52 protein-coding genes (2 of these 52 only partly in view) are annotated in these 57671 nt (G+C 57.0%); 30 read left to right on the top strand and 22 right to left on the bottom strand.

All coding sequences use genetic code 11. The features are described 5' to 3' along the window. The 4 genes in view from VMV64_RS16850 to VMV64_RS16835 are tightly spaced (at most 35 nt apart) and all read left to right on the top strand, a layout consistent with a single transcriptional unit that may run on beyond the window. Positions 1–232 carry the final stretch of a DUF3375 domain-containing protein gene (locus tag VMV64_RS16850; RefSeq protein ID WP_325332458.1) on the top strand. 1223 nt of this gene lie to the left of the window's left edge, so 232 of the gene's 1455 nt are visible here — the last part of the coding sequence; its start codon lies beyond the left edge, outside the window; the stop codon is at positions 230–232. 35 nt (positions 233–267) lie between these two features. Next, positions 268–876, top strand: a complete 609-nt coding sequence (locus VMV64_RS16845; protein ID WP_325332456.1) for a DUF4194 domain-containing protein — start codon at positions 268–270, stop codon at positions 874–876. Next, entirely contained in the window at positions 869–4243 is a 3375-nt protein-coding gene (locus VMV64_RS16840; RefSeq protein WP_325332454.1) for an ATP-binding protein, read from the top strand. Before VMV64_RS16845 ends, VMV64_RS16840 begins: the two co-directional genes overlap by 8 nt. After that, on the top strand, positions 4240–5418 hold the full coding sequence (locus VMV64_RS16835; RefSeq protein WP_325332452.1) for a Wadjet anti-phage system protein JetD domain-containing protein: 1179 nt from the start codon (positions 4240–4242) through the stop codon (positions 5416–5418). The genes VMV64_RS16840 and VMV64_RS16835 overlap by 4 nt, the downstream gene beginning before the upstream one ends. Here VMV64_RS16835 and VMV64_RS16830 read toward each other — a convergent pair. Continuing rightward, positions 5415–6374: a hypothetical protein gene (locus VMV64_RS16830; RefSeq protein WP_325332450.1), complete on the bottom strand. Its 960-nt coding sequence runs from the start codon at positions 6372–6374 to the stop codon at positions 5415–5417. The two genes, VMV64_RS16835 and VMV64_RS16830, sit on opposite strands and share 4 nt — an antisense overlap. A gap of 150 nt (positions 6375–6524) precedes the next feature. Here VMV64_RS16830 and VMV64_RS16825 point away from each other — a divergent pair, with 150 nt between their 5' ends. Continuing rightward, positions 6525–7367: an NYN domain-containing protein gene (locus tag VMV64_RS16825; RefSeq protein ID WP_325332448.1), complete on the top strand. Its 843-nt coding sequence runs from the start codon at positions 6525–6527 to the stop codon at positions 7365–7367. A gap of 12 nt (positions 7368–7379) precedes the next feature. Here the strand turns inward: VMV64_RS16825 and VMV64_RS16820 are convergent, their stop codons facing one another. From VMV64_RS16820 to def, 10 genes are all read right to left on the bottom strand, one after another. Next, positions 7380–9020: a FapA family protein gene (locus VMV64_RS16820; protein WP_325332446.1), complete on the bottom strand. Its 1641-nt coding sequence runs from the start codon at positions 9018–9020 to the stop codon at positions 7380–7382. 322 nt (positions 9021–9342) lie between these two features. Next, complete coding sequence (locus tag VMV64_RS16815) at positions 9343–9534, bottom strand: hypothetical protein (RefSeq protein ID WP_325332444.1); 192 nt, start codon at positions 9532–9534, stop codon at positions 9343–9345. 79 nt (positions 9535–9613) lie between these two features. Continuing rightward, entirely contained in the window at positions 9614–11524 is a 1911-nt protein-coding gene (locus VMV64_RS16810) for a potassium transporter Kup (RefSeq protein WP_325332442.1), read from the bottom strand. A gap of 131 nt (positions 11525–11655) precedes the next feature. Then, the gene (locus VMV64_RS16805; RefSeq protein ID WP_325332440.1) at positions 11656–12930 is read right to left on the bottom strand and encodes a sigma-54 dependent transcriptional regulator; all 1275 of its coding nucleotides are present in this window, start codon (positions 12928–12930) and stop codon (positions 11656–11658) included. After that, on the bottom strand, positions 12931–15054 hold the full coding sequence (locus tag VMV64_RS16800) for a sensor histidine kinase (protein WP_325332438.1): 2124 nt from the start codon (positions 15052–15054) through the stop codon (positions 12931–12933). It abuts the gene before it with no gap. A gap of 25 nt (positions 15055–15079) precedes the next feature. Next, a complete protein-coding gene (locus VMV64_RS16795) occupies positions 15080–15763 on the bottom strand; it encodes a DUF4390 domain-containing protein (RefSeq protein ID WP_325332436.1) in 684 nt (227 codons plus the stop codon). After that, positions 15741–17012, bottom strand: a complete 1272-nt coding sequence (gene rsmB, locus VMV64_RS16790; protein WP_325332434.1) for a 16S rRNA (cytosine(967)-C(5))-methyltransferase RsmB — start codon at positions 17010–17012, stop codon at positions 15741–15743. The genes VMV64_RS16795 and rsmB overlap by 23 nt, the downstream gene beginning before the upstream one ends. Positions 17013–17193: 181 nt before the next feature. Next, positions 17194–18045, bottom strand: coding sequence for a zinc metalloprotease HtpX (gene htpX / locus VMV64_RS16785; RefSeq protein ID WP_325332432.1), 852 nt, complete (start codon positions 18043–18045; stop codon positions 17194–17196). Between the two features lie 69 nt (positions 18046–18114). Beyond that, positions 18115–19044, bottom strand: coding sequence for a methionyl-tRNA formyltransferase (gene fmt / locus VMV64_RS16780; RefSeq protein ID WP_325332430.1), 930 nt, complete (start codon positions 19042–19044; stop codon positions 18115–18117). A 1-nt stretch (position 19045) separates the two neighbouring features. Next, entirely contained in the window at positions 19046–19549 is a 504-nt protein-coding gene (gene def / locus VMV64_RS16775; RefSeq protein WP_325332428.1) for a peptide deformylase, read from the bottom strand. A 117-nt stretch (positions 19550–19666) separates the two neighbouring features. Between def and VMV64_RS16770 the strand changes: the two genes are divergently transcribed. From VMV64_RS16770 to topA, 4 genes are all read left to right on the top strand, one after another. Beyond that, complete coding sequence (locus VMV64_RS16770) at positions 19667–20701, top strand: LysM domain-containing protein (protein ID WP_325332426.1); 1035 nt, start codon at positions 19667–19669, stop codon at positions 20699–20701. Between the two features lie 27 nt (positions 20702–20728). Further along, positions 20729–21820, top strand: coding sequence for a DNA-processing protein DprA (dprA, locus tag VMV64_RS16765; RefSeq protein WP_325332424.1), 1092 nt, complete (start codon positions 20729–20731; stop codon positions 21818–21820). 40 nt (positions 21821–21860) lie between these two features. Next, positions 21861–22319 carry a DUF494 domain-containing protein gene (locus VMV64_RS16760; protein ID WP_325332422.1) on the top strand — a complete coding sequence of 153 codons (459 nt, stop codon included), beginning with the start codon at positions 21861–21863 and terminating at the stop codon, positions 22317–22319. A gap of 79 nt (positions 22320–22398) precedes the next feature. Beyond that, positions 22399–24681, top strand: a complete 2283-nt coding sequence (gene topA, locus VMV64_RS16755) for a type I DNA topoisomerase (protein WP_325332420.1) — start codon at positions 22399–22401, stop codon at positions 24679–24681. Between the two features lie 71 nt (positions 24682–24752). On the opposite strand, the gene efp is transcribed toward topA, so the two are convergent. The 5 genes from efp to dnaA all read right to left on the bottom strand — a co-directional run bounded on the left by efp (position 24753) and on the right by dnaA (position 31563). After that, the gene (gene efp, locus VMV64_RS16750) at positions 24753–25313 is read right to left on the bottom strand and encodes an elongation factor P (RefSeq protein ID WP_325332418.1); all 561 of its coding nucleotides are present in this window, start codon (positions 25311–25313) and stop codon (positions 24753–24755) included. A 46-nt stretch (positions 25314–25359) separates the two neighbouring features. After that, positions 25360–26529 carry an elongation factor P maturation arginine rhamnosyltransferase EarP gene (gene earP, locus VMV64_RS16745; protein ID WP_325332416.1) on the bottom strand — a complete coding sequence of 390 codons (1170 nt, stop codon included), beginning with the start codon at positions 26527–26529 and terminating at the stop codon, positions 25360–25362. Beyond that, positions 26504–28894: a DNA topoisomerase (ATP-hydrolyzing) subunit B gene (gene gyrB / locus VMV64_RS16740; protein ID WP_325332414.1), complete on the bottom strand. Its 2391-nt coding sequence runs from the start codon at positions 28892–28894 to the stop codon at positions 26504–26506. Before gyrB ends, earP begins: the two co-directional genes overlap by 26 nt. A gap of 32 nt (positions 28895–28926) precedes the next feature. Further along, complete coding sequence (dnaN, locus tag VMV64_RS16735; RefSeq protein WP_325332412.1) at positions 28927–30048, bottom strand: DNA polymerase III subunit beta; 1122 nt, start codon at positions 30046–30048, stop codon at positions 28927–28929. A gap of 186 nt (positions 30049–30234) precedes the next feature. Then, a complete protein-coding gene (gene dnaA / locus VMV64_RS16730) occupies positions 30235–31563 on the bottom strand; it encodes a chromosomal replication initiator protein DnaA (protein ID WP_325332409.1) in 1329 nt (442 codons plus the stop codon). Positions 31564–31770: 207 nt separating this feature from the next. On the opposite strand from dnaA, the gene rpmH reads away from it, so the two are divergent. The 21 genes from rpmH to VMV64_RS16630 all read left to right on the top strand — a co-directional run bounded on the left by rpmH (position 31771) and on the right by VMV64_RS16630 (position 50810). Next, positions 31771–31905 carry a 50S ribosomal protein L34 gene (gene rpmH, locus VMV64_RS16725; protein WP_084607559.1) on the top strand — a complete coding sequence of 45 codons (135 nt, stop codon included), beginning with the start codon at positions 31771–31773 and terminating at the stop codon, positions 31903–31905. 14 nt (positions 31906–31919) lie between these two features. Further along, positions 31920–32282: a ribonuclease P protein component gene (rnpA, locus tag VMV64_RS17470; RefSeq protein ID WP_414718917.1), complete on the top strand. Its 363-nt coding sequence runs from the start codon at positions 31920–31922 to the stop codon at positions 32280–32282. Then, positions 32282–32491 (top strand): membrane protein insertion efficiency factor YidD, encoded by a 210-nt coding sequence (gene yidD / locus VMV64_RS16720; protein WP_325332407.1) that lies wholly within the window; start codon positions 32282–32284, stop codon positions 32489–32491. Before rnpA ends, yidD begins: the two co-directional genes overlap by 1 nt. A 16-nt stretch (positions 32492–32507) precedes the next feature. Next, positions 32508–34151, top strand: coding sequence for a membrane protein insertase YidC (gene yidC, locus VMV64_RS16715; RefSeq protein ID WP_325332405.1), 1644 nt, complete (start codon positions 32508–32510; stop codon positions 34149–34151). Further along, positions 34138–35478, top strand: coding sequence for a tRNA uridine-5-carboxymethylaminomethyl(34) synthesis GTPase MnmE (gene mnmE, locus VMV64_RS16710; protein ID WP_325332403.1), 1341 nt, complete (start codon positions 34138–34140; stop codon positions 35476–35478). Before yidC ends, mnmE begins: the two co-directional genes overlap by 14 nt. 66 nt (positions 35479–35544) lie before the next feature. After that, positions 35545–37443 carry a tRNA uridine-5-carboxymethylaminomethyl(34) synthesis enzyme MnmG gene (gene mnmG, locus VMV64_RS16705; protein WP_325332401.1) on the top strand — a complete coding sequence of 633 codons (1899 nt, stop codon included), beginning with the start codon at positions 35545–35547 and terminating at the stop codon, positions 37441–37443. After that, entirely contained in the window at positions 37440–38081 is a 642-nt protein-coding gene (rsmG, locus tag VMV64_RS16700; RefSeq protein WP_325332399.1) for a 16S rRNA (guanine(527)-N(7))-methyltransferase RsmG, read from the top strand. The genes mnmG and rsmG overlap by 4 nt, the downstream gene beginning before the upstream one ends. A gap of 9 nt (positions 38082–38090) precedes the next feature. Further along, on the top strand, positions 38091–38849 hold the full coding sequence (locus tag VMV64_RS16695; protein ID WP_325332397.1) for a ParA family protein: 759 nt from the start codon (positions 38091–38093) through the stop codon (positions 38847–38849). 7 nt (positions 38850–38856) lie between these two features. Next, a complete protein-coding gene (locus VMV64_RS16690) occupies positions 38857–39702 on the top strand; it encodes a ParB/RepB/Spo0J family partition protein (protein WP_325332395.1) in 846 nt (281 codons plus the stop codon). Positions 39703–39885: 183 nt separating this feature from the next. Continuing rightward, a complete protein-coding gene (locus tag VMV64_RS16685; protein ID WP_325332393.1) occupies positions 39886–40251 on the top strand; it encodes an ATP synthase subunit I in 366 nt (121 codons plus the stop codon). 3 nt (positions 40252–40254) lie between these two features. Beyond that, the gene (atpB, locus tag VMV64_RS16680; protein ID WP_325332391.1) at positions 40255–41118 is read left to right on the top strand and encodes a F0F1 ATP synthase subunit A; all 864 of its coding nucleotides are present in this window, start codon (positions 40255–40257) and stop codon (positions 41116–41118) included. Positions 41119–41161: 43 nt separating this feature from the next. Next, positions 41162–41395, top strand: coding sequence for a F0F1 ATP synthase subunit C (gene atpE, locus VMV64_RS16675; RefSeq protein ID WP_009207213.1), 234 nt, complete (start codon positions 41162–41164; stop codon positions 41393–41395). A gap of 37 nt (positions 41396–41432) precedes the next feature. After that, the gene (locus VMV64_RS16670) at positions 41433–41903 is read left to right on the top strand and encodes a F0F1 ATP synthase subunit B (RefSeq protein WP_325332389.1); all 471 of its coding nucleotides are present in this window, start codon (positions 41433–41435) and stop codon (positions 41901–41903) included. Between the two features lie 7 nt (positions 41904–41910). Next, positions 41911–42447 (top strand): F0F1 ATP synthase subunit delta, encoded by a 537-nt coding sequence (locus tag VMV64_RS16665; protein ID WP_325332387.1) that lies wholly within the window; start codon positions 41911–41913, stop codon positions 42445–42447. 8 nt (positions 42448–42455) lie between these two features. Further along, a complete protein-coding gene (gene atpA / locus VMV64_RS16660; RefSeq protein WP_325332385.1) occupies positions 42456–43991 on the top strand; it encodes a F0F1 ATP synthase subunit alpha in 1536 nt (511 codons plus the stop codon). A gap of 30 nt (positions 43992–44021) precedes the next feature. After that, on the top strand, positions 44022–44885 hold the full coding sequence (atpG, locus tag VMV64_RS16655; protein ID WP_325332383.1) for a F0F1 ATP synthase subunit gamma: 864 nt from the start codon (positions 44022–44024) through the stop codon (positions 44883–44885). Positions 44886–44917: 32 nt separating this feature from the next. Then, on the top strand, positions 44918–46294 hold the full coding sequence (gene atpD / locus VMV64_RS16650; protein WP_325332381.1) for a F0F1 ATP synthase subunit beta: 1377 nt from the start codon (positions 44918–44920) through the stop codon (positions 46292–46294). 12 nt (positions 46295–46306) lie between these two features. Continuing rightward, complete coding sequence (locus VMV64_RS16645; protein ID WP_325332379.1) at positions 46307–46729, top strand: F0F1 ATP synthase subunit epsilon; 423 nt, start codon at positions 46307–46309, stop codon at positions 46727–46729. Between the two features lie 77 nt (positions 46730–46806). Next, a complete protein-coding gene (gene glmU / locus VMV64_RS16640; RefSeq protein WP_325332377.1) occupies positions 46807–48174 on the top strand; it encodes a bifunctional UDP-N-acetylglucosamine diphosphorylase/glucosamine-1-phosphate N-acetyltransferase GlmU in 1368 nt (455 codons plus the stop codon). 25 nt (positions 48175–48199) lie between these two features. Further along, on the top strand, positions 48200–50032 hold the full coding sequence (gene glmS / locus VMV64_RS16635; protein WP_325332375.1) for a glutamine--fructose-6-phosphate transaminase (isomerizing): 1833 nt from the start codon (positions 48200–48202) through the stop codon (positions 50030–50032). Between the two features lie 13 nt (positions 50033–50045). After that, positions 50046–50810 carry a ParA family protein gene (locus tag VMV64_RS16630; RefSeq protein ID WP_325332373.1) on the top strand — a complete coding sequence of 255 codons (765 nt, stop codon included), beginning with the start codon at positions 50046–50048 and terminating at the stop codon, positions 50808–50810. 96 nt (positions 50811–50906) lie between these two features. Here the strand turns inward: VMV64_RS16630 and VMV64_RS16625 are convergent, their stop codons facing one another. The 6 genes from VMV64_RS16625 to hemE all read right to left on the bottom strand — a co-directional run. Next, positions 50907–51548 carry a response regulator transcription factor gene (locus VMV64_RS16625; protein WP_325332371.1) on the bottom strand — a complete coding sequence of 214 codons (642 nt, stop codon included), beginning with the start codon at positions 51546–51548 and terminating at the stop codon, positions 50907–50909. 170 nt (positions 51549–51718) lie between these two features. Then, positions 51719–52375, bottom strand: a complete 657-nt coding sequence (locus VMV64_RS16620; protein ID WP_325332369.1) for a thiol:disulfide interchange protein DsbA/DsbL — start codon at positions 52373–52375, stop codon at positions 51719–51721. A gap of 36 nt (positions 52376–52411) precedes the next feature. After that, a complete protein-coding gene (locus VMV64_RS16615) occupies positions 52412–53020 on the bottom strand; it encodes an SPOR domain-containing protein (RefSeq protein WP_325332367.1) in 609 nt (202 codons plus the stop codon). Positions 53021–53032: 12 nt separating this feature from the next. After that, the gene (gene argS, locus VMV64_RS16610) at positions 53033–54754 is read right to left on the bottom strand and encodes an arginine--tRNA ligase (RefSeq protein ID WP_325332365.1); all 1722 of its coding nucleotides are present in this window, start codon (positions 54752–54754) and stop codon (positions 53033–53035) included. A 54-nt stretch (positions 54755–54808) separates the two neighbouring features. Then, positions 54809–56992: a primosomal protein N' gene (locus VMV64_RS16605; RefSeq protein ID WP_325332363.1), complete on the bottom strand. Its 2184-nt coding sequence runs from the start codon at positions 56990–56992 to the stop codon at positions 54809–54811. Positions 56993–57017: 25 nt separating this feature from the next. Next, positions 57018–57671 carry the 3' portion of a uroporphyrinogen decarboxylase gene (gene hemE / locus VMV64_RS16600; protein ID WP_325332358.1) on the bottom strand. Its footprint extends 411 nt past the window's final position, so only the last 654 of its 1065 coding nucleotides appear in the window; its start codon lies off the right edge, out of view — the gene reads right to left on this strand; it ends in the stop codon at positions 57018–57020.

Below are 57671 nucleotides of genomic sequence, written 5' to 3'. Positions count from 1 at the left end.
CCGCCACGCCTTGCAGGACCGTTCGCAAATCACCCTGCGCGAGCTGTGCGAGATGCAGCCGCTGCAGCACGGCTTGGCCGAACTGGTGGCGTACCTGCAACTCGCGGGCGACACCTTCAAGACGGTGGTGGATGAAGAGGCGACGGAGACCATCGGCTGGAGCCGTGTAGAGCCGGATGGCCGGGGACAGGTGAAGCAGGCGCGTTTGCCGCGCGTGATCTTTGTGAGGTAATGATGGCAGAACAGAAACCAGAACCAGGCAACGCTGTGGCAACGAATGACTTATCGGCTCTGGTCATCCTTTTGCTCAAAGGCGTGATCTATCAGGAAGCGGACGCCGGCACTTGGAATTCCTTGCTCAACCTGCAGGCCCGGGTGCGCGACTACGTGACGGTGCTGGGTCTGGAACTGGTGCTTGACGAGGCCGAGGGCTATACTTTCCTGCGCTCGCGCCCGGAAAGCGAAGATGACGCAGCGCCCAAACTTCCGCGCTTGGTGGCGAGGCGTCCGCTGTCGTTTACTGTGAGCTTGCTACTGGCGCTGCTGCGCAAAAAGCTCGCCGAGTTCGACGCGAGCGGCGGCGACACGCGACTCGTGCTCAGCCGTGATGAGATCGTCGAGTTGGTCCGGGTGTTTCTGCCCGAAAGCAGCAATGAGGCCAAGCTGATCGACCAGATCGAGACCCATCTCAACAAGATCGTGGAACTGGGATTCCTGCGCAGGCTGAAGCCGGGCACGGGACAAGCTGCCGTGTTCGAGGTGCGGCGCATTCTCAAGGCCTTTGTGGACGCGCAGTGGCTGGCGGACTTTGATGCGCGGCTAGCGGCGTATCAGGCTCAGCTTGGCGCGACCTCGGGAGGGGCTGCCGATGAATGATGCGCAAACCTTGGGCCTGGATTTCATGGCCGACGATACACTCTCTGGCTTCCGTTTGCAGCGCCTGGAAGTATTCAACTGGGGCACCTTCGATGGCCGCGTGTGGGCGCTGAATCCTGGCGGCAAGAACGCCCTGCTTACCGGCGACATCGGTTCGGGCAAATCGACGTTGGTGGATGCGGTCACCACGCTGCTGGTACCGGCGCACCGCATCGCCTACAACAAGGCCGCCGGCGCCGACAGCAAGGAGCGCACGCTACGCTCCTACGTGCTCGGGCATTACAAGTCCGAGCGCAATGAGGTGAGCGGCACCGCCAAGCCCGTGGCGTTGCGCGACCACAACAGCTACTCGGTGATCCTGGGGGTTTTTCATAACGCGGGCTACGACCAGACGGTGACCCTGGCACAGGTCTTCTGGATGAAGGATACGCAAGGGCAACCCGCACGCTTCTTCGTCTGCGCGGAACGCGCCTTGTCGATTGCGACGGACTTCGCCCACTTCGGCTCGGATATTACCGCGCTGCGGAAAAAGCTGCGCGGATTGGGCGCGGAAGTGTTCGACAGCTTTCCGCCCTACGGCGCCTGGTTCCGTCGTCGCTTCGGCATTGAGAACGAACAGGCGCTGGAGCTGTTTCACCAAACGGTGTCGATGAAGTCGGTGGGCAACCTGACCGACTTCGTCCGCAGCCACATGCTCGAACCCTTTGAGGTTGCACCACGCATCGCGGCCTTGATCGGCCACTTCGACGACCTGAACCGGGCGCACGAGGCGGTGTGCAAGGCCAAGCGGCAAGTGGAACTGCTCTCGCCGCTGGTCACAGACTGTGAGCGCCACTCTTCCCTCGTTTCGCAAGCCGAGGAGCTCCGCGCCTGCCGCGAGGCGCTCAGACCCTACTTCGCGGGCCTGAAGCTCGGCTTGCTGGAAAAGCGCATCGCGGGCCTGGCCGATGAGTGGGAACGGCAAGACACCCAGGTCAAGCGCCGTGGGGAACTCCGTAACGCGCAGCGTACCGAGGAGGACGAACTCAAGCGCAGCATTGCCGACAACGGCGGCGACCGCCTAGAACGGCTGGCTGTCGAAATACGCAACAAGGATCAGGAGCGCCAAGCGCGCGAACGCAAGGCACAGCGGTACGCCGAACTGATGCACGCAGTCGGGGAAAGTCCCGCGGTGGATGAGCCGGCTTTCCTGGAGCAGCACCAGCGCTTTACGGCGTTGACCAATGCGGCAAAGGAGGCAGAGACCCAGCTTCAGAACCAAGAAAGAGAGCATGAGTTCGACTTCAGGCAGGGCAAGCAGGATTACGATCATTTGGTCACCGAGATTGCCAGTCTGAAGGCACGGCTCAGCAACATCCCCACCGAACAGGTGGCGATGCGCGCCGCGTTATGCAAAGCCCTCGGTTTGTCCGAAGCGGATATGCCCTTTGCCGGCGAACTGCTGCAAGTGCGTGACGATGAGCGCGACTGGGAAGGGGCCGCCGAACGGCTGTTGCGCAGCTTCGGCTTGTCGATTCTGGTGCCCGATGAGCATTACGCAGCGGTAGCGGATTGGGTCGATAGGACGCACCTGAAGGGACGTCTGGTCTATTTCCGGATACGCCCGAGCGCCCGGGGTGATCTGCCCAACCTGCATCGTGATTCCTTGGCGCGCAAGCTGGCCGTCAAGCCCGACTCTCCTTTCTACAACTGGCTGGAACGCGAACTGGCCCACCGCTTTGACGTGGCCTGCTGCGCGACACACGAGCAGTTCCGCCGCGAGACGCGCGCCATCACGCGCGCAGGCCAGATCAAGGCACCAGGCGAGCGCCACGAGAAAGACGACCGTCACCGGCTTGATGACCGCAGTCGCTACGTGCTGGGCTGGACCAACACGGCAAAAATCGCTGCGCTCGAAGCCCAGGCAAAACAGTTGGAGGCGCGGCTGGGCGAGCTGGGCAGCCGCATCGGCAAGATTCAAGCCGAACAGAACACGCTGAGGGATCGCCTCACGGCGCTGTCGAAACTCGACGAGTACGCCGATTTCCACGAGCTCGACTGGCAGTCCCTTGCCGTGGAAGTGGCTCAACTGACGGATGAGAAGCAGAGGCTGGAAACCGCCTCCGATGTACTAAAGCAACTGACTGAGCGGCTGGCGGAGGTCGTTGCAGCATTGAAAAGCACAGAAGCCCAGCTGGAGGAGCACAAGGACAACCGATCCAAAGCCGAACAGAAAAAGACCGATGCAGAAGCCTTGTGCGTTCAGACGCAAGCGGCACTAGATGAACCGGCCTTTGCTACCCACTCCGCGTACTTCGAGCAACTCGACACCGTACGCGGCGAGGCTTTGGGCGAGCATCAGCTAACAGTCGAATCCTGTGACAACCGCGAGCGCGAATTGCGCGACTGGCTGCAAAAGCAAATTGACAGCGAAAGCAGGAAACTCAGTAATTTGGGGGAGCGAATCGTCAAGGCGATGACCTCATACAAAGAGGAATTCAAACTTGAGACTTCAGAGGTCGATGCCGGCATCGAAGCGGGTTTCGAATACCGCAATATGCTCGACAAGCTGCAGGCCGACGATCTGCCGCGCTTCGAAGCGCGCTTCAAGGAACTGCTGAACGAGAACACCATCCGCGAGGTAGCGAACTTTCATTCGCAGCTGAACCGGGAGAGAGAAACGATCAAGGAGCGTATCGCGCGCATCAACGAGTCGCTCACCCAGATCGACTACAACACCGGCCGCTATATCGTGCTGGAAGCACGGCCAACGCCGGATGCAGACACCCGCGACTTCCAGACCGAGCTGCGCGCCTGTACCGAAGGAGCGCTGACCGGCTCTGACGATAGCCAATATTCCGAAGCCAAGTTCCTGCAGGTCAAGCGCATCATCGAGCGCTTTCGCGGACGCGAGGGGTTATCCGAGCAGGACCGTCGCTGGGCCGCCAAGGTCACCGATGTGCGCAACTGGTTCGTGTTTGCCGCCAGCGAGCGCTGGCGCGAGGATGACAGCGAACACGAGCACTATTCCGACTCGGGCGGCAAGTCGGGAGGCCAAAAGGAGAAGCTGGCCTACACCATCCTGGCGGCGAGCTTGGCCTATCAGTTCGGCCTCGAATGGGGTGCGGTGCGATCCCGAACCTTCCGTTTCGTGGTAATCGACGAAGCCTTCGGGCGCGGCTCGGACGAGTCCGCGCAATATGGCCTGCGGCTGTTTGCCCAGCTCAACCTGCAGCTCCTGATCGTCACGCCCTTGCAGAAAATCCACATCATTGAACCTTTCGTCTCCAGCGTGGGGTTTGTCCACAACGAGGAAGGCCGCGCGTCCATGCTGCGCAACCTCTCGATCGAGGAATACCGTGCGGAGAAGGCGAGGATGGCCGGATGAGCTGGACCAGACCGGCGGACCTGCGTGCCCAGGTGCAAAAACTGTGGGACCGTGGGGAACTACTGGCCAGTCTGGTAACTGGCGAGTCGCCATTCCCGAAACGCTTGGTGCTCAAAGGCCCCACGTCGACCGAGATGGCCGACCGCTTTGACGAAGCACGCGCCTGGATCGGCGAGCTTCGGGTGATGCCTCACTGCCGGGTGGAGATGCGGGACTTCAAGCACCGGGTGTTCGGCGCAAACGCCGTCCCCCAGGAGGCATGGATCGATACCGTCGAAGACGCCTTGGCGCTCATCGGCAAAGTGCGGGATGCCACTCGCCTCACCGCGTTGACCAACGTAACACGCAAGCGCCAGCCGCAATTGCTGGGTTGGCTGGCCAAACGGCCACTGCGGGCGTTGGAGCTGGCCGACGAGTGGGGTCGGCTGCTGGAAATCGTCGTTTGGCTGCAGGTCCATCCACGTTCTGACGTGTACCTGAGGCAGGTAGACATCCCGGGCGTACACAGCAAGTTCATCGAAGCCCATCGCGGCGTGCTCATCGAGTTGCTGGATATCGTCATGTCGCCTGAGGTAATCGATTCATCCGCAACCGGCGTGAGCCAGTTCGCAAAGCGGTACGGGTTTCGTGACAAACCGGCGCGCATCCGCTTCCGCGTTCTCGATCCAGAACACGCCCTATTGCCGGGTGACCTCATACAGGACATCACCCTCGATGCCGAGAGCTTTGCCCGGCTTGATTCCAAAATCTCACGGGTTTTCATCACCGAGAACGAGATCAACTTCTTGGCCTTTCCGCAGGTCAAGGACAGCTTGGTCATCTTCGGTGCGGGATATGGTTTCGAGATGTTGCGCAAGGCCGAATGGCTTTCGCGCTGCCGCATTCATTATTGGGGCGATATCGACACCCACGGCTTCGCTATCCTTGATCAGCTCCGCTGCCAGTTCGACCATGTGGAGTCGTTAATGATGGGCCGCAACACTTTGCTGGAATTTGAAACGCTATGGGGTGAGGAAGATAAACAGACGCTGCGCGACCTGCCCAGGCTGAATCCTGAGGAAATGGCGCTCTACAATGATTTGCGAGACAACCGAATACGCAAGAATCTGCGTCTTGAGCAAGAAAGAATCGGCTTCGGCTGGGTGGAGTCCGCTTTGGCGCTCACGGTGATTTAGGTTGATGTAATCCCCGTCCAGAAATCGTGATCCTTGCGGAGGAATTCATCGTAGGGGATGTAATGGGAGCCATCACAAGAGAAAGTCAGGCCGACGAGGCCGTTAAAAATGTTCAGCGTGCCGGAGCGCAGGTAGAACATCTCGTCCATGAGCCGTAACGTGCGAAAGGCATCCAGCACGCCGCGGACTTGCTCGGGCGGCACTTGCGCCCCCGTTGGGTAGGGGGTACGGGGGTAGGCAAGACAGATGTCCGGATCGATCAGGGCTTCGATATCCAGCAGACGGTAACGAAAGGGATCCTCCATCACCCAGACGACGGCGCGGCTGCTGGAGAAGTGCAGCATCACGTGAAACACTCCGTGATAGAGCATGAGTTCGGCCACCACGCCCAGCACCGTCTCGACATGCTGGTCCATCTCGCTGTCCGATCTGGTCTGGTGGAATACCGTGCCGCGGATGGAGGGGTCGCCCTTGATCTGGCGCCAATATCTCGGCTCTTCATAGAGTTCGCGCGTTAGCGGCAGGTCGCGCAGACCGAAATAGGCGCCGATAAATCCGAGTGCTTCGCCTGCTGCGTTGCGTACAATCTGGGTAGCGGTGAGGGATGGGCGCCGCTCGCGCAGGCTGATGTAGGCGTCCGAAAGGAAAAAGTCGGTGCTGGTCGTGATTTCGCGCAGGTAGGGCCGCTTGGCCCGATCCCGGCCAAAGCCCTCCAGCAGCCCTTCGTGACTCACGTTATCGCTGATCTGGATTGCGTTGGCGTCGAGCGCATAGAGATGCTTGCAGTAAGGCAATTCTTTTAGCGCTTCCCTCAGCAACGCATCAAGCTTTTCCCGATCGCCCCATACCGGAACGCATTCCGCCGCCAGCCGCCGCAAGGGCTCCTGCAGCATGCCCACCAGCGATTCTCGCTGGTGGGCGATGCTTTCTTGCAATGTTTCCTTCGGGGGCATCATGTCCGGGCTATCAACAGTTCGGTTTCTTCGAGTCATTCGGTTGCTGCAATCGCACTTAGCTGTATTCTATGCGATTCTGCTAGACTTGATCAGGTTAATATTCTTTAACGCTCACTGCTGCCGTAGGGCACATTACCGCTGGAGCCAGTCATGACTACCCCACAAAAAATTCGCAGCATGGCGCTGTTCTGCGATTTCGAGAATATCGCTTTGGGCGTGCGCGATGCCAAGTACGAAAAGTTCGACATCAGCAAGGTTCTGGAACGCCTGCTGCTCAAGGGCAGCATCGTGGTGAAAAAAGCTTATTGCGACTGGGACCGGTACAAGGAATTCAAGGCCCCCATGCACGAGGCCTCGTTCGAGCTGATCGAGATTCCCCATGTGCGCCAGTCGGGCAAGAACTCGGCCGACATCCGCATGGTGGTCGACGCTCTCGACCTGTGCTACACCAAGTCCCATGTGGATACCTTCGTCATCATCAGCGGCGATTCGGATTTTTCGCCCCTGGTGAGCAAACTGCGCGAGAACAACAAGACCGTGATCGGGGTCGGGGTCAAGAACTCCACCTCCGATCTGCTGATCGCCAACTGCGACGAATTCATCTACTACGACGATCTGGCACGCGAGAAAGCCGAAAAGGCGGAAAAAGCCAAGAAGCGCACCATCAAGAAAAAGCCTGCCGCCAAAGATGCCGCGGAGGCCGCACCTAAAACCGCACCTCTGGAAAACGGCAGCAAGGCACAGGAAGCCCTGGACTTGATGATGGAGACGGTAGAGGCCTTGTTTGCGGAGCGCGGCGAAGAGGAAAAAATCTGGGGTTCGATGGTCAAGCAGGCGCTGAAGCGGCGCAAACCGGGCTTCAATGAAAGCTACTACGGCTTTCGCTCGTTCAGCAAGCTGCTTGAGGAAGCGGCCGCACGCAAACTGCTGGACGTAGAGCACGACGAGAAGTCGGGCGGGGTCATTATCAAGAATTTCAACCCGGAGTACTAGGCCGCGCGGCCCCTAACGAGGCAGATCGTCGAACACCAGTTCGCCCTCGCGCAGACAAAACACGCCGGCGCCCCGTTCGGCAACCGCCTTGTAGCGCTGCCCTCCGGACATCACCTCGACGCCCTCGAAAAGGATTTTTTCCACGACCACGCGGCCCTTGTCCGCTAGCTGGAGCTGCCCGTTAAGGACTTCATGTTCGTCTTGCAACTCCGCAATGCGGGCCTGCGCCGCGACCAGGGTTTTTTCGGCTTTTTGCAGGGTTTCCTCGGAAAGCCTGCCGGGATTCAGCTTGGAGAATGCCAGCACCCTTTGCACATCCTCCAGCTTCTTGTCCCATTCTTCCCGTTCGCTCACCAGCAGGCGGAGCCGATCGTTCATTTTGGGGTGGAACCCCACTTCCACCACGGTTCGGGTCAGGGACGGGGAGCCGATCACCTGCGCCTTGACCAGCAACGTTGCCTGGATCAACCCGCCGATAATGCGCCCCTTGCCTGAGCCTTCTTTTCCCACCACGACCTGGTTGGCGGCGGAGAGCTCGCTTTGCATCGCCGTATCGTCGACGTAGATGCTGCCCTCGGCGAAAATATGGACATTCTGGACAAAGCGGGCAGTAAACGAACCCTTGCAATGGATGCGGGAAACATAGCTTTCGCCGTCGCCGGAATCGACCCGGCCGATCACCCCGCCCTGAACCACGATATCGCCGCCGGCCTCCAGGGTCGCCTCCCCTTGGGTCGACGCCTCCACCGTACCGGCGACGTGGATGTCGCCGGTCGCCCGGATGGTCATGCCGGCTTGCACGTCGCCCTGCACCTTGACCGTGCCGTCGAAAACGATGTTGCCGGTGGACAGGTCGACGCGGGACGCGGCGTAGGTGGGCTCGACAATCACGCCGTTCTTCACCTGCACGGGTTGGCCGGTAATGGCGGCAACCAGTACGTCGGGGTCGCTGGTATCGGGCACCACCCCGGTCAGGCCGGGAGCGAACATCACCTCCTTGCCGGGGATGGTGGGAATCTCCTGGCCGAGCAGGGTTTCCCCCGCTTCGCCGGGAGTGGCCGGAACGCGTCGCACCAGGGTTTCGCCCATGTGGACGACAAGGACTTCCCCAAGGTTGCGGTAATCCGCCAGATCGTGTTCGTCGATGCGCGGCCGGCGTTCCTTCATGGAGGGAATCAGGCTTTCCAGCCGGCCATCCTCACCGTGCACAGGCGGACGGCCTTTCGCGATCAGGACGTTGTCGGCGCGGCCGGCTTGAATAGACTGCTCGACGGCTTCGTGATCGAGCCCGAAAACCACACCGGCCCGCTCAATGGCGCTGCCCACCTGCTCGCGGGTGACGGGCGCGCCGCCGAAAGGCTGCGAAATGTGCAGATAGGCCGCCATTTTGCTGGCGTCCAGATGGACCTGCACTTCGCCGTCCCGCACCTCGCCGATAGTTATTTCGAATGCCTCACCGGCACGAATTTTATGGATTGCCTCCAGCAGGAACTGCTCGAAAATGAACAGGTCGGAGAATTGCTCCGCCAACTCGCCTCTCAGCAAACCCAGGTCGGCCTCGCCGAGGACTTTTACCGGGCGAAAAGATGCCAGTAGCCGGCGTCCGTCATCCGCCAGTTTGAGCGTCAACCCACTTTCCCGCAGCGCTCCCATGTTGCCCCTTCGATATTGCCGCACGTCACCATCGCCAAGCAGGCCAATCCGCTACCCGCCAATATTACGCCACGAAATGCATTAATCAAAGAATTTCAACCGATTACAACGATTGGCCCTCAAATAAAACGAGCTTCTTGCGATAATCCCGCTGCATGAAATCAAATTACCAATAAAGGCGCAAGCCGTTTAGCCGCATCCGAGGCCAGGCTGGCTTAATCTGTCGTTGTTCGTAAAGTTGGCGCGGGGATCGCGCACAAGGCGCACGAAGTAGGGCTGGAAGTCACAGGTAAGGGCGAAGCCGTTGCCGGCGATAAACACCTCATCGGCAGTGCGACCGCTTTTCTGGAACGTCGAGCGTGAGTCGCTGCGCAACCCGAAATTGATGGCGAACCACCAAGTGGGTCACGCGCTGCCCGGTATCGAGGCGGTCGTCGCGCGTGGCGAACAGGGTAAGTGCGGTTTTCGTCAGCGCCCTGGTCCCGATGCCGAAGGTGATGGCGGGGCATCCCATCCATCCACGCCGCGATCTGCTCCGTACGCCGATGCGCAGCAAACACCCAGGGCAGCGGCAACAAGAAGGCCGGGGAACATCACAGCTCGATCTGTGTTCCCAACTCCACTACCCGGTTGGTCGGAATCTTGAAGTAGTTGGAAACGCTGCCGGCGTTGCGCGCCATGCTGATGAACAACTTTTCCCGCCACAGCGCCATGCCCGGCGCTATTGTCGCGATCAGGGTTTCCCGGCTGATGAAAAAAGAGGTTTCCATCATGTTGAACTCCAATCCGCATTCCTTGCATTGCGTCAGTGTCTTAGGGATGTCTGGCTCATCCTTAAAGCCATAACGCACGATAACCCGATAAAAATTGTTACCTAGCGACTGCACCTCGGCATGATCAATTTCCGGCACATGGGGCACGTCTTCGGTGATGACCGTCAGCAGCGCCACACGTTCGTGCAGCACCTTGTTGTGTATTAGGTTGTGCAGCATGGCGTGGGGCACGCCGGCGAGATTGGCTGTAAGGAAAACCGCCGTGCCAGGCACGCGGAGTGGCGGGTGGGCGGCAATTCCGGTAAGAAAAGGCTCCAGCGCGATCGCGCCGGTCTGCAGCCGTTCGAACAGCAGCGCCCGTCCCCGCTTCCAGGTAGACAGCAGGGTGAATACCGCAATAGCGACAACCAGGGGAAACCAGCCCCCCTGCGGAATCTTCATGGCGTTGGCACTGAAGAATGACAGGTCGATGATCAGGAAAAAGGCGGCTACCGCCCCGCATGTCAACCAGCCCCATCCCCATAGCGCACGCGCCACCACCACCGCCAGAATAGTGTCGATAGCCATGGTGCCGGTGACCGCAATGCCATAAGCGGCAGCGAGGTTGCTGGAGGAGCGAAAACCCAGCACCAGCGCGATGATCGCCACGAGCAGAGCCCAATTGATCGCCGGCAGATAGACCTGGCCAATCTCCCGCTCCGAAGTATGCTGCACCTCCAGTCGTGGACAGTAACCCAGCTGCATCGCCTGACGGGTGACGGAGAAGGCACCCGAAATCACGGCCTGAGAAGCGATCACCGTGGCCATAGTGGCCAGGGCCACCATCGGGTAAAGCGCCCATGGCGGTGCGAGCAGATAAAACGGGTTCTCCACCGCGGCGGGATTGTGGATCATCAGTGCGCCCTGGCCAAAGTAGTTGAGCAGCAGCGCTGGCAGCACGAAGAAGAACCATGCCGTCTTGATCGGCATGCGGCCAAAATGGCCCATGTCGGCGTAAAGCGCCTCGCCCCCGGTTACCGCCAGCACCACCGCGCCCAAGGCCAGAAAGCCATACCACTTATGTTCCACAAAGAACTGGAAGCCGTAGAGCGGGCTCACCGCCTGCAGTACCGCCGGTTCGTCGAGGATGTTGCTGATCCCCAGCAGGGCCAGGGTGGCAAACCAGACTATCATCACCGGCCCGAACAGCGCGCCCACACTGGCGGTACCCTTGCGCTGGAAAAGGAACAACCCCGCCAGCACGACCAGGGTGATCGGGATGACATAGGGCTCAAGTGCGGGGGTGGCGATCTTCAGTCCCTCCACGGCGGACAGCACAGAGATCGCGGGGGTGATCACGCCATCGCCGTAGAACAGCGCGGCGCCGAAAATCCCCATCGTCATCAGCAGCCAGCGGCTGCGCGTGTCGCCGGGCGAGCTTTTGAGCGTCAGCGCCAGCAGCGCCATAATGCCGCCCTCGCCATTGTTGTTGGCACGCATGATGAAAATCACGTACTTGAGCGAAACCACGATCAGCAGCGCCCAGAGCACCAGAGACAGCGCACCGAGTACATTGTCGTGGCTGGGTGCAATGCCGTGAGCGCCGTGAAACACTTCTTTCAGGGTGTAAAGCGGGCTGGTACCGATGTCCCCGAATACCACGCCGATAGCGGCAAGCATCAGGCCGGAGGATTTGCTCTTACCGCTTGTGCCCGTTGAGGCATGGCCGGAATCTTTTTCGGTTGTACTCATCGCTGGGTTGTACTCATCGCTTGTTATTCTTTCGCCACCGGCTGCCGCGGCTTGTTTTGCCGCTTTCCAAGGAGCGGAATTCTATTCCTTTTTTGGTCGGCTTAAACCATTTTCCTGCAAAATAGGGCCCGTCAGCCCCCGACTTCTCCCTTGCCTACGGGTATGCCAAGTTGCTTCAGTTTGCGGTAGAGATGGGTACGCTCCAGCCCAACGCTTTCCGCCAGGCGGCTCATGTTGCCGCCGACCTTCTTGAGCTGATGCTCGAAATAAATCCGCTCGAACTCGTCGCGCGCCTCCCGTAACGGCTGATCGAGGGGCAGTGCGTACTGGGCCATGGCGGGCAGAACGGGGGGAGCGAATTGTCCCAGCACCCGGCTGACGTCCTCGGCCGTAATCTCTTTGGACAGGGCGGTCAGCGCCAACGTTTTCACTGCGTTGTCGAGCTGCGGCAAATTGCCGGGCCAGTTTTCCTCGCGCAGAAGGTTCAGCGCAGCGGCGCTGAAATGGCGCTGGGGCGATTGCCCGGTTTCGATCAGCCGCGCCAGCACCTGCCTGGCGAGATCGGGAATATCCTCGCTGTGTTCGCGCAGGCTGGGCACCGCCAGCGCCAGACCATTGATAGCCTGAAACAGCCGGGCGTCGAACGCACCCTCCTCGACAAGCTGGGGCAGGGGCATGGACGTGGCGCACACCAGGCGCACTCCATATTTTTCCAGCCTGTTCAGGATCAGCGCAAGGCCCTTCTGTTCCAGCTTGCCCAAATTTCCGATCTCATCCAGGTAGAGCAGACCATCGCGCGCCTGCTCCAGCAGGCTCAACGGGTCGTCTGCCAGAACGGCCAAGGTTTCCGGCGCAACCCAGGGGGTATTCGATCGATGCAGGTAGCGCGCGCACAATTCCATGCCGGCGCCTGCTTCGCCGGTCAACAGCAGGGGAGTGATCTGATTGGCCACCTGAGCCAGGCGCATCTTCAATTCGCTGACGGCGGCACCCGTGCCCAGGCCGGCCAGCGCCTCTCCATTGCACGGCAGCGGCTCGCCCTTCTTGAGCGCGCGCTCTACAGTGCTCAGCAGCTTTTGCAGGGCGATGGGCTTTTCCAGAAAGTCCGCGGCACCGATGCGTGTCGCCTCCACCGCAGTATCAATGGTGCCGTGGCCGGACATCATGATCACCGGCATGGTCAACAGTCCGCTGCTTTCCCACTCCTTGAGCAGTGTAATACCGTCGGTGTCCGGCATCCAGATGTCGAGCAGCACCAGGTCGGGGCGTTTCTGGCTGCGATAAATGCGTGCCGCGCCGGCATTATCCGCCAGCGCGACAATATACCCCTCGTCATGCAGAATTTCCCTCAGCAGCTCGCGGATGCCGACCTCATCGTCAACCACCAGGATTTCGTGGGCTGCCATTTAAGCCGCTTCCCCGCAGGGTAAATAAATGCAGACGCTTGCCCCGTGGGGCTGACTATTTTCGATTTTCATCCTGCCGTGATGCTCCTCGATGATTTTTTTGACGACTGCCAAGCCCAGCCCGGTGCCTTTCGGCTTGGTCGTGACATAAGGCTCGAATAATCGCGCCATGAGCGCTTCGGGAAAACCGCAGCCGTTATCCCGGACGGTCAGCCTGACCGAGTTTTCTTCTGCGGCGGTTTCCACCGTGATTTGGGGTTGTTCCGTTTCGGTCAGGGCATCCTGGGCGTTTTGCAGCAAATTATGCACCACTTGGCGCAGCAGGGTTGGATCCCCGGTCACCAGCGGCAACGCTGGTGCGAGACGGGTCGAAATTTGCGCGCCGGAGTGCTCGTACAGTGCCAGGATTTCGTACACTAGCTGATTGAGATCCACCGCCTCCAGATTCAGGCTGGGGGCGCGGGCATATTCGCCAAAAGCGTTCACCATCCTCTTCAACGCCGTTACCTGGTTGACGATGGTTTGCGTCGCCCGCTTCAGCACTTCTGCATCCGGCGCGCTTAATTTTCCCGCAAGCTTGTGCTCGAGCCGCTCGGCCGAGAGCTGGATCGGTGTGAGCGGATTTTTGATTTCGTGCGCCAGGCGCCGCGCCACCTCGCCCCATGCAGCATCACGCTGAGCCTGGAGCAAATGGGTGATATCGTCGAAGACCACGATGAAGTCGTTACCCACTGCCGCCGGCAAACGTGTGCCGCGCACCAGCAAGACCTGATTGCCGTTCTTGCCAGCATACTCCATCTGAATTTGCCATTCTTTTGCTTCGTTGTGGCGAAATTGCGTTTCAACCGCCACAACCAGCGCTTTCAGCGCTGCATCATTAAGCGCCCACTTGTAGAACCGGCGTTTGCTTAGGACGGACACATCCACACCCAGAATTTCCGCGGCGGCTGGGTTGATGGTCTTGAGGCTGAGATTTTCGTCAAACGCCAGCACCCCGCTCGACAAGTGCGCCAGGATGCTTTCCAGGTAAGCTTTCGCCGTCTCCAGTTGGCGCTGGTTGAGCTCGACTACCGCGCGCGCCTCCGCCAACTGCCGGGTCATGTCGTTGAACGACTGCATCAGGGAACCCAGCTCGTCCCGGCTATGCACCGCCGGCATGATGCTGAAATCCCCCGAAGCGACGGCCTGGGTCCCCTTCGCCAGCAAGCCGAGTGGGGCGGAAAGGCGCGAGCTCAACAGGAAAGCCAGCGCGATCGAGGAAAGCAGCGTCAGCAGTAGCGCCAGCGTCAGGGTCAGGCCATAAATCCGTTTCATCCCCAGGCGCGACACGGACAGCTCCTGGTAGTCACGGTAAACCGCCTGTACCGTCTCCGCGTCCTTGGCCAGCCGCTCCGGAACCGGCTGGAACAGCTGCAATACCCGGATGTTTTCATTCAGGCCCAGCACATTGACCGGAACAACCACTCGCAAATACAGGCCTTTTCCAGGAATCGACTCGATTGCCGCATAGGGTTGCTGCTGCCGCACCTGGCGCAACAACGAAGGAGCAGGGCGATCAGGTTGCAAGCCGGCGCGCTCGCTGCCGGAATAGGCAATCAGTGCGCCGCGCGAACTGAATAGCGCTGCCTCTTGCACGCCGGCCTGTTCACGCAGATTGTTGAGCAGCGTCAAAGGCTCGTCGACCGGCTGATCCACCAGAACCAGCGCCATGTATTCCCCTTTTTTATTGAGGTCACGCAACAGGTTGTCGAGCGCGCTGCGGCCCAGGCTCAACCCCCCTTCCAGGGCATTGTCCACGCGCACGTCGAACCAGGTCTCGATGCTCTTGCCCAAAAACTGTACCGAAACCCCGTACACCAATACGCCGGGAAGCACCGCCATCAAGGCAAACATCAGGAGCAGCCTTAACGTCAGCTTCGAACCGAATACCCGTGCCTTGAGCTTGCGCCGTAGATTCCACAGCTGGTAGAGAACCAGAACCAGCAGGCACGCCGCCAGCGCGCCGTTAAGGCCCAGCAGCAGAGTGTAATATTGGGAAAATGCCGCGGCGTCGCCGCTGGCGTTGGACAGCAAGTACAACGCAACCGCGCCGAGGCCGACGCACAGGTAGAGGACGTATTTCATTGCTTCCGCCCCGCGTCCGCCAACATCAGGGATTTAAGTTCCAGCGATGCCATTCCGAATCCAGATTCCAGTCTTTTGACGCCAGCGCATTCACCTGCAAGGGTTTGGGTAACTGCGCCAGATCCAGCCTCATGCGCAGGCCGGCTTGATATACATCCCGTTTTTTCACCAGCGGCGACTTATCCGGCAGCGGTGTTTTGCCGTCAGCCAAAGGCTTGCCGACCACAAGCGCCTTGTCCACCACCAGAGGCTGGCTGGCTGCCAGCGGTTTCTCTGCCAGCAGCGCATTTTCAGCGACATGCCATTTTTGCAGGCGTCCAAGTTCGTGCAGGGCCTCGTTCAGGGAGGAAAAGTTCTGGTATTTGGCGTTGTTGGTAAGTTGATATTGGCGCGTCAGCGCATGGTAGCTCAAGCGGATATGCTGCTGCGTCGTGACTATGACTTCATCCAGCCAATACCAGCGTGGCTTCTTGATCTCAAATTCGGCGACAAAATTGAGCGGAACCCCCTTGTTCAAAGTCTCTTCAATCGCCGGACGGAGGCCGATTTCCAGGTCGGCATTCAGCACCAGGATTTCGTCCACCACCTCCAGCTCGGCGGATTTGACCTCGATGCCGTCCGCCTTGGCGACAAAAGATGTCGCCAGGAGCAGGGCCAGAAGAAAAACCCTGGCTCCGGTAAAAAGCCTAGGCTTTGAGCAATAGCGCATAATAAAACCCATCATGCTGGGGGTTGGGCGTTAACTGCCCGTCCTTCGCGGCCGGCAGGGAAAGTGGCAAACATTGGGCATCCTTATGCCGCTCCAGAAATTGAGCGATTTGTTGTTGGTTTTCCTCGGCAAACACCGAGCAGGTGGCATACAGCAATTTACCATCACGACCCAGGACACGCCACAGGGCATCGAGGATTTCCGCCTGTTGAGCGGCAAAGGCCGCAATGTCCGCTTCGCGTCGCAGCCACTTGATGTCCGGGTGGCGCCGCACCACACCCGACGCGCTGCACGGCACATCCGCCAGAATACGCTGAAACGGTTTACCGTCCCACCACTCCTCCGGCCGGGCGGCATTCCCCACCAAACAATGCGCTTCGAGCTTGAGCCGCTGCAAGGTCTGTTCGATTTTTTTCAGCCGCTCCGGGTCCGAATCCAGGGCGGTCAATTCGATCCCGGCCAGCTCCAGCAGGTGCGCCGCCTTTCCTCCCGGTGCGGCACATGCGTCCAGCACCCGCATCCCGTCGGCGACGTCGAGCAGCCGGGCCGCGAACTGCGCCCCGGCATCCTGCACTGACGCCATCCCGTCGCCAAAACCCGGCAACTTGTCAACGGAAACCGGTTGCTCCAGCAAGATCGCATTTTCTCCGACTTGCTGCCCTTCGATACCCTGCTGGTGCAGCAAGTCGAGATAGGCTGCGGTCGATGTTGCCCGGCGATTCACCCGCAGCGTCATCGGCGGATGCTGGTTGTTGGTTTCCAGCAGGGTTGCCCAGTCATCCGGATACTGCCGGCGCAATTTGTCTATCCACCATTGAGGATGGGAGTAACGCCCTTCCTCGCTGGCCGCCGCCTGTTCAAGCAAGCTGATGCGCTGGCGCAGGAAATTGCGCAACACTGCGTTGACCAGCCCCTTGGCCCAGGGTTTTTTCAGGGCCTCGGCCGCCCTGACGGCATGATCCACCACGGCGTGCGCCGCCGACCTGCTGTATTGCAGCTGATAAAGCGCCACCAGCAGGAGGGCGCGCACCGCCGCATCCTGTACCGGCTTTTGCAACAGAAGGTCGAGAATGGCGCGCAGCTGGCCGTAGAAGCGCAGCGTGCCGTAGCTCATGTCCTGAGCGGCGGCTCGCTGCTGCGAGGTGAGTGAAGAATGGCGAGAGAGCAGGCCTTGCAAGGCCTGGTTGAGATTTCGCCCAGCCAGAACCTGGGAAACCGCCGTGCTGGCGAGGCATTGTGATTCGATCAAAATGGTTTGCTAAAAACGACGATCAACCACGAATGGCACGAATGTTCACGAATGAACACGAATAGTTTAGAGACAATCATCGTGCCCCTCCCCAAACGGGTGAATCAGGCTAATCAAATGATTATTCGTGAACATTCGTGTGTCATTCGTGTAAATTCGTGGTTAAAAGATTTTTCAAGATTTATCTGGCCTGGGCCATTGTCATCAGGCGGGCGATCCGCTCCTCGGTGGCGGGGTGGGTACGGAACAGGCCGGTCAGGCCGCCACCGGAAAGCGGGTTGATGATCATCATCTGCGCCGTTTCGGGATGTGCTTCAGCGGGAGAGAGCGGCAACCCTTGGGCAAAACGCTCGATCTTGGCCAAGGCATCGGCCAGCGCGCGCGGATCGCCGCTAATCTCCGCGCCACCCCGGTCGGCCTCAAATTCCCGCGAGCGGGAAATGGCCATCTGAATCAACGCTGCCGCCATTGGCGCGAGCAGGGCGACGAGGATGCCGGCCAGCGGATTGACAGGACGGCCATCCCCGTCGCGCCCGCCAAAAAACATGGCAAAGTTCGCCAGGGCGGAAATTGCACCCGCCATGGTCGCCGAGATCGTCGAAATCAGGATATCGCGATGCCGGACGTGGGCCAGTTCGTGGGCCATTACGCCGCGCAACTCGCGCTCGGACAGCATTTGCAGGATACCGGTTGTCGCCGCAACGGCGGCATGTTCCGGATCGCGCCCGGTGGCAAAAGCGTTAGGCTGGGCCTCATTGATGAGGTAGACACGCGGCATCGGCAAACCGGCGCGCTGCGCCAGATCGCGAATCATGCGATAGAAATGCGGGGCGCTGCTCTCGTCTACTTCCTGCGCGTTATACATCCGCAGCACCATGTCGGCGGAGTTCCAGTAGGCCCAGACATTCATGGCCCCACCGAACAACAGTGCCAGCAGCATCCCCGATGCGCCGCCCAGCATCGCGCCGATCGCACCGAACAGAGCAACGATGGCCGCCATCAAGATCGTGGTTTTAAGCCAGTTCCCGAACATATCTATCAACCTCGCTTCAAATTTTTTGCTAAACCGCATGCTGTTAAATGGGTGTTTATCCGCTTAAATTCAAGTTTCAAACCGGTCGCCCGGCTTCACCGGGTTTCCCACCCAAAAACTCGACGCCGGCAACCGCTTGCCGCCGGCTTTCTGAAGCTCCTTCAGCAGCAAAGCGCCTTCACCGCATCTGACCAGAATGCCATCCTTGTCCGCTTGTAGTATCTCTCCGGGAGAACCCTCGCTCCGCTGCGCCGCCTGCGCCTGCCAGATGCGCCAGGTTTCAGCCTTAAGCCGGGCCTGCGCCACCGGAAAAGGATTGTAGGCACGCACCGCGCGGGCAAGCTCGACGGCGCTTTTGTGCCAGTCGATCAAGCCCTCCGCTTTGGATAGTTTCGCGGCGTAGGTTGCTGCGCTGTCGTCCTGGGGTTGGGCTTGTAATGTCCCGAGCTCCAACTGCTTTAGCGCGGAGACGATGCTCGATGCGCCCAGGGCCGCCAATTTGTCATGCAGGGTTTGCGCCGTATCATTGTCCGCGATCGGCAGCGCGGCGCGCAGCAGCATGCCGCCGGTATCCAGCCCACTATCCATTTGCATAATGGTAATGCCGGTTTCCGGATCGCCCGCCAGGATCGCCCGCTGGATCGGCGCCGCGCCACGCCAACGCGGCAGCAGCGAGGCGTGGATGTTCAGGCAGCCGAGACGGGGGATGGTTAGCACCGCCGGCGGCAGCAACAAGCCATAGGCCGCAACGATCATCGCGTCGGCATTGACCGTTGCAAGCTGCGCCTGAACCTCGGCATCCTTCAGCGCCGTGGGTTGCAGCACGCTCAGCCCGTGCTGCAGCGCCAATTGCTTGACCGGGCCGGGCGTCAGTCTCATGCCGCGCCCGGCGGGGCGGTCCGGTTGAGTCAGCACCAGGGCAATGTCATGCCCTGCTTCTATCAGCGCAACCAGAGCCGCCGCCGCAAATTCCGGCGTGCCGGCAAAAATCAGCCGCATCTTATAAGGTCTCCCGCATCAGCTTCTTCATCTTCAGGCGTATGCGGTTCAACTTCAGCCGCGACAGGTATTCGACGAATACCTTGCCTTTCAAATGATCGACTTCATGCTGAATGCAGATCGCCAGCAACCCATCCGCTTTCAGCGTAACAGGATTTCCCTCGACATCCAGCGCTTTCACGGTGACCCTCTCTGCCCGAGTGACATTTTCGTAAATGCCCGGCACGGAAAGGCAGCCTTCTTCATGCTCTGTTTTTCCCTCGCTGGCAATGATTTCCGGGTTGATGAACACCTGCAAGCGGTTCCGCTCCTCGGAAATGTCCATCACAACGACCTGTTTGTGCACATTTACCTGGGTTGCGGCGAGGCCGATACCGGGCGCAGCATACATGGTTTCCGCCATGTCGGCAGCCAGACAGCGGATTTCCTCGTTCACATCGACCACGGGAGTAGCCACGGTATGCAGCCGCTCATCGGGATAATGAATGATATTTAATATGGCCATAAGTGCTTGCTTGTTTAATCAATTACATGCAAAATTTAACCCAACCCCTGAATTCGTCAAGGATTGTAGTGCTCCATTGATGCAGACCAGGAACAACTCACCCTTTGAGGCCCGCTCATGAAAAAGCCTATTTTAGCTCTGATTTTGCTTTTCGGCTTAAGTTCGCTCTCCACAGCCACCGAAATTGCGCTGCAAGACCGCCACCCCGATCGCTACGTCGTGGTCAAGGGCGATACGCTTTGGGGCATTGCGGGGAAATTTCTCAAGGAGCCCTGGCGCTGGCCGGAAATATGGAAAATGAACAAGCAGCAGATCAAGAACCCGCACTGGATATATCCAGGCGACATGATCGTGCTCGACATGTCCAGCGGTTCGCCGAGGTTACGCCTGGTCAAGGGTCTCGAAACGATCAAACTGAGTCCGCGCGTCCGGGTTGAACCCGCAGAAGCAAGCGCCATTCCCAGCATTCCGCTGGCGGAGATCGGGCCCTTCCTCAGCAAGCCGCTGGTCATTGCAGAAGGTGAGCTCGAAAAGGCGCCCTACATTATCGGCACGGAGGAGGACCGCGTCATCCTCGGTGCGGGCAATTCCGCCTATGTACAGTCCATCATGGAAGGCGGGGCGCTGAACTGGCATATTTACCGCCCAGGCAACGCGCTAGTCGATCCCGATTCCAATGAAACCCTGGGATATGAAGCAGTCTATCTGGGAGACGCCAGAATCACCCGGTTCGGCGCACCGGCGACGATAGATATCACCAAATCCGCTCAAGAAATCAATATCGGCGACCGTTTGGTGGAAATGAAGGAAGAGGCGACCCGTGCTTATGCCCCCCACGCTCCGGAGAAGACGATCCTCGGCAGAATAGTTTCTGCCTATGGCGGCGTCGCAGAAGTCGGGAAGGGCTCGATGGTCACCCTGAACAAAGGAAGCCGGGACGGCCTCGAGGTCGGACACGTGCTGGCGCTTTACCGTCATGGCCGAAGCATCGCACCTGGCGCGCACGACGACACCTCGCCGGAAACCGTTAAGCTGCCCGACGAGCGCTATGGTCTGGTGTTCGTATTTCGCGTTTTCGAAAAAATTTCCTATGCCCTGGTAATGCAAAGCGCGCGCCCGGTGCAAATGCTGGACGATGTACGCACACCGTAAACGGCAATTTACCGACAATCCCTGAGGATGCTCGCGCCCGATGACGATATCGCTTCCTGGGTTGGCTTGAGCCTGATCCCGGGACTGGGTGACGAGTCGTACCGCAAACTGCTGCGCGCCTTCGGCGAACCGAAAGAGATTTACGCCGCATCCTACGCATCCCTATCGGGCGTTGTCGGCCGAGCCGTGGTTGAGGGCATCCGTCTCGGCGTCGACCCGGATAAGCTTGCCCCTCTCTTCGCCTGGCTCGGCAATGAACACAACCATGTCGTTACCCTGGCCGACGCCGAATACCCTCAAGCCCTGCTGCAAATCCCCGATCCGCCGCCCCTGCTTTACGTCAAAGGCCGCCTCGACCTTCTGAATCAGCCGGCCATGGCGGTTGTCGGCAGCCGTAACGCAACGCCACAGGGGAAAATGAATGCCGAATCGTTTTCCCGGAATTTGAGCGATAGCGGGCTGTGCATCGTCAGCGGAATGGCGTTGGGCATCGACGCGGCCGCGCACCGTGGCGGGCTGGATGGCGCGTCCAGCAGTGTCGCCGTGGTCGGAACCGGTCTGGATATCGTTTACCCCTCTCGCAACCACGCCTTGGCTCACGATCTGGCGCAGCACGGCACCCTGGTTTCCGAATTTCCGCTCGGCACAACCGCAATGGCGCACAACTTTCCGCGCCGCAATCGCATTATCTGCGGGCTTTCCCTGGGCTGCCTGGTGATCGAGGCGGCAATCCGGAGCGGTTCGTTGATCACCGCCCGATTGGCCGTTGAGCAAGGACGGGAGGTTTTCGCCATTCCCGGCTCCATTCACTCCCCCGTGTCCAAAGGCTGCCATGCCCTGATCAAGCAGGGAGCCAAGCTGGTCGAGTGCGCCAACGATATTCTCGATGAACTAAAGTGGCCATCACAGCAGGATCCTGTCACGACGGACGAGGAGGGCTCCCCAGAGAACGGCCGTCATCCGCTGCTGGATGCCTTGGGGTTCGACCCTGTCGGGATCGACGCACTGACCTCGCGCAGCGGCTTGACGAGCGATACTGTTTGCGCCATGCTGTTGCAAATGGAATTGGAAGGGCGCATCGCCTGCCTGCCCGGCGGACTTTACCAATTAATCCCCTGACCATCTGATTCCAGCGTTAAAACCACTTGAAGCCCGCACAATGTTCGATATTTTAGTCTATCTATTCGAAAACTATTTCGAGGTCAACGTTTACCCCGACGAGGGAACGTTGACCCGTGAGCTCAGCGCGGCTGGCTTCGACCGGGATGAGATCAATCAGGCCATGGCCTGGGTCAATGGTCTGGAGAAACTGACTCAGGAAAGCTATCTGCCCAATCTGGCGGACTCTCGCGCGCAGCGATGCTATTCCGATGCAGAGGAAATCAAGATCGGGACAGAGTCCCGTGGCTTCCTGTTGTTTCTCGAAACTTCCGGCATCCTTAACCCCGTTCAACGCGAATGGGTTATCGACCGGATCATGGCGCTCAACGAGCACGAGGTTTCGCTTGAACAGGTTAAATGGACCGTCCTGATCGTGCTCTGGAGCCAAGGCCAGGCAAGCGACTTCATGTTCATCGAGGATCTGCTGTTCGGCGATACTCAGCCCACCATGCATTGACTGGGCAACAGGTTCTTGCCTTTGCCGCCGGTTCTTCGATATCATCCGCGCCCAAACCCACTAATTTTAGCGAGAGCGCATGTCTTCCAGCCTCCTGATCGTCGAATCCCCCTCCAAAGCCAAAACACTTAAAAAGTACCTTGGCAAGGATTTTGAAATCCTCGCCTCTTACGGCCATGTGCGCGACCTCGTGCCGAAACAGGGGGCGGTAGACACCGAACACGACTTCAAGATGAAGTACCAGCTGATCGAGCGAAATTCCAAGCACGTCGACGCGATCGCCAAGGCGGTCAAGCTTGCCGACAACATCTATCTGGCAACTGACCCGGACCGCGAGGGCGAGGCGATTGCGTGGCATCTGGCGGAAATTTTGAAATCCAAGAAACTGCTCGCCAAAAAGAATGTCAAGCGCGTGGTTTTTCATGAGATCACCGAATCCGCTGTGCTGGCGGCGGTTGCCAATCCGCGCGACATCCTCATGCCCCTGGTGAATGCCCAACAGGCGAGGAGGGCGCTGGATTATCTGGTCGGTTTCAATCTGTCTCCGCTGCTATGGCGCAAAATCCGTCGCGGACTTTCTGCCGGCAGGGTACAAAGCCCGGCCCTGCGCCTGATTTGCGAGCGTGAAATTGAAATCGAGGCGTTCAAGACCCAGGAATACTGGAGCATCCATTTCGATTCACACAAAGGCAAGCAGAAGTTTTCCGCCAAGCTGTTCCAGTACAAAGGCGAAAAGCTGAACCAGTTCAGCGTCGGCACGGAAGTGGCGCAGGCAGATATCGTCGAGTACCTTAAAAAGAGCGGCGGCGACAAGGCAACGGTTGTCAATGTCGACAAAAAGCGCAAACAGCGCCAAGCTTCCGCGCCATTTACCACCTCTACCTTGCAGCAGGAAGCCGTTCGCAAGCTAGGATTCACCACCGACCGCGCCATGCGCGTTGCGCAACAGCTTTACGAAGGGGTGGATACCGGCGGCGGGGCGGTCGGTCTGATCACCTACATGCGTACCGACTCGGTGATCCTCGCCAACGAGGCGATTGCGGAAATCCGCGACTATATCTCTGCCAAGTTCGACCCTGACTATTTGCCCAAGGCGCCGGTCCAATACAAGAACAAATCCAAAAATGCCCAGGAGGCGCACGAAGCCATTCGGCCAACCTCGATCTTGCGCACACCGGATGACGTTCGAGCCTTTCTTACCGCAGACCAGGCAAAGCTTTATGAAATGATCTGGAAGCGCGCTCTGGCTTGCCAGATGAGTCCGGCCAAGTTCGACACCGTCAGCCTGGATCTGGCCGTTGCGGATGAAGGCACGCTGTTTCGTGCCTCCGGCCAGACCCTGGTTTTTCCCGGTTTTATCGCGGTTTACCTGGAAGGCGCGGATGACCAGGAGGAGGAAGGCGAAAGCAAGCTCCCACCGATGGAGGCCGGTGATCAGCTCCCGGTGGACAAACTCTACGGCGAACAGCACTTTACCCAACCCCCGCCGCGCTACACCGAGGCCAGCTTGGTCAAGGATCTGGAAGAGCATGGCATCGGCCGCCCATCTACTTACGCCAGCATTATCTCGACACTACAGGCCAGGGAATACGTAAACCTCGACAAAAAGCGGTTTTTCCCCACTGACGTAGGCTCGGTGGTCAACAAATTCCTGACCGAGCATTTCACGCGCTATGTCGATTACGATTTTACGGCCAAGCTGGAAGACCAGCTGGATATTATCTCCACCGGAGAGAAGGAGTGGATCCCGGTACTGGCAGATTTCTGGAAGGGCTTTAGCCAGCAGATTGAGGAAAAGAAAAACATCGAGCGCAAGGACTTGACCCATGAGCAGCTCGATGAAGCCTGCCCAAAATGTGGCAAACCTCTGTCCGTAAGGCTGGGAAAGCGCGGGAAATTTGTTGGCTGCAGCGGTTATCCTGAATGTGACTTTACCCGCAGCATGGATGGCGAGGTCAAGCCGGACGAACCGGTAGTGGTGGAAGGGCGCCTATGCCCGAAGTGCGACAGCCCTCTGCACGTGAAATCCGGCGCATATGGCAAGTTCATCGGTTGCTCGGCTTATCCCAAGTGCAAGTTCCTCGAACCCCTGGAGAAACCCAAGGATACGGGGGTAACCTGTCCGGAATGCAAAAAAGGCAGCTTGATCGAACGTAAAAGCCGCTACGGGAAACTGTTTTTTTCCTGCAATACTTATCCGGATTGTAAATATGCCGTCTGGAATCCTCCCATCGCCGAGCCCTGTCCAAAATGTGGCTGGCCGGTGCTGACCATCAAGACGACCAAACGTCGCGGTACTGAAAAAGTTTGTCCACAAAAGGAATGTGGGTACACCGAGCCGGTTGCTGCCGCCGACGAATAATGGGATATTGACGATGAAAAAGGGGCCCGTAGGCCCCTTTTTATTGCTCCGCGACTTCTGTTTTCTGGATTTCAGGCCGCGATGCGACGTTTGAACTCGCCGGTTCGGGTGTCAATTTCAATCTTGTCACCAATCTCGCAAAACAACGCAACCGGCAACTCAAAACCGGTTGCGACCTTTGCCGGCTTCATGACTTTACCGGAAGAATCGCCGCGTACAGCGGGTTCGGTGTAAACGATTTCACGTACTACGGTGGTCGGCAATTCAACGGAAATGGCTTTGTCCTGGTAGAAAACCACTTCGCAAGGCATGCTGTCTTCAAGGTAGTGAATGGCATCACCCAGATTTTCCTGTTCGACTTCGTGCTGGTTGTAATCCGCATCCATGAAGACATACATCGGGTCAGCGAAGTATGAGTAGGTCACTTCCTTGCGCTCAAGCTGCACCACTTCAAACTTATCGTCAGCCCGGTAAATAGCCTCACTGGGGGAGTCGGTCAGGAGATTCTTCATTTTCATCTTGACCACGGACGCATTGCGCCCGGATTTGGTGTACTCGGCTTTAAGGACCACCATAGGTTCATTGCCGATCATGATTACGTTGCCTGGGCGGACTTCTTGTGCGGTTTTCATGGTTCTTCCTGCAGAATATTAAAAGTTGGGCGGATAATAAAGCCGATTATTTTAACTTATTATTACAAAAGTTTACTAGATTTGTTGCCAAATCTTCTTTTTTTATCAGTCTGTTTGCCCATTCTTGGGCATGCTTTCCCAGCACGGCGCGATGTTTCCACAGACCGTCCCAGTCCGGGCCGCGGTCTTCCTCGCGGTTCCATGCATCAAGGAAAGCCGACATGCTTGTCGCCGTAGCCTGGGGCAAATCGGCGCAATACCGATCCAGAAATGCCTTCAGTTTTGGCCAATGCGCCCCGGCTTCCTGGGGATAGATCTGCCAAGCCATGGGCCGCGCCGCCCACTGAGCCCGGACGAAGGAATCTTCACCTCGGACAAAGTTGAAATTGCACGCCCACAAGAGCTTGTCATAGTTATCCTGTTCCAGAAAAGGCAAAACCCTGACAATAAGACTCCCTTTTTTGAAAAGGTTCCCTGCTCCGGGGTAGGGCGACCCGAAGAAAGCCGAGATTTGCTTCGTTGCCACCCCCTCCGGAACCAGGCACGTAACCGGAGAGGCGGCTTTCGCCCAGGCGGCGAACAAGGCTAATGCCGAATTGTTGTCGTAGCAGAACAGGGAAATCCGGATTTCTTCCCATTCCGGCGCGGGGAGACCCAGCCCCCGCCAGAAATCGTTTAGCTGTCGGGGGTCGGCCTGGAATGGTCCTCGGCGGTCCGCCAGCCCCTTTTCCACCAGCAAGCCGCCCGTGCTCGGGGTAAATCCCGGGAAAAAGAAGAATTTGGTTAACGGCAGTCTGGGGTGAGGGGAGGGGAGACCATGATGGCTGTCGACCCACTCTTCGGCGCTGAGGTACTCCAGGTTGACCCAGGCATGCCTGCGTCCGCTCTCCGCCATGGCAGTCTCATAGGTCGCCGGCAACCGGCAGGCGAAGGCTTCTATCACCACATCCGCCGGCTCAACGGCCAGGTTGGATTCTGCCCATTGCCTTATTTCCACGCCATGGGATACTTGTACCGGCAAGCGCGGGTCAATTTCTGGGTTAATCTTTTGAAAACTGATCAGGTCGTCCGTCCAGAGACGAACCTTTAGGTCATGCTCGGCGACCAGTTGACGGGCGAGCCGCCAACAGACGCCGATATCGCCGTAATTGTCGACTACGGCACTGAAGATGTCCCAGCTTGGCCGGGAATCAGATGTCGAGGTTTCTTGCTCCAAGTGCGTTTGTTTCGATAAAGGCGCGCCGCGGTTCAACCTGGTCGCCCATCAAAGTGGTAAAAATTTCGTCGGCGGCGATCACGTCGTCAATCTGCACCCTTAGCAGCCGTCTTACCTGGGGATCCATGGTTGTTTCCCAAAGCTGTCCGGGATTCATTTCGCCCAAACCCTTGTAGCGCTGGATACCCAAGCCGCGTTTCACTTCTTCCAGCAGCCAGTCCATTGCAGCCTTGAACTCGCTAACGGGCTGGGATCGTTCTCCACGTTTGATACTTGCCCCTTCTTTCAGCAAACCATGCAGCACTTGCGCTGTTTTCAACAGCTGCGCGTAGTCCCCGCTTTGCTGAAAATCCCGGTCCAGATAGCTGATCTGTAAATTGCCATGCACCATCTTGCTGATCTTCAGTCGACAGTTTTCCGTCGCTTCGTCGTAGTAAGCCGAAACAGTATACTGCTCGTTAGCCAACGCTTTTTTAAGCTGCTCCGCGCTCTCGTTCGCGGATGCTAGGTCACTTAGGTCAAGCACGATGTTTTTAAGCAGTGCGTAGAGTATCGGTTCTGCGATAATGCGGCTCAAGCGCTCGACGATCGCTTCGGCCAGCAGGAATTCCTTGGCCACTTCCTCAAGAGCGGCCTTGCTGATCGGCTCTTTGCCACCCTCGGTAACCAGTTCGGCCTCGCTCAACGCCATTTGCAGCATGTATTGCTTCAATTCATGGTCATCCTTCAGGTAGCGTTCCTGTTTACCATGTTTGACCTTGTACAGTGGAGGCTGGGCAATGTAGATGTGACCCCGTTCCACCAGTTCCGGCATCTGCCGATAGAAGAAGGTGAGCAGCAAAGTGCGAATATGGGAACCGTCCACGTCCGCGTCGGTCATGATGATAATGCGGTGATAGCGCAGCTTTTCTGCGGAGTATTCATCCTTGCCGATGCCTGTGCCCAGGGCAACGATCAGGGTCGCGATTTCCTGGGAGGACACCAGCCGGTCGAAACGGGCTCGCTCGACGTTAAGAATTTTTCCTTTTAGCGGTAGGATCGCCTGGAATTTCCTGTCCCTTCCCTGTTTCGCCGAGCCACCAGCAGAATCACCTTCTACCAAGTAAAGCTCAGACAGTGCCGGGTCTTTTTCCTGACAGTCGGCCAACTTGCCCGGCAGCCCCATGCCATCCAGCACTCCCTTGCGACGCGTTATTTCACGTGCTTTGCGAGCTGCTTCGCGAGCACGTGCAGCATCGACAATTTTGCCGCAGATAATTTTGGCGTCGTTCGGATTTTCCAGCATATATTCTGCCAGTTTCGCAGAAACAATTTCCTGCACGATTGGCATCACTTCGGAAGAAACCAGTTTTTCCTTGGTCTGTGAGGAAAATTTGGGATCGGGGATTTTTACCGATAGTACGCAGGTCAGTCCCTCGCGCATATCATCGCCTGCAGTTTCTACCTTGGCTTTTTTTGCCTGCTCGCTTTGTTCTATATACGTATTTAATGTGCGCGTCATCGCGTTCCGCAGACCCGTCAAATGACTTCCCCCGTCGCGCTGTGGAATGTTATTAGTAAAACATTGAACTGATTCCTGATAGGAATCGTTCCACTGCATCGCCACTTCCACGGTCATGCCGTCTTTTTCGCCGATCGCATAAAAAACTTTGGGGTGCAGGACGGTTTTGCTGCGATTTACATATTCCACAAACCCCTTTACGCCGCCACTAAAAGCAAAGTTATCGCTTTTTCCTGTGCGCTGGTCGACGAGTTCAATGTGTACGCCATTATTGAGGAAAGACAGTTCGCGCAATCGTTTAGCCAGAATCTCATAGTGAAATTCGACTAGACCGAATATTTCGGCATCTGCTAGAAAATGTACATCGGTGCCATGTTTTTCAGTCTGGCCAATGAGTTTTAGTGGCTCGACCGCGACACCACAACGAAACTCCATGAAGTGCGTTTGCCCATCACGGCGAATAGTTAATTTCAGCCATTTTGAAAGGGCGTTAACGCAGGATACGCCTACGCCATGCAACCCCCCGGAAACCTTATACGAATTACTGTCGAATTTCCCACCCGCGTGTAATTCCGTCATAACAATTTCTGCTGCGGACCGCTTGAATTCGTCGTCTTCCTTGATCCCGGTGGGAATTCCCCTGCCATTGTCGTGGACGCTGATCGAATTATCCGGATGAATAACGACTTTTATTTCGTTGCAATGTCCGGCAAGCGCTTCGTCTATGGCGTTGTCCACCACCTCAAATACCATATGGTGCAACCCTGAACCGTCGCTAGTATCTCCAATGTACATGCCAGGCCGTTTACGTACGGCTTCCAGGCCCTTCAGTATTTTGATGCTATCGGAATTATATTCAGACATTATTTATGGGTTCCACGTGAAACAATCTTAATTTAAATGCGCATTGGCATGACAACATACTTGAAACATTCATTACCGGGGATGGTGAATAACCCGCTACTGTTGGCATCACCAAAAGAGATGGTAATGGAGTTATTGCTTAGATTGGTCAATACGTCCAGCAAATAGTTGACGTTGAAACCAATATCCAGTGGTTCCCCAGAATAGCTAACTTCGATTTCCTCTTGTGCTTCTTCCTGCTCATTGTTGTTACAAATTATGCGCAGGCTATTTTGGGTTAATACCAATCTAACACCACGAAATTTTTCGTTGGAAAGAATGGATGCGCGCTGCATAGATTGTAACAGGAGTATACGATCAATCTGAATGTGGTTCTGATAGTCAGCAGGGATAACTCGATTAAAATCTGGAAACTTTCCTTCTACTATTTTCGATACCAAAATTATATTGGAAAAAGAAAAACGAGTTTGGTTCTGGCCAATTTCAATCGTTACTTCTTCATCGTTATCACCAAGCAGTTTGATCAACTCTATAACGGTTTTTCGCGGCAGTATCACCTCCTGGGGCGATCTTTCTGCTGTGTCCTCTGTGTTTTCCAGAGGTGAGCAAGCCATCCCAAGTCGATGACCGTCTGTCGCCACAACCCGGAGTAGTTTACTTTCCACCACTAGCAACAAACCATTCAGGTAATAGCGAATATCTTGCTGAGCCATTGCATACTGAACAAAATTGAGTAGATTTTTCAGGGTCTTCTGGGTTGTTTTTAGGTATGACCGATTTTCTCCGGAGGGAACTAATTTAGGAAAATCATTTGCTGGTAATGTCTGAAGGTTGAAGCGGCTTTTCCCTACCTTAATTTGCAGTCGTGCATCATCTTTTTCCAGCGAAATTTGGGATCCCTCTGGAAAGGCACGGCAGATATCCTGAAGTTTTTTTGCTGAAGTCGTTATCGAAAAATCCGGGAATTCATCCTGACAAATGGATGTCGCTGTAATCTGTATTTCCAAGTCTGTGGCTACAACGGAAAGAGTTTCCCCATTCTTTTCGATGAGAATATTGGAAAGAATAGGAAGAGTATGCCGCCTTTCTACAATACCAATTACGGATTGAAGTGGTTTTAATAGAGCATCCCTGTTTATTTGAATTAATAACATATATATATTCCTAAGACTAATAGTAAGCCTAACCAATTATCGGTATAGTTGATATTTTTATTTATTAATCAATATGATAATGCATCAACAAGGTTGTGGGCAACTAAGCTGAGGTTTGTGGATACAATGGGGTTAAAAAATTTAGGCATGAAGAATAAAGGCTTTATCCACATTGAATCCACATGATTAGCTGCGCAGAATTTGCAACAATATTTCAAAGTCCCTGTTAATTGTGGGATCGGAGCTTTTTAGTTCTGTAATTTTTCGGCAAGCATGTATTACGGTTGAGTGGTCACGCCCACCGAATGCATCGCCAATTTCCGGATAACTCAACTGTGTTAGCTCTTTTGAGAGCGCCATAGCGACTTGTCGCGGCCGAGCCACATTTCTGGAACGTTTCGGAGAAAACATTTCAGCAACTTTGATTTTATAGTAATCCGCAACGGTTTTTTGAATATTATCCAGTGAAACCTGACGATTTTGAACAGCAAGCAAATCCTTGAGGGCTTCTTTGGCTAAATCCAGATTGATTGGATGTCCGGTGAATCGAGAATAAGCGAGAACGCGCTTTAGGGCGCCTTCCAGTTCGCGTACATTGGAGCGGATTTGTTTGGCGATGAAAAAAGCGACTTCTTCTTGCAATTTTATTTCTTCTGCGCGAGCTTTCTTTAACAAGATTGCAACGCGCATTTCCAGTTCGGGGGGCTCGATAGCAACGGTCAGTCCCCAGCCAAAGCGAGATATGAGGCGATCTTCCATCCCCGCAATTTCCCTGGGAAATGTATCGCAGGTTATGATTACCTGTTTGTGAGCTTCGATCAATGCGTTAAAAGCGTAAAAAAACTCTTCCTGGGTACGATTCTTGCCAGCAAAGAATTGAATGTCATCGATCAACAACAAATCCAGAGAATGGTAATACCGCTTGAAATCGTCAAAAGCTTTATGCTGGTAAGCGCGCACTACGTCAGAAACATAACGCTCTGCGTGCAGATAGCTAATTTTTGCCTTGCTGTTTTGTTCTTGAACCAGATTGCCGATGGCTTGTATTAAATGGGTTTTTCCCAGCCCCACTCCGCCATAGACAAACAAAGGGTTGTAGGCAGTACCAGGATTTTCAGCGACTTGTATGGCGGCGGCCCGGGCAAGCTGGTTCGCTTTGCCAGTGACAAAATTGGCAAAAGTGAACAACGGATTGAGGCGGGATTGATCAGGTTTTGAATTTTGTCGAACGGGTGATGCCGCTGCAACTATTGCGGGTTGTGGCGTGTTGTTTTCTGGGGTGTCGGGCAGGGAAAGGACCAGCGACAGAGGTTCGGAAAAATGGGCTTCAGCCATTTCTTCGATGCGAGCCAGGAACTTATCTTTGATCCACTGCAGGATAAAGCGGTTTGGTGCGATCAGGCGAGGGGTGCCATCCGATGAGTCGAACTTAAGCGGCTTGATCCAGGTATTAAATTGCTGGGGAGGCAAGTCCTCTTTAAATCTATTTACGCAATCAAGCCAAAAACTTTCCATTGGGTAATCCAAAATGCTTCCATAAAATATTCGGTGGAGTTGTTTCGGTTAGGCGTCAGAGGCCGGATGAACCCAACAGCAATTTGGCATTCTAGTCTTTTTGAATAAACTTATCCACAGGATGGATGTATAAAAATCATTTGACAAAAACACCTTAAAGATAGTCTAATTGCGCGTTTTAGCTAAACAAGTTTTTGGGGTAACAAAATGAAACGGACTTATCAACCTTCTGTTGTCAAACGCAAACGCACCCATGGTTTTCGTGCGCGGATGAAAACCAGCGGCGGTCGCGCCGTGATCAGAGCACGGCGCGCCAAGGGGCGGGCGAAACTCAGCGTATAGTTGTTGCTTAAGCAGTGCCCGCTATCCATGCTTTTCAGAAAAGCAAACGGTTAAAAGAAACGGATGAAATTTCATCCGTTTTTTCGTTTAAATGCCAGGTATATGGTGATTACTTACGCATATTGGCCAAGCCGAACGAGCTGAATCACCCGCGATTTACCGGAATTATCCGAAAAAAAACGGCAACTCATGCGGTAACCAGGAATTACATCAAGCGCAGTCTGCGAGAAATTTTCCGGCGCCACCAGAACCTGTTTGACGGCTTGGATATTGTTGTCCTGGCGCACAAGAGCTTTACTGGGAATGCATTCCATCAGGTTGAAGAAGAGTTCTTGCGACTAATGGACAACCTGCAAAAAAGGTTGGCGCGAAGATAATGAAACGTTTATTGATCGGCGTGATCAGGGTTTACCAATACTTGATCAGCCCCTTGCTAGGGCCGCGTTGCCGATTTACCCCGACTTGTTCCGAATATTCTTGCCAGGCATTAGCCAAGTTTGGAGCTGTCAAAGGCGGCTGGCTTGGAATAAAAAGGCTTTGCCGTTGTCACCCACGGCATCCGGGCGGATATGATCCGATCCCCTAATTATGATTGAGGCAACATGGACACCCAGCGTCTGATACTTTTCATCGTTTTTTCCTTTTCCGTTCTGATGTTATGGGACACCTGGCAAAAGGAACAGCATCCTGCTCCGGTTGGTCAAATCGTGCACGAAAAAGCGGGGGTTGCACAAGCGCCTAGTCCCACGGCGCGGGTTGTTGACGCACCCGCCAAGGACTCTGGCGGACCGTTGCAAACGGGAGAACGGGTAAAGGTACAAACAGATCTTATTTATGCCGAAATCGACACTCTCGGCGGCGACGTACGCAGGCTGGAACTGCTGAAGCACCATGACACCCAGGATAAAAGCAAAAACTTTGTCTTGCTGGAAGACGACCCGAAGCGCCTCTACGTTGCTCAATCTGGCCTGATAGGCAACGATTTGCCAACGCATAAGACGCTGTTTTCTGCGGCGGCAACCCAGTATAAACTCGCCGAAGGGGCGAATGAAGTACAAGTAAGACTGACTTGGGTGGGTACGAATGGCATCAAGGTGGACAAGGTTTTCACCTTTCGCAAGGGTAGCTACGTGGTTGATGTGGCTTATGAGATCCACAATGGCAGCGCAAGCCGACTGGAACCCCATTCCTATTTCCAGTTGGTAAGAAATGGCCAGCCTCCGATCGGAGACCCGAAGTTCATCACGACTTATACCGGCCCCGCGATCTATACCGAGAAGGAAAAATTCCATAAAGTCAGCTTTGCGGACATCGGGAAGGACAAAGCAAGCTATCCCAAGCAAAGCAACGATGGCTGGGTCGCAATGATCCAACTTTATTTCCTCAGCGCATGGTTGCCTGCCAATGATCAACCCCGCGAATATTATGCGAAAAAACTGGGGGATGATCTTTACGATGTAGGTGTGGTTATGCCGGTGGGCGCGATTGAGCCGGGAAGCATGAAGAAAATAACCGTGCGTCTTTATGCTGGGCCACAGGAACAGGATCACCTAAGCAAGGTCGCCCCCGGGCTGAATCTGGCCGTTGATTACGGCGTGCTGACAGTGATTTCGGCACCATTGTTCTGGGTTTTGGCGTGGCTTAACAAGCTGGTTCATAACTGGGGGCTGGCCATTATCCTGCTGACTGTCCTGATCAAACTGGCTTTCTATCCGCTGTCCGCAAAAAGCTACCGCTCCATGGCACAAATGCGCGTGCTCGGGCCAAAGCTGCAAAAGCTCAAGGAGCAATACGGCGACGACCGTCAGCGGTTGCACACGGCCATGATGGAGCTATACAAGACCGAGAAGGTCAACCCGCTTGGGGGTTGTCTGCCGGTCGTAGTGCAGATCCCGGTATTTATCGCGCTTTACTGGGCACTGCTGAATAGCGTCGAAATGCGCCAGGCACCGTTCATGCTGTGGGTCCACGACCTGTCCGCCCCCGACCCCTATTACATCTTGCCGATCGTAATGGGGATCACCATGCTCATCCAGACCAAGCTTAATCCGACCCCACCCGACCCCATTCAGGCCAAGGTGATGATGATCATGCCGATCGCCTTCAGCGTTTTCTTCTTTTTCTTCCCCGCCGGCCTGGTTCTGTACTGGGTGGTGAACAACACGCTGTCGATTGCCCAGCAATGGTACGTCACGCATGGGGTCGAGCAGGTAAAAGCCGCTGCCAAGGGGCATGCCAAGCACTGATGTCATTGCCGCTATCGCTACCGCGCCTGGACGCGGCGGCATCGGCGTGGTGCGGATATCCGGCGAAGATCTGCGTGGTTTTTCCCAGAATCTTCTGGGGAAAATCACTGGCTCCCGCGTCGCTACGCTGAGCAATTTCCTGGCTGCGGATGGAGAGGTGATCGATCAGGGTATCGCCCTGTATTTCCCCGCCCCCCATTCCTATACTGGCCAGGATGTTCTCGAACTGCAAGGCCACGGTGGCGACGCAGTGTTGCGCCGGTTGTTGGGTCGCTGCCTGGAATTAGGTGCGCGCCCAGCCGAGCCGGGTGAGTTCACCCGGCGCGCCTTTCTCAATGACAAGATGGACCTGGCTCAGGCGGAAAGCGTTGCCGACCTGATCGATGCGGCTACCGCTGAGGCGGCCAAAACCGCAATGCGCTCATTGCGCGGAGAGTTTTCCCATGCCATCCACCAGTTGGTGGATGCGCTGATCAACCTGCGTATGCTGGTGGAGGCAACCCTGGACTTCCCGGAAGAGGAAATCGATTTTCTCGAGGAGTCCAACGCGCTAAGCCAGCTAGCCGCTATCAACGCTCAGCTGGACACGGTATTCCGCCAGGCAAATCAGGGCAGCCTACTGCGTGAGGGCTTGCATATTGTCCTCATTGGCCAGCCGAATGTGGGCAAGTCCAGCTTGCTTAACCAGCTTGCTGGCGAGGAGGTGGCAATCGTCACCCCCGTGGCGGGAACCACTCGTGATGCGATCCGTCAGCACATCGAAATCGAGGGCGTGGCGCTGCACTTCATTGACACCGCAGGGCTGCGCGACACCGATGACGAAGTAGAGAAAATCGGCATTGCCCGCACCTGGAGCGCGATTCAGCAAGCCAACGCGGCGTTGCTCCTGATCGATGCGGCGAAAGGAATTGTGCCGGCCGACGTGGAAATTATCGCCAAATTGCCGTCAGGTCTGCCGCTGCTTCGCGTATTCAACAAGGTCGACCTCCTCGGCCAAGAGCCCAGAGTGGCTGCTGCGGGCGGAGTTGCGGATATATACCTGTCGGCCAAGACTGGCGCGGGAATCGATTTGCTACATGAGCATTTGCTGCGAGTCGTGGGCTGGCAGACTGGCGGCGAAGGGGTATTCATGGCGCGCGCGCGCCACTTGAGCGCGCTGCGCGAAGCCAAGGAGCGATTGGCCTTGGCGGCGGCGTGTGAGGGCCGGGTCGAGTTTTTTGCGGAGGAGCTCCGGTTGGCCCAGAACGCGCTTTCCAGCATAACCGGTGAATTTACATCGGACGATTTGCTGGGCGAGATATTTTCCCGTTTCTGCATCGGAAAATAGCGTTTCACGTGAAACAATAGCCATTTTGGGTTATGATTCGCACTCATTTCGCACACCCGGTTGACCATGCTTTATCCCTCTCAATTTGATGTCATCGTGATCGGCGGCGGGCACGCCGGAACGGAAGCCGCGCTGGCCGGCGCCCGCATGGGCCTGAAAACGCTGTTGTTGACGCATAACATCGAAACGCTCGGTCAGATGTCGTGCAACCCCTCGATCGGCGGCATCGGCAAGGGCCATCTGGTGAAGGAGGTCGATGCCTTGGGTGGGGCCATGGCCGCGGCGACAGATGAAGCGGGCATCCAGTTTCGCATCCTCAATTCGAGCAAGGGGCCGGCGGTGCGGGCGACGCGCGCACAGGCGGACCGCGTTCTTTATCGGCAGGCGATCCGGGGTCGACTGGAGAATCAACCCAACCTGTGGCTGTTCCAGCAGGCGGTGGATGACTTGATTCTTGAGCAGGATCGCGTGGTTGGCGTGGTTACCCAGTTGGGTTTGCGCTTTCAGTCCAGGGCGGTGGTGTTGACAGCAGGCACTTTCCTGGCGGGCCTGGTCCATGTCGGGCAATCGAATTACCAGGCCGGGCGCGCCGGTGACCCTCCTTCGATCACCCTGGCGCAACGACTGCGCGAGTTTAAACTGCCGGTGAAGCGCTTCAAGACGGGCACTCCGCCACGCATCGACGGTCGCAGTCTGGATTATTCGGTAATGGTGGAACAACCCGGCGACGACCCAGCTCCGGCATTTTCATTTCTCGGCGATGCTGCACAGCATCCGCGCCAATTGCCATGCTGGATCACCCAGACCAATCTGCGTACTCACGACATCATCCGTGGCGGGCTGGACCGCTCACCACTGTACACGGGCGTGATCGAGGGAGTGGGGCCACGCTATTGTCCGTCGATCGAGGACAAGATCATGCGGTTTTCCGGCAAGGACTCACACCAGATTTTCGTTGAACCGGAAGGCTTGAATACCCACGAAATTTATCCTAACGGGATTTCCACCAGCCTGCCTTTCGATGTGCAGGTGGAACTGGTGCGTTCGATCCGGGGTTTTGAAAACGCGCACATTACCCGTCCCGGTTACGCGATCGAGTACGATTTTTTCGACCCGCTTGGGCTGAAACATTCATTGGAAACCAAGGCGATACAGGGGCTGTTCTTCGCCGGCCAGATCAATGGCACCACCGGTTATGAAGAAGCTGCAGCGCAGGGGATCCTGGCGGGTATCAATGCCGGGTTGTCGGCACAGGGAAAAGAAGCTTGGTATCCAAGCCGGGATCAGGCCTATCTCGGAGTGATGGTGGATGACCTGATCACTCGTGGCGTGGTCGAGCCGTACCGCATGTTTACCAGCCGTGCCGAATACCGGCTGATGTTGCGCGAGGACAACGCCGACCTGCGATTGACGGAAGCGGGGCGGCGGCTGGGCGTGGTTGATGATGCGCGGTGGCAGTGCTTCGAGGAAAAGCGTGAGGCGATCGAGCGCGAACAGGCGCGCCTGAAAAGCGTCTGGGTGAACCCGAAGTTGCTGCCTCAGGCAGATGCGGAAAGAGTGTTGGGTAAGGGCATCGAGCGGGAGTATTCGTTATTGGACTTGCTGCGTCGGCCTGATGTCAGCTACAGCGACTTGATGACGCTGCCGGGCGCCGGTGTAGGGGTCGGAGACTTGAAGGTGGCCGAACAGGTCGAGATCCAGGCCAAATACCAGGGTTACATCGCGCGCCAGCAGGAGGAGGTCGCCCGCCACCAGCATTATGAAGCCATGATCCTGCCGCTGGGGTTGGATTACCGCGAGGTGCATGGGCTATCCATCGAGGTGCAACAGAAGCTTAACCAGCATAAGCCTGAAACGCTGGGGCAGGCAGGGCGTATTTCCGGGGTGACGCCCGCTGCGATATCGGTACTGCTGGTGCACTTGAAGCGTAGCCAGAACATTTGTGACGCAAAGAAAAGCGCATGAGCCTGGAAGAAAAATTAGCCTGTGGCCTGGAGGAAATGGGCCTGCATTTAGATCCGGTGACGCGATCGAGCTTGCTGAACTATATGGCGCTCATGCAGAAATGGAACAAGGTTTATAACCTGACGGCCGTGCGCGACCCGGACAAAATGGTCACCCAGCATCTGCTCGATAGCCTGGCGGTTTTGCCGCACATCGTCGGGCGCCGAATCATCGACGTCGGCACCGGGCCCGGTCTGCCGGGAATCCCCTTGGCGCTGGCGAATCCGGCGCTGGAGGTTACCCTGTTGGACAGCAACCACAAGAAAACCAGTTTTCTTCGGCAGGCCTGTCTGGAGTTGGGCCTGAATAACACGATGGTAGTCTGTGAACGGGTAGAGGCATGGCGGCCGGAAGAAAAATACGACGTAGTGATTTCCCGTGCTTTTTCCGATTTGGCCGAGTTTGCCAGCTTGGCGTCGCATTTATGTAGTGATACGGGGCTGATGTTGGCAATGAAGGGGATTTATCCCCATGAGGAATTGACTCAACTGCCGGCTACTGTTGCGTTACTGGGCGTAGAGCCACTCAAGGTGCCGGGCCTGGATGCCGAACGGCATCTGGTTTTGCTGCGGCCGATCAAAATGGAAGCAATGGGCTAGGGTGGGGTGATGGCAAAAATACTCGCAATTACAAATCAAAAAGGCGGGGTGGGGAAAACCACCACCACGGTCAATCTTGCGGCTAGCCTGGCAGCAACCAAGCGCCGTGTGTTGCTGATCGACCTTGACCCACAGGGCAACGCCACCATGGGTTGCGGTGTCGACAAAATGGCCCTGACGCAGACGGTATATCATGTGCTGCTGGAGGAAAAGAGTATCGCGGAGGTGCGGGTTACCAACACCTGCGGCAAGTTTGACCTGATCCCAGCCAACCGCGAATTGGCCGGTGCGGAGGTCGAATTGGTGGATTTGCCGCACCGGGAAAAACGTCTGAAGAACGCCCTGGCCAACATTGAGGCAGACTATGATTTTGTGCTGATTGACTGCCCGCCGGCGCTCAACCTGCTTACGGTGAACGGTCTTTGCGCTGCGCATGCGGTGATGATCCCGATGCAGTGCGAATATTACGCTCTGGAGGGATTGAGTGATCTGGTGCAGACCATCAAACGGGTGCGTGCCAGCCTTAATCCGCAACTGGAAATCGAGGGGCTGCTGCGGACCATGTTCGATCCGCGCAATACCCTGGCGCAGCAAGTGTCTGAGCAACTGCAACGGCACTTCGGCGATAAGGTATACCGCACCGTGATTCCGCGTAATGTCAGGCTGGCGGAAGCGCCTAGCTATGGATTGCCGGTGTTGTATCACGACAAGACATCGAAAGGCGCGCAGGCGTATTTGGCGCTGGCTGGCGAACTGGTAAGAAAGTGAGAGGGCAATGGTAAAAATGAAGGGATTGGGGCGCGGCCTTGACGCGCTGCTGGCTGGCGACAGCGAAGAAAATAATAAAGATAAGCTGCAAAATCTGAAGCTGGATCAGCTCCAGCCCGGCAAGTATCAGCCGCGCACCCACATGGACCAGGAATCACTGGTCGAATTGGCCGAGTCCATCAAATCCCAGGGGATCATGCAGCCGATACTGGCAAGGGCGCTGATTGCTGGCAACTATGAAATCATTGCCGGCGAGCGGCGCTGGCGCGCAGCCCGCCTCGCCGGTTTGACAGAAGTGCCGGTGCTGGTGCGGGTGGTGGCGGATGAGGCTGCATTGGCAATGTCGCTGATTGAGAATATTCAGCGCGAGAACCTCAATCCGCTGGAGGAGGCTACGGGAATCCAGCGCCTGATTAACGAGTTTGATATGACCCACCAGCTCGCCGCTGAAGCGGTAGGACGCTCGCGTAGCGCGGTAAGCAATCTGCTGCGTCTGCTCAATCTGGCGCCGCCGGTGCAGGAGCTACTGATGCACAGCCAACTCGACATGGGGCATGCCAGAGCGCTACTGAGTCTGCCTAATGTGGGACAAATTACCGTGGCCAATGAGATTGTGGGTAAAGGCTTGTCTGTGCGCGAAGCGGAAAGGCTGGTTCAGCGTCAGCAACGACCGGACGCAAAGCCCAAGGCCAAGCCCGACCGGGATATTTTAAGGCTGCAGGAAGACTTGGCTGAAAAACTGGGCGCCGTAGTAACGCTGAAGACGCAGAATAAGGGCCGGGGCAAGTTGATTATTAATTATGATAGCCTGGAGCAACTGGACGATATTATAGGTCGACTGGGTGAAAGGTGATGCAGAGGATTTCTTATGGGCATATAAGAATATAATTATTTGCCTATGTAATAAATTAGATGTAATGTGATGTTTAGATGTTTATGAGACACTCCGGCATAGCGGGCCTCTGCAAAGCCCTTAAATTGACGAGCGGGTCAAGGAGGGATTAGAATCGCGTCTCATTTTGACGGCGATTTGCAAATGGGCGCAGCTTTCCGGGTGGTCGGTGTGCAGGCCGTTACGGTAATTTTTGGCGCATCGTTGATGTTTTTCTGGCTGGGAAGAGATGTCGCAGTTGCGGCCTTTTTTGGCGGCGCGGTGGCTGTGGCAAATACGCTGTTTCTGGCCTGGTGCATGCGTGCCGGTGCGCAGCGGCCAGTGCAAGACGCACGTCAGGAGTTGGCCTGGCTGGTACGTTTCAGCATGGAACGTTTTTTGATGGTCGCGCTGCTGATAGTGGCGGGATTAGGATGGTTGAAACTGATGCCGATGCCTTTGCTGATCGGTTTTGTTCTGGGGCAGTTGACCCTGGTATTTTCGACAATATTCAGTGGAATAGAGAAATAATAAATGTCTGCAGAAACACTCACATCCTCAGAGTATATCCGGCACCACTTGCAGAATCTGACTTTTGGCAAGCTGTCAGATGGTTCCTGGGGTATTGCGCGCAGTGCCGAGCAGGCTAAGGAAATGGGTTTCTGGGCCATTAACCTGGATACCACTATCGTCTCCTTTGTCCTTGGCGCATTGTTTTTGTTCATTTTTGCGCGTGCAGCGCAAAAAGCCTCGGCGGGCGTGCCTAATGGTCTACAGAATTTCGTCGAGTGGATCATTGAGTTCATTGATACCAGCGTGCGCGGTTCGTTTACCGCCAGAAATAGCATGGTGGCGCCGCTCGCCCTGACTATTTTCGCCTGGATCCTGTTAATGAATCTGATGGATCTACTGCCAATTGATTATCTGCCCTTAATCGCCCATGCGGCCGGTATTCCGTTCCTCAAGGTTGTTCCCACGACCGATCCCAATGCCACGTTCGGCATGTCTATCGGGGTATTTGTGCTGGTGGTGTATTACAGCATCAAGATGAAAGGCCTGGGCGGATTTGTGGGCGAATTAACGCTGCAACCCTTCGGTAAATATGGTTTACCTGCCAACATCTTCCTGGAGGGCGTGAACCTGATCGCCAAGCCGATCTCTCTGGCTCTGCGGTTGTTTGGCAACATGTACGCGGGTGAAATGATCTTCATCCTGATCGCGCTCATGGGCGCCTCCTGGGCGAGCGTCACTTTTGGCAGCACGCTGCTGTTCGGTTCGCAGGTCGTGCTTTCTCTGGGGTGGGCAATTTTCCACATTCTGATCGTGACGCTACAAGCGTTCATTTTCATGACGCTAACCGTGGTTTACTTGGATATGGCTCATCAGGAACACCATTAAGCAATTCGAACCCCTTATTTTTAAATTAACCAGGAGATACACAATGGAACATGCACTGCTTTTCATCGCTGGCGCGATCATGATGGGTCTGGGCGCACTTGGTGCGGCTGTCGGTATCGGCATTCTGGGCGGACGCTTCCTTGAGGGCGCCGCACGTCAGCCCGAGCTGATTCCGATGTTGCGTACCCAGTTCTTCGTGGTCATGGGTCTGGTTGATGCGGTGCCGATGATTGCCGTTGGTATCGCAATGTACGTCCTGTTTGCGGTTGCGGGCTAAGGCGGATTGTAATTCTTAATACAAGAAAGGTTCATGCATGAATATCAATGCAACCCTTCTCGGGCAAACGATCATGTTCATCATGTTCGTCTGGTTCTGCATGAGGTTCGTATGGCCGCCCATCATGCAAGTGTTGACTGCTCGCAAGCAGTTGATCGCCGATGGATTGGCCGCCGGTGAACGCGGAAAGCATGAGTTGCAGCTGGCCTCCCGCCGCGCTACTGAGGGCATGCATGAGGCCAAGCAGAAAGCGGCTGATGTGATCGCCCAGGCAGAGAAGCGCGCAACCCAGATCATCGAGGAAGCCAAGGAGCATGCGAAGGAAGAAGGCGATCGTCTCGTTGCTGGAGCCAAAGCTGAAATGGAGCAGGAAGTCCATCGGGCCAAGGAAAGTTTGCGCCAGCAGGTAGCCGATCTGGCGATAGCCGGCGCGGAGAAAATTCTGCGTCGCGAGATCGATGCCAAGGCTCATGCCGAGCTGCTGACTTCGATCAAGAGCGAGCTATAGGGACATCATGGCAGAAGTCACTACCATAGCCAGGCCCTACGCCGAAGCGGTTTACCGCATCGCCGAGCAGGGTGGCACACTCGACACGTGGTCGCAGATGCTGGAGTTCGCGGCAACGGTTGTGGCCGACCCGCAGATGCAGGCGGTGATCGGCAACCCCAGGCTGACGGCGGAGCAGCAGAGTAACGTGTTTCTCGCAGTGTGCGAAAAGAGGATCGATGCACAAGGTGTTAACATGGTGAAACTGCTGCTGGAGAATGGTCGGCTGACTTTGTTGCCAGTAATCCGCGAGCAGTTCGAGCAGCTTCGGGCATTGCACGGCGGAGTCATGGACACCGAGATTTTCAGTGCCTATCCCCTGAGCGACGAAGAGAAAGAAGATTTAGTGCGTCGTCTGGAATCCAAATACAAGCGCAAAGTTGAAGCGACCGTAACCCTGGACCCCGAACTTATCGGCGGTATCAGAATTGTGGCTGGAGACGTCGTGATTGACGCGTCGGTGCGCGGCCAATTACAAAACATGGCGTTTACGCTCAAAAGTTAGGAGAGATCATGCAGTTGAATCCCTCAGAGATCAGTTCACTGATCAAGAGCAAAATCGAAAACCTGGCTACGACGGCCGAGGCACGTAACCAGGGAACGGTAGTGTCGGTGACCGACGGCATCGTCCGCGTTCATGGCCTGAGCGACGCAATGCAGGGTGAGATGCTGGAGTTTCCCGGCAACACCTTCGGCCTCGCGCTCAACCTTGAGCGCGACTCGGTCGGCGCCGTGGTGCTGGGCGAGTACGAGCACATTACTGAAGGTGACACCGTCAAGTGTACCGGCCGCATCCTGGAGGTGCCGGTTGGCGAAGCGCTGATGGGCCGCGTGGTAAACTCATTGGGTCAGCCGATCGACGGTAAGGGGCCGATCAACACGACTGAAAAATCCCCGATCGAAAAAATTGCTCCCGGTGTTATCGCTCGCCAGTCCGTGTCCCAGCCGGTACAAACCGGTCTCAAGTCGATCGACGCCATGGTGCCGATCGGCCGCGGCCAGCGCGAACTGATCATCGGCGACCGTCAAACCGGTAAAACCGCCGTGGCCGTGGATGCCATCATCAACCAGAAGGGCACCGGGGTAATCTGCATCTACGTGGCTATCGGCCAGAAAGCGTCGAGCATTATCAACGTGGTGCGCAAGCTGGAAGAGCACGGCGCCATGGGCCACACCATTGTGGTGGCCGCAACCGCCTCAGACTCGGCGGCAATGCAGTACATCGCACCCTATTCGGGCTGCTCGATGGGCGAATACTTTCGCGACCGTGGTCAGGATGCCCTGATCATTTATGACGATCTCACCAAGCAGGCCTGGGCCTACCGCCAGATTTCCCTGTTGCTGCGCCGCCCGCCGGGCCGCGAAGCTTACCCGGGTGACGTGTTCTACTTGCACTCCCGTCTGCTCGAGCGCGCTGCGCGTATCAATGCGGATGATGTGGAAAAGCGTTCAGGGGTAAAGGGCAAGACGGGCTCGCTCACTGCGTTGCCGATTATTGAAACCCAGGCCGGCGACGTCTCGGCGTTCGTGCCGACCAACGTGATTTCGATTACTGACGGCCAGATCTTCCTGGAAACCGATTTGTTCAACGCCGGCATACGCCCCGCTATCAACGCGGGTCTTTCCGTGTCCCGCGTCGGCGGCGCGGCGCAGACCAAGGTGATCAAAAAGCTGGGCGGCGGCATTCGGATGGCGCTGGCACAGTACCGCGAGTTGGCTGCCTTTGCCCAGTTTGCTTCCGATCTTGACGAGGCAACCCGCAAGCAACTGGAACGCGGCAAAATGGTTACCGAGCTGATGAAGCAGGCCCAGTTTGCCCCGATGACTGTGGCAGACATGGCGCTCACGTTGTTTGCCGTGAACAAGGGCTACCTCGACGATGTCGACGTGAAAAAGGCGCTGGCCTTTGAGGCGGCTTTGCACGCGTTCATCAAGAGCAAGTACAAAGCGCTGCGCGACAAGATCGAAGAAACCAAGGAAATGGACGCTGAGGCTGAAAAGGCGCTGAGCGCGGCGATCGATGATTTCAAAGCCAGTGCCGTTTACTGAGCGCAGGCGAATTCACAGCGGAGTTGACTGATGGCTGGTGGTAAAGAAATTCGGACCAAGATCAAGAGTGTCCAGAATACCCAGAAGATCACCCGAGCCATGGAAATGGTGGCGGCTTCCAAAATGCGCAAGGCGCAGGACCGGATGCGTGCGGCCAGACCCTATGCGGAGAAAATCCGCAATGTGGCGGCACACTTGAGCCATGCCAACCCGGAATACAAGCATCCTTTTCTGGTGAAGCGCGAGAACCCGAGCCGTATCGGGGTGATCGTGGTGACCTCGGACAAGGGGCTGTGCGGTGGCCTGAACACCAATGTTCTGCGCATGGTTCTGGCCAGGATGAAGGAATGGGAAGGCGGCAAGCAGGGCGTCGAAGTTTGCGCCATTGGCAACAAGGCCCTGGGTTTCATGCAGCGCATCGGCGCCAGTGTGCTGTCACAGGCGACACATCTGGGCGATACGCCGCACATGGAGAAGCTGATTGGGCCGGTTAAATTGATGCTGGATGCCTACAATGATGGCCGCATCGACGCGCTGCATATCTGTTTCACCCGCTTCGTCAATACCATGAAGCAGGAGCCGGTTATGGAGCAGCTCCTGCCCATTAGCGGCGAAGCGTTGGGTAGCGCGAGCGGGCACTGGGACTATATTTATGAGCCAGATGCAAAGCAGGTCATTGACGAGCTGCTGGTGCGCTATATCGAGACCCTGATTTATCAGGCGGTGGCAGAAAATATTGCCTCTGAGCAGAGCTCCCGGATGGTGGCGATGAAGGCTGCCTCGGACAATGCCGGGAACGTGATTGACGAGCTCAAGCTGATCTATAACAAAACCCGTCAGGCTGCCATCACCAAGGAATTGTCGGAGATCGTTGCGGGCGCCGCTGCAGTTTAATCGAATGAATTGTATTTATTAAGGAAGTGATGATGAGCCAAGGTAAAATCGTGCAGATTATCGGTGCGGTGGTGGACGTAGAGTTTCCGCGCGAATCTCTGCCCAAGGTTTACGATGCGCTGAAACTGGCTGACGTGGACCTGACGCTGGAAGTGCAGCAGCAACTGGGCGATGGCGTGGTGCGTACCATTGCTATGGGCACCACGGACGGCTTGCGTCGCGGTATGGGAGTAACCAATACCGGCGCGCCGATTTCCGTGCCGGTGGGTACCAAGACCCTGGGCCGCATCATGGACGTGCTGGGCAACCCGATCGACGAGTTAGGCCCGATCGGCAATGAACAAAGCTGGGCTATTCATCGCAAGGCCCCGGCCTTCGACGAGCTGTCTCCTTCCACCGAACTGCTCGAAACCGGTATCAAGGTGATCGACCTGATTTGTCCGTTCGCCAAGGGCGGCAAGGTTGGCCTGTTCGGCGGCGCTGGCGTGGGCAAGACCGTGAACATGATGGAGCTGATCCGCAACATCGCGGTCGAGCACAGCGGCTATTCGGTTTTCGCCGGCGTCGGCGAGCGCACCCGCGAGGGCAACGACTTCTACCATGAAATGAAAGAAGGCGGCGTGCTGGATAAGGTGTCACTGGTTTACGGCCAGATGAACGAACCGCCTGGTAACCGTCTGCGCGTAGCCTTGACAGGTCTTACCATGGCAGAATTCTTCCGCGACGAAGGCCGCGATGTGCTGCTGTTCGTCGACAATATTTACCGCTTTACCCTGGCCGGCACGGAAGTGTCTGCGCTGCTGGGCCGGATGCCTTCTGCGGTGGGCTACCAGCCTACCCTGGCAGAGGAAATGGGCCGCTTGCAGGAGCGCATTACCTCGACCAAGAAGGGCTCGATTACCTCCATCCAGGCAGTGTATGTACCTGCAGATGACTTGACCGATCCGTCGCCGGCCACTACCTTTGCCCACCTGGATGCAACCGTGGTGTTGTCGCGGCAAGTGGCGGAACTGGGCATCTATCCCGCGGTGGATCCTCTTGATTCCACCTCCCGTCAGCTTGATCCGCTGGTGGTGGGCGAGGAGCACTACAATGTCGCCCGTGGTGTGCAGTCCACGCTGCAGCGCTACAAGGAATTGCGCGACATCATTGCGATTCTGGGCATGGATGAGCTTGCTCCGGAAGACAAGCTGGCGGTATCCCGGGCGCGCAAGATCCAGCGCTTCCTGTCCCAGCCGTTCTTCGTTGCCGAGGTGTTTACCGGTTCCCCCGGCAAGTTTGTGTCACTCAAGGATACGCTTGCGGGCTTCAAGGGCATCGTCAACGGCGATTACGATCACTTGCCGGAGCAGGCCTTCTACATGGTTGGCACCATCGACGAAGTCGTGGAAAAAGCAAAAACCATTTAAGGCGAATCAACCATGGCAATGACAATGCATGTGGACGTGGTCAGTGCGGAACACTCGCTTTTCTCCGGAGTGGTAGAATTCCTCGTAGTCCCAGCCACAATGGGCGAAGTGGGTATTTACCCCCGCCACGCGCCGCTGATTACCAAGATCAAGGCGGGCTCGGTTCGCCTCAAGCTGCCTGATCGCGACGAAGAGGAATTGATCTACGTTTCCGGCGGCTTGCTCGAGGTTCAACCACTGGTGGTGACCATCCTTGCCGACACCGCGGTACGTGGCAGAGATCTGGATGAGGTCAAGGCCCTGGAAGCCAAGCAACGAGCTGAGGAGGCCATGCGCGATCGCTCAGCGGCGATCGACTATGCTAAGGCACAGGCCGAGTTGGCCGAGGCCGTCGCGCAGCTGCATGCAATTCAACGACTGCGCAAGCAAAAGTAATGATGGTGCGGGTGGGTCGGTAATGTGTGAAATGGCAGCCTTTAGGCTGCCATTTTTAATTAGGGCGATACAACCTCATGATATCCAAACTGAACATTGTTATATTGGCGGCTGGAAAAGGTTCGCGTATGCACTCCGCCCGCCCCAAGGTACTGCACCCGCTTGCAGGCCGTCCATTACTTGGTCATGTAATCAACGCCGCGCGAGAACTTGGCCCCGCTAAATTGCTGGTGGTTTATGGGCATGGTGGTGAGGCTGTGCCGCAGGCATTCGCTGGCAGTGATATCGCCTGGGTCAATCAGGTGCAGCAACTTGGAACCGGCCATGCATTGCAGCTTGCCGCAGCGGGGTTGGATGATAACGGGGCCACCCTGATCCTGTATGGCGACGTGCCGCTGATCTCCGTCGGTACGTTACGCATGCTGCTGGACGCGATGAATGGTGACTCGGTTGGCTTGCTGACGGTATCGTTGCCAGATCCGGAGGGGTACGGCCGCATCGTGCGCGATACGCAAGGCCAGGTGAAATCCATCGTAGAGCACAAAGATGCCAACGAGGCCGAGCGCGCCCTACACGAAGTGAATACGGGCATCATGGCGCTACCCAATGCGCAGATGAAAAAATGGCTTAGTGCTTTGCGCAACGACAACGCCCAGGGAGAGTACTATTTGACCGACGTTATCGCCATGGCTGTGGCCGATGGCGTGAGAGTGAATGCTTGCCACCCTGCCCACCACTGGGAGGTGATGGGAGTGAACAGCGCAGCTCAGTTGGCACACCTGGAACGTTTGCACCAACATGAAGTTGCCACCCGGCTGATGGAGCGAGGCGTGCGGCTGATGGATCCAAAGCGCATCGACGTGCGCGGCGAATTGGTCTGCGGCCGGGATGTCAGCATCGACGTCAATTGTGTTTTTGAAGGCAGAGTGGTTTTGGGGGATAATGTCAGTGTCGCAGCCAACTGCGTACTGCGTGATGTCAGTGTAGGCGAGGGAACCCGGATTGCGCCATTCTGCCTGATTGAAGAGGCGCGAATTGGTGACAATGGACGTATCGGACCGTTTGCCCGTATCCGTCCTGGTACCGAACTGGCGGAAGCAGTGCATATTGGCAATTTCGTCGAGCTGAAGAACAGCCAGGTTGACCGCGGCAGCAAGATCAACCACCTGAGCTATGTAGGTGATACCACGGTAGGGAAAAACGTGAATATCGGTGCCGGCACCATTACCTGCAACTACGATGGCGCCAACAAGCACCGGACGGTCATCGAGGATGATGCGTTTATCGGTTCAGACACCCAGCTGGTAGCCCCGGTCACCGTCGGAAAGGGTGCGACTATCGGCGCGGGAGCGACGATCACCAGGGATGCACCGGCGGAGCAACTCACGCTGTCGCGGCCAAAGCAGGTTACAATCCCAGGCTGGAAACGGCCGCAAAAAAAGTAATCCTTCTCCCTCACGGAGTTTTGATATGTGCGGAATCATCGGAGCTGTAGCACAGCGCAATGTCGTGCCTATCTTGCTGGAAGGCTTGAGGCGGCTGGAATATCGCGGCTACGATTCGGCCGGCCTGGCCGTGGCGGTCGATGGCGGGCTCATTCGGGTGAGGAAGCCCGGGCGTGTGGCCGAGCTGGAAGCGGAAATCAAAAACCGGAAAACGCATGGCAGCCTCGGCATTGCACATACTCGCTGGGCGACTCATGGCATACCCAGCGAACGCAACGCCCACCCCCATGTCAGCGAGGAATCGCTTGCCGTTGTGCACAACGGTATTATCGAAAACCACGAAGCGCTGCGCCAGCGGTTAAGCGAAATCGGGTACCAATTCACTTCCGATACCGACACCGAAGTCATCGTCCATTTGATTCATTTCCATTTCCGCCAGGAAAAAGACCTGTTCCAGGCTACCCGCAAGGCCATCACCGAACTCAAGGGGTCCTACGCGATTGGCGTGATCTGTGCCGATGAGCCGAATCGCATGGTGTGTGCGCGTGAGGGCAGTCCGCTGTTGATCGGTGTTGGCATCGAGGAGCACTTCATCGCTTCCGATGTTTCGGCATTACTCCCGGTTACGCAAAGAGTGGTTTACCTGGAAGAGGGTGATGTGGCTGATATCGGCCTGCTCGACTTCAGAATTGTTGACCGGAGCGGCAAGCCGGTATCCAGGCAGGTGCAAATCAGCGAACTCAGCGCGGACCGGGCGGAACTGGGCGGTTACCGGCACTACATGCAGAAAGAAATTTTCGAGCAGCCTCGCGCCTTGGCGGAAACTCTGGAAGAGGCACTGAGCTATGGCGACCTCAACCCGACAATATTCGGTGATCAAGCGAGCAAAGTGCTCAGCGCGATCGACAGTGTCACCATTATTGCCTGCGGCACCAGTTTTCACGCCGCGATGGTGGCACGCTACTGGCTTGAGAGTTTTGCGGGAATTCCATGCAGTGCAGAAGTGGCAAGCGAATACCGATACCGCGACAGCGTTGCCAATCCCAATGCGCTGATCGTGACCATTTCCCAGTCGGGCGAAACGGCGGACACCCTGGCGGCGCTAAAGCATGCCAAATCCCTCGGCCACACTCATAGCCTGTCCATTTGTAATGCGCCTGAAAGCGCGCTGGTACGAGAATCGGGGCTGCGCTTTCTGACTCGTGCGGGCCCTGAAATTGGCGTTGCCTCCACCAAAGCCTTCACCACCCAAATGGCCGCATTACTTTTGCTGGCGCTGGTGCTGGGCAAGCTGCGTGGCCGCATCAGCGCCGCGCAGGAAAAGGCGCACCTCGAGGCGCTGCGCCACCTGCCTGCGATGGTCAACCAGGTGCTGCTGCTCGAGCCGCAGATCGAACTTTGGGCGGAGCGCATGGCGTTCAAGCAGCACGCCCTGTTTCTTGGGCGCGGACTGCATTATCCGATCGCCATGGAAGGCGCGCTGAAGCTGAAGGAAATCTCCTACATCCATGCCGAAGCCTATCCGGCGGGCGAGCTAAAGCACGGCCCGCTGGCGCTGGTTGACAGCGACATGCCGGTAGTCGCGATCGCCCCCAATGATGCCTTGCTGGAGAAACTGAAATCCAACCTGCAGGAAGTCCGCGCTCGCGGCGGCGAGCTGTACGTGCTTGCTGACCAGGATAGCCAGATGCAAGCACAGGAAGGCGTCCACCTGATTAAGCTGCCGGAGCATGCCGGACTGCTGAGCCCGATCCTGCACACGGTGCCGCTACAGTTGCTGGCCTACCATGCCGCCTTGCAAAAAGGAACGGACGTGGACAAGCCAAGGAATCTGGCCAAATCGGTCACAGTGGAATAATGGGGGCAAGAACATGGCTGTGATAGCGGTCTTCAACCAGAAAGGCGGGGTGGGTAAAACCACCACCACCCTGAATCTGTCAGCCGCCCTGGCTCATCTGGAAAAACGGCCGATCGCGATTGATCTCGATCCCCAGGCGCATCTGACACTTTCATGCGGAGTCCGCGCAGACAACAGGGATGAGACCGTCGCGGCGTTTTACCGCGAGGAAACCCCATTGTCGAGCCTGGTGCGAGAGGTCGCTGACGGAATGCGGCTGATTCCAGGCCATCTGGAATTGTCGAAAATCGATGCGCTATATGGAAAAAGCACCAGCATCGCATCGCGCCTGCGCGACGGCCTGCAGGAAAGCCTGGCATGGGAGGATAGTCCGATTTTGATCGACTGTTGCCCGATGCTTGGCGTGTTGTCTTTGAATGCGATTTTTGCTGCCGACCGGGTGTTAATCCCGGTGTCAGCCGATTATCTTTCCATGCAGGGGGTAGGGCGGCTGGATGCAGCATTGAACGTTCTGGAGAAAGGGCTGAAACGCAGTATCGAACGAAGGGTAGTGGTGACCCGCTTCGATTCTCGCAGAAAGTTTTCCCATCACGTTTATGAGCAGTTGAAGGCGCGTTACGGCGACGCCTTGTGCGAAACCCGCATCGCAGAAAACGTCAGCCTGGCGGAAAGCCCGGAGCACGGCAAGAGCGTGTTTGATTTTGCACCTCACAGCCAAGGGGCAAAAGACTATTTTGCGTTGACTGCGGAATTGCTTGAAAAAGGCTTTATTCAGTAGCGATATGCATTCTATTCCGGAATTTGTGGGTAAACGTCGTCAAGCCGGATCGTGATTTCCCTCACGCAAGGCATTTTGTAGACGGTCTGGTGTTGCCTAGGCTGCGCCGGACTTTCTGCCGATACCCTGTTTCAGGGCAAAGGTGGCGACCTGCACGCGGTTGTCGAGCCCAAGCTTTTCCAGGATGCTACCCAGGTGGTTGCGTACGGTGTTGTCCGAAAGGCCCAGTTCATCGCCAATAGCTTTGTTGCTCATGCCGCGTGCAACCAAGCCGACGATTTCCAGTTCGCGGGTTGTAAGCTTGCTGCTGGCATCCGATGCCAGCTTTCCCTGCATGGCTTCATCCATGACGGGAGAATGATGCAAGCCAGAACCCCGCGCGACAGCAGATATTGCCTGGAGAATCTGAGCCGGTTCGCTGGTTTTAGATACGTAGCCGTCAACACCGCGCTCTATGGCCTCCCGGATTTCGTGGGCTTCATCCGCAACGGTCAGCATGATCACCTTGATGCCGTATCGCTTCAGTTCGGGAACCAGGGTCAGGCCATCCTCGTCACGCAAGTTACGATCCAGCAAGGCAACTTCCGCGCGTCCTCCGTCCCGCAGCCAGCCAAGGACGCCGCCTATCTCTGCAAATTGTCCGGCAACAGTGATTCCTTCTTCACGTGCCTCGAGCAGGTGCGACAACCCCTTGCGAAACAGCGGGTGGTCGTCGATCAGAATGACGGAGATGCTCATGGCAAGTATTTCCTAAGCCGGACGAGCCGGAACCAAAATGGAGTGATGAGTAATGGGGGATGAGTGATGATCGATGGTTTTCATTACCCATTCCTCATTACCCATTACCGTATGGCTCATTTCAACCCCAAATTCTTGCCGGATATTGACATTATTTTGGCAGTAAGAGACTACCTGCGGGCGCGCTCCTGCCGTGCCTGCTTGATCAGCTCGTCGAGAGCCGACAGCAAGCCGGCATGGCTGCCAGTGTTCGATACGGATGTGCGATATTTGCCATCCACAATAACCGCGGGAACTCCACTAATACCATAGGCCTGGGTAAGCTGCTTGGCACGCAATACCTTGCTTTGGATGGAGAAGGAGGAATAGATATCGCTAAAGCTCTTCCGGGGGATGCCCTGTTTTTCAACCCAGTCAAACAGCGCATTGTCGTCATCGAAGCGAACGTGACGGACGTGAATGGCATTGAAAAATTCGCCATGCAGCCTCTCGGTCAGCCCCATGGCTTCGAAGGTATAAAACACCTTGGCAAAAGGTATCCAGGAATCGCGGAAAATCGCCGGCAAGCGGCGGAACTCGACATCCTTGGGGAGCTGCTTCGCCCATTTGTTGATATCCGGCTCGAGGTCGAAACAATGCGGGCAGGCGTAGGAAAAAATTTCCAGAACCTCGATCTTTTTCCCGGTTTCAACCGCTTGTGGCGGGGAAAGTAATTCATATTCCTTGCCGGGAGGGATATCTGCTTTTGCAGTGAACCCGACAAGGGACAAAGCAATGGCCAGGTAAATACGCAGGGAAAAGGCACGCAAGAAGGGGGTAAAACGCATATTGTCTACTCCAGATTAATAAGGTGTTTCAGTAAGTTAACGTGTCGATGGCTCTTTAACCTTGACCAGGCTGGATGGGATGTCGTTCTGCGCGAGCAAGGTGCGAGAGCGGTTCATGTCCTCGATGTTGGTAAAAGGTCCAATGCGTACCCGGTGCCAGACTCCCTTGTCGGGGATGTCAGCAGTTTGGATGACCGCCTCCAAGCCGAGGAGGGCAAGGCGCGCCTTCATGTTGTCGGCTTCGGCTGCTGCCTGAAATGAGCCGACCTGAAGAAAGTAGCTATCCTTTGTGGCGCCTTCCTGCTTTTTTGCCTGCTTGATTTCCTGTTCCGATACCGGTTCCTCGCTCCCAGGCAGGATGGTATAAAAATCAAACCGTGGTTTGTCGGCGGGCTTGCCATTTTTGCCGGCCATTTCGGCTGGCGCAGCCTTTTGGGCGGCACCGCCATTTTTCGTCGCTGCCTTGGTGGCTTCCTCCGGCTGTTTGTCTCGGCTGACGAATGGCTTGGGGCTGAAGTTGATGTACAGGGCAACACCGATCGCTACGGCGAGACCAACGGCCAGCCCGATCAGGACACCCGTAAATAAAGGGCTACCCCCTTTTCTGGAGGAAGAACGGTCGGGTTTTTTGTAATCACGGCTCATAGTTTACCAAATCTACATTTTTTCCGGGCTGGCGACGCCAAGCAGCGCCAACCCATTACGCAACACCTGCCGGACGGCGGTAATCAGCGCCAGACGGGCTAGTCGCAGAGTGTTGTCCGGGACCAAAAACTGCTCCGCATTATAATAACTGTGAAACTCGCCAGCCAGATCCTTGAGGTAATAGGCGATCAGGTGGGGGGAAAGTTCCCTGGCCGCGCTTTCTACAATACCCGAATAGTCGTTCAACAGGTTCATCAGGGCAAGCTCATGCTTGCCGTTCAGGACGCCGGTTTCCGCATCGGCCAGCTCTGCTGAAACACCCCCCCATTGCTCCAGCACGCTGCAGATTCGGGCATGAGCATACTGGATGTAATACACTGGATTCTCGTTGCTCTGCGATTTGGCCAGCTCCAGGTCGAAGTCGAGGTGCTGGTCGCTTTTGCGCAGCACGTAAAAAAACCGCGCGGCATCGTTGCCGACTTCCTCGCGCAGCTCGCGCAAGGTGACGAAATTGCCGCTGCGCGTGGACATCGGTAGTTTTTCCGCGCCGCGCCAGAGCACGGCGAACTGAACCAGAGCAATAGTCAGGCGTTCAGCGTCTTGATCCAGTGCGGTCAGAGCGCCTTTGACGCGGGAAATGTAGCCATGGTGGTCCGCACCCCAGACATTAACGATGCGGTCGAAGCCGCGTTCGTATTTGTTCAGGTGATAGGCGATGTCGGAGGCGAAATAGGTGTAAAGGCCATTCTCGCGCTGTACCACGCGGTCTTTCTCGTCGCCGAAGTGGGTGGAGCGGAACCACTTCGCGCCATCCTGCAGGTAAATATGGCCATGTTTTTCCAGGGTGGCGACGGCGCGATCCACCAGCCCGGTGTCGAATAGTGACTTTTCCGAAAACCAGGAGTCGAAGGTGACGCCGAACTCGGTCAGGTCGTTGCGGCAATCCTCTAGTTGCTCGGTCAGGGCAAAGTTGTGGATGTAGGCGTAACCCTCGCCCAGCAGCTTTTTGGCATTGGCGATCAGGGCGTCTAGATGGCCCTCGGCATCTTCCTCATGGGCGGGGACGCTATCCAGAATGGGGCCCGGCTGGTGCAGGTAACGATCGCCGTGGGCCTCCTGGATCAGGCGTGCCATGTCGCGAACGTAGCCACCCTGATAGGCGTTGGCGGGGAAGGCGACGTGCACGCCGTTCAGTTCCAGATAGCGCAGCCAGGTGGAGAGCGCCAGGATATCCATCTGCCGGCCGGCGTCGTTGACGTAATACTCGCGGATAACTTTATAGCCGGCAGCGCCAAGCACATTCGCGAGGCTCATACCAAACGCCGCGCCGCGGCCGTGGCCGACATGCAGCGGACCGGTGGGGTTGGCGGAAACGAATTCGACCTGGATTTTGTGTCCTTGCCCCAGGGTGCTGCAGCCAAAATTCGTCCCCTGCGCCAGGACGTGCTTGATGACCTGCTGCTTGGCATCCGGGGTCAAAAACAGGTTGATGAAGCCGGCGCCGGCAATTTCGGTTTTTTCTACAAAAGGCGAGGCGGGCAGAGCGTTGAGCAGTCGCGTCGCGATTTCCCGCGGGTTGCCGCGCAATGGACGCGCTAGTTGCAGCGCCAGATTGCAGGCGAAATCGCCGTGTTGCACCTGTTTGGGGCGAGTGATTTCAAAAGCGGTGCCGGCGTGTTCCGGCGCGACTTCCTTCAGGGCCTGAGCAAAAAGTTCGGAAAGGTGATGTTTCAAGGCGGCAACTCGTGCGTAAAACCGCCATTTTAACGGCTATTCGCTCATGCTGCACTAAAACTCCAGAGGGTCGATATCCAGAGACCAGCGGACGCTCCCGCCCAAGCCGAACAGCGCCTTGTTCCAGGCGCTGAGAAAAGCCTGCAAAGCACCCCGGGATGCGGCCTGGACCAGCAGGTGGGCGCGCTCCATGCCAGCCAGGCGAGCCATCTGGGCCGGCACCGGATCGAACAGGCTGACGTCGAAATCGCTGGTAGCTACCGCCTGCGCCTTGCGCAGGAACGCCAGGGCGGTTTCGATTTGCGGCGCTTCGGCGCGCAGCAGGGCCTGGTGGCAATAGGGGGGAAATTCCGCCTGCTTGCGCTCGGTCAGCAGGGTTGCCGCAAATCCTGGGTAGTCGTGCCGGATCAGCGCCTGGAACAGGGGATGGGTGGGAAATTGGGTCTGGATCAGCACTACGCCGGGGAGGGTGTCGCGCCCGGCGCGCCCCGCGACCTGCATCAGTTGCGCGAAGAGACGCTCCGAGGCACGGAAATCGGCGCTGTAAAGGGCGCCGTCCGCATTCACCACGCCGACCAGGGTGAGCTTCTTGAAGTCGTGGCCTTTCGCCAGCAGTTGGGTGCCGATCACGATATCCACCTCGGCCGCGTGGATGCGCTCCAGCATTTCGGGCAAAGCCTGCTTGCGCCGGGTGCTGTCGCGGTCGACGCGCAGGATGCGGGCGGTGGGAAACAGGCTGCCCAGGGTATCTTCCAGCCGTTGCGTGCCTTGGCCGAGGGGCGCCAGGTCGGCATTGCCGCAATCCGGGCAGGTGGGGGGGATGCGCGATTCGTGGCCGCAATGATGGCAGCGCAGGCGCTTCTCGCGCAGGTGAACAACCAGCCGGCTGGAACAGCGGTGGCAGGTGGAGACCCAGCCGCACTGGCCGCAGCGCATCACCGGGGCATAGCCGCGGCGGTTGATGAAAACCAGGCTTTGCTCGCCGCGCTCCAGGCGCAGGCGCAGCGCATCGATCAAGGGATCGGACAGGCCATCGACCAGCTTGGCGTGGCTGATATCGATGCAGTGGATGGCCGGCAGCGCAGCATCCGAGATGGCTCGTGCCGGCAGTTCCAGCATTTGGTAGCGGCCGATGCTGGCGTTGTACCAGGTCTCCAGCGCGGGTGTGGCCGAGCCGAGAATCACCGGCGTGCCGGCCTGTTTGCCGCGTGCAACGGCCATGTCGCGCGCTGAATAGCGCAGCCCGTCCTGCTGCTTGAACGAGCCGTCGTGCTCCTCGTCCACCACGATCAGCTTCAGTTTCGGCATCGGCGTGAACAGGGCCAGGCGGGTGCCGAGCACGATCTGGGCGCGGCCGGACTGCGCCAGCGACCAATGGCGCAGCCGCTCCCCGGCGGAGAGGCGGCTGTGCAGGCTGACCTGGCAGGCCTCTGGGAAGCGGGCGCGGAAGCGTGACTCCAGCTGCGGCGTAAGGTTGATTTCCGGCACTAGCACCAACGCCTGCCCGCCTTGCTGCAAAACCTGCTCGATGACCCGCAAATAGACTTCCGTTTTGCCGCTGCCGGTGATGCCGTACAGCAGCCAGACCTGGAACCGGTCCTGGCCGGATATAATGGCGGCGACCGCCTGTTCCTGCGGCGGCGTCAGCGGCGGCAACTCGTCTGTCCTGACCGGCGTGGGCGCTGAATCGGCAACTTCATCGCTTTCCGCCGCCCACCCCTGCGCGATAAATTCCTTGATGGCCAGCAGGGCACTCGGGGAAAGAACGGCGATGTCGCTGCGCGCAAGCGTGCCGGCTTGCTTCAGGCTTTGCAGCAGCTTGCGCTTGACGGTTGCACGGGCGGGCAAGGCGTCGGTTTCAAGCGCGAGCCCCGCCTCGGTCAGGCGGTAGCCGGTCGGTTTGGCACGCGCAACCGGCCTGGTCTGGCGCAGGGGGACGGGCAGGGCATTGAGAACGACCTCGCCCAAAGGGTGGTGATAGTAATCGGCGCAGAAGCGCAGCAGCCGGAAGATTTCTTCGGAAAGGGGCGGCGTATCGCGGAAAATCTGAAGCACCGGCTTGATGCGTCCCGGCGACAGGTCGGAATGGTCGGCAATTTCTGCGACCACGCCGACCATCTGGCGCCGGCCGAACGAAACCAGAACCCGGTCGCCGATGGCGATCTCGCCCTGACCGGCGGCGGAGTAGTCAAACAGGGTGTCGAGCGGGACATCCAGGGCGACACGAAGAATCTTCATGCCAGACGCGGTATTTTTTGGGTGGCTACTCGTGGTACGGCTTGCTCAGTTCGTGCACCGCTTCGACCATGGCGGCGGCATTCTCCGGCTGGGTGAACTGGGAAATGCCATGGCCCAGGTTGAAGACGTGGCCGCTGCCCTTGCCGTAGCTGTGCAGGACTTTGCCCACTTCGGTGCGGATCGCGTCGGGGTTGCTGAACAATACCGCCGGGTCGAGGTTGCCTTGCAGCGCCGCCTTGTCGCCGACGCGGGCACGGGCCTGGCCGATGTCGATGGTCCAGTCCAGCCCGACTGCGTTGCAGCCGATGGCGGCGATGCTTTCCAGCCACAGTCCGCCGCCCTTGGTGAAGATGATGTTGGGGATGGTGGCGCCGTTATGTTCGCGGATCAGTCCGCTGACGATCTGCTCCATGTAGGGCAGGGAGAATTCGTGGTAAGCGGCGTGGGACAGAGCCCCTCCCCAGGAGTCGAAAATCATCACCGCCTGGGCGCCGGCTTCGATCTGCGCGTTGAGATAGCTGGTCACGGCGCGGGCGTTGATGTCGAGGATGTGATGCAGCAGCTCCGGGCGCTGGTAGAGCATGGTCTTGACCAAGGCAAAATCCGAGCTGCTGCCGCCTTCGACCATGTAGCAGGCCAGCGTGAACGGGCTGCCGGCAAAGCCGATCAGCGGCACTTC

Origin of the sequence: Sulfuricella sp., from assembly GCF_035531155.1 — a bacterium.
GTDB lineage: Bacteria > Pseudomonadota > Gammaproteobacteria > Burkholderiales > Sulfuricellaceae > Sulfuricella.
Note: the sequence above shows the minus strand (reverse complement) of the source record. Positions and strands in the feature narration are given on the sequence as shown.

Excerpts from the sequence above, each read along its gene's own strand:
- VMV64_RS16800 (WP_325332438.1), bottom strand. The coding sequence starts at position 15,054 with ATGAAATACGTCCTCTACCTGTGCGTCGGCCTCGGCGCGGTTGCGTTG.
- atpG (WP_325332383.1), top strand. The coding sequence starts at position 44,022 with ATGGCTGGTGGTAAAGAAATTCGGACCAAGATCAAGAGTGTCCAGAAT.
- VMV64_RS16810 (WP_325332442.1), bottom strand. The coding sequence starts at position 11,524 with ATGAGTACAACCGAAAAAGATTCCGGCCATGCCTCAACGGGCACAAGC.
- yidD (WP_325332407.1), top strand. The coding sequence starts at position 32,282 with ATGAAACGTTTATTGATCGGCGTGATCAGGGTTTACCAATACTTGATC.
- VMV64_RS16645 (WP_325332379.1), top strand. The coding sequence starts at position 46,307 with ATGGCAATGACAATGCATGTGGACGTGGTCAGTGCGGAACACTCGCTT.
- VMV64_RS16625 (WP_325332371.1), bottom strand. The coding sequence starts at position 51,548 with ATGAGCATCTCCGTCATTCTGATCGACGACCACCCGCTGTTTCGCAAG.
- glmU (WP_325332377.1), top strand. The coding sequence starts at position 46,807 with ATGATATCCAAACTGAACATTGTTATATTGGCGGCTGGAAAAGGTTCG.
- VMV64_RS16805 (WP_325332440.1), bottom strand. The coding sequence starts at position 12,930 with ATGGCAGCCCACGAAATCCTGGTGGTTGACGATGAGGTCGGCATCCGC.
- VMV64_RS16770 (WP_325332426.1), top strand. The coding sequence starts at position 19,667 with ATGAAAAAGCCTATTTTAGCTCTGATTTTGCTTTTCGGCTTAAGTTCG.
- VMV64_RS16815 (WP_325332444.1), bottom strand. The coding sequence starts at position 9,534 with ATGGGATGCCCCGCCATCACCTTCGGCATCGGGACCAGGGCGCTGACG.
- VMV64_RS16615 (WP_325332367.1), bottom strand. The coding sequence starts at position 53,020 with ATGAGCCGTGATTACAAAAAACCCGACCGTTCTTCCTCCAGAAAAGGG.
- VMV64_RS16835 (WP_325332452.1), top strand. The coding sequence starts at position 4,240 with ATGAGCTGGACCAGACCGGCGGACCTGCGTGCCCAGGTGCAAAAACTG.
- VMV64_RS16685 (WP_325332393.1), top strand. The coding sequence starts at position 39,886 with ATGGGCGCAGCTTTCCGGGTGGTCGGTGTGCAGGCCGTTACGGTAATT.
- VMV64_RS16670 (WP_325332389.1), top strand. The coding sequence starts at position 41,433 with ATGAATATCAATGCAACCCTTCTCGGGCAAACGATCATGTTCATCATG.
- gyrB (WP_325332414.1), bottom strand. The coding sequence starts at position 28,894 with ATGTCTGAATATAATTCCGATAGCATCAAAATACTGAAGGGCCTGGAA.
- VMV64_RS16665 (WP_325332387.1), top strand. The coding sequence starts at position 41,911 with ATGGCAGAAGTCACTACCATAGCCAGGCCCTACGCCGAAGCGGTTTAC.
- htpX (WP_325332432.1), bottom strand. The coding sequence starts at position 18,045 with ATGTTCGGGAACTGGCTTAAAACCACGATCTTGATGGCGGCCATCGTT.
- yidC (WP_325332405.1), top strand. The coding sequence starts at position 32,508 with ATGGACACCCAGCGTCTGATACTTTTCATCGTTTTTTCCTTTTCCGTT.
- VMV64_RS16825 (WP_325332448.1), top strand. The coding sequence starts at position 6,525 with ATGACTACCCCACAAAAAATTCGCAGCATGGCGCTGTTCTGCGATTTC.
- atpB (WP_325332391.1), top strand. The coding sequence starts at position 40,255 with ATGTCTGCAGAAACACTCACATCCTCAGAGTATATCCGGCACCACTTG.
- VMV64_RS16630 (WP_325332373.1), top strand. The coding sequence starts at position 50,046 with ATGGCTGTGATAGCGGTCTTCAACCAGAAAGGCGGGGTGGGTAAAACC.
- VMV64_RS16830 (WP_325332450.1), bottom strand. The coding sequence starts at position 6,374 with ATGATGCCCCCGAAGGAAACATTGCAAGAAAGCATCGCCCACCAGCGA.
- atpE (WP_009207213.1), top strand. The coding sequence starts at position 41,162 with ATGGAACATGCACTGCTTTTCATCGCTGGCGCGATCATGATGGGTCTG.
- VMV64_RS16795 (WP_325332436.1), bottom strand. The coding sequence starts at position 15,763 with ATGCGCTATTGCTCAAAGCCTAGGCTTTTTACCGGAGCCAGGGTTTTT.
- atpA (WP_325332385.1), top strand. The coding sequence starts at position 42,456 with ATGCAGTTGAATCCCTCAGAGATCAGTTCACTGATCAAGAGCAAAATC.
- def (WP_325332428.1), bottom strand. The coding sequence starts at position 19,549 with ATGGCCATATTAAATATCATTCATTATCCCGATGAGCGGCTGCATACC.
- mnmG (WP_325332401.1), top strand. The coding sequence starts at position 35,545 with ATGCTTTATCCCTCTCAATTTGATGTCATCGTGATCGGCGGCGGGCAC.
- rsmG (WP_325332399.1), top strand. The coding sequence starts at position 37,440 with ATGAGCCTGGAAGAAAAATTAGCCTGTGGCCTGGAGGAAATGGGCCTG.
- VMV64_RS16840 (WP_325332454.1), top strand. The coding sequence starts at position 869 with ATGAATGATGCGCAAACCTTGGGCCTGGATTTCATGGCCGACGATACA.
- rpmH (WP_084607559.1), top strand. The coding sequence starts at position 31,771 with ATGAAACGGACTTATCAACCTTCTGTTGTCAAACGCAAACGCACCCAT.
- VMV64_RS16690 (WP_325332395.1), top strand. The coding sequence starts at position 38,857 with ATGGTAAAAATGAAGGGATTGGGGCGCGGCCTTGACGCGCTGCTGGCT.
- VMV64_RS16760 (WP_325332422.1), top strand. The coding sequence starts at position 21,861 with ATGTTCGATATTTTAGTCTATCTATTCGAAAACTATTTCGAGGTCAAC.
- dnaN (WP_325332412.1), bottom strand. The coding sequence starts at position 30,048 with ATGTTATTAATTCAAATAAACAGGGATGCTCTATTAAAACCACTTCAA.
- VMV64_RS16695 (WP_325332397.1), top strand. The coding sequence starts at position 38,091 with ATGGCAAAAATACTCGCAATTACAAATCAAAAAGGCGGGGTGGGGAAA.
- glmS (WP_325332375.1), top strand. The coding sequence starts at position 48,200 with ATGTGCGGAATCATCGGAGCTGTAGCACAGCGCAATGTCGTGCCTATC.
- efp (WP_325332418.1), bottom strand. The coding sequence starts at position 25,313 with ATGAAAACCGCACAAGAAGTCCGCCCAGGCAACGTAATCATGATCGGC.
- VMV64_RS16605 (WP_325332363.1), bottom strand. The coding sequence starts at position 56,992 with ATGAAGATTCTTCGTGTCGCCCTGGATGTCCCGCTCGACACCCTGTTT.
- topA (WP_325332420.1), top strand. The coding sequence starts at position 22,399 with ATGTCTTCCAGCCTCCTGATCGTCGAATCCCCCTCCAAAGCCAAAACA.
- VMV64_RS16620 (WP_325332369.1), bottom strand. The coding sequence starts at position 52,375 with ATGCGTTTTACCCCCTTCTTGCGTGCCTTTTCCCTGCGTATTTACCTG.
- atpD (WP_325332381.1), top strand. The coding sequence starts at position 44,918 with ATGAGCCAAGGTAAAATCGTGCAGATTATCGGTGCGGTGGTGGACGTA.
- dnaA (WP_325332409.1), bottom strand. The coding sequence starts at position 31,563 with ATGGAAAGTTTTTGGCTTGATTGCGTAAATAGATTTAAAGAGGACTTG.
- mnmE (WP_325332403.1), top strand. The coding sequence starts at position 34,138 with ATGCCAAGCACTGATGTCATTGCCGCTATCGCTACCGCGCCTGGACGC.
- VMV64_RS16820 (WP_325332446.1), bottom strand. The coding sequence starts at position 9,020 with ATGGGAGCGCTGCGGGAAAGTGGGTTGACGCTCAAACTGGCGGATGAC.
- dprA (WP_325332424.1), top strand. The coding sequence starts at position 20,729 with ATGCTCGCGCCCGATGACGATATCGCTTCCTGGGTTGGCTTGAGCCTG.
- fmt (WP_325332430.1), bottom strand. The coding sequence starts at position 19,044 with ATGCGGCTGATTTTTGCCGGCACGCCGGAATTTGCGGCGGCGGCTCTG.